This is a genomic window from Streptomyces sp. NPDC060002 (assembly GCF_042737245.1).
Taxonomy (GTDB): domain Bacteria; phylum Actinomycetota; class Actinomycetes; order Streptomycetales; family Streptomycetaceae; genus Streptomyces.
The window spans coordinates 55,496-103,431 of the sequence record NZ_JBHWUW010000028.1 but is presented as its reverse complement, the minus strand read 5'-3'; the positions used below and the strand labels follow the sequence as shown (position 1 = coordinate 103,431).

The 47,936-nt window shown below is 71.3% G+C and carries 37 protein-coding genes and 3 pseudogenes (1 of these 40 cut by a window edge); 22 read left to right on the top strand and 18 right to left on the bottom strand.

Annotated elements, in window-relative coordinates; translation table 11 throughout:
• From ACFWBD_RS24175 to ACFWBD_RS24165, 3 genes and pseudogenes are all read left to right on the top strand, one after another.
• Positions 1-129: pseudogene (locus ACFWBD_RS24175) on the top strand (MerR family transcriptional regulator); the annotation flags it as partial.
• 147 nt (positions 130-276) lie between these two features.
• Positions 277-1,092 carry a hemolysin III family protein gene (locus tag ACFWBD_RS24170; protein ID WP_385670303.1) on the top strand — a complete coding sequence of 272 codons (816 nt, stop codon included), beginning with the start codon at positions 277-279 and terminating at the stop codon, positions 1,090-1,092.
• Between the two features lie 900 nt (positions 1,093-1,992).
• The gene (locus ACFWBD_RS24165) at positions 1,993-3,594 is read left to right on the top strand and encodes a polysaccharide lyase family 1 protein (protein WP_385670300.1); all 1,602 of its coding nucleotides are present in this window, start codon (positions 1,993-1,995) and stop codon (positions 3,592-3,594) included.
• Between the two features lie 278 nt (positions 3,595-3,872).
• Here ACFWBD_RS24165 and ACFWBD_RS24160 read toward each other — a convergent pair whose 3' ends face one another.
• The gene (locus ACFWBD_RS24160; RefSeq protein WP_385670297.1) at positions 3,873-3,995 is read right to left on the bottom strand and encodes a hypothetical protein; all 123 of its coding nucleotides are present in this window, start codon (positions 3,993-3,995) and stop codon (positions 3,873-3,875) included.
• A 476-nt stretch (positions 3,996-4,471) separates the two neighbouring features.
• Here ACFWBD_RS24160 and ACFWBD_RS24155 point away from each other — a divergent pair, with 476 nt between their 5' ends.
• Both ACFWBD_RS24155 and ACFWBD_RS24150 read left to right on the top strand, forming a co-directional pair.
• Entirely contained in the window at positions 4,472-8,605 is a 4,134-nt protein-coding gene (locus ACFWBD_RS24155) for a molybdopterin-dependent oxidoreductase (protein ID WP_385670324.1), read from the top strand.
• Between the two features lie 203 nt (positions 8,606-8,808).
• Positions 8,809-12,717: a glycoside hydrolase family 2 TIM barrel-domain containing protein gene (locus ACFWBD_RS24150; RefSeq protein ID WP_385670321.1), complete on the top strand. Its 3,909-nt coding sequence runs from the start codon at positions 8,809-8,811 to the stop codon at positions 12,715-12,717.
• A gap of 113 nt (positions 12,718-12,830) precedes the next feature.
• Here ACFWBD_RS24150 and ACFWBD_RS24145 read toward each other — a convergent pair whose 3' ends face one another.
• Positions 12,831-13,181, bottom strand: a complete 351-nt coding sequence (locus ACFWBD_RS24145; protein ID WP_385670294.1) for a DUF6980 family protein — start codon at positions 13,179-13,181, stop codon at positions 12,831-12,833.
• A gap of 86 nt (positions 13,182-13,267) precedes the next feature.
• On the opposite strand from ACFWBD_RS24145, the gene lpdA reads away from it, so the two are divergent.
• The 5 genes from lpdA (at position 13,268) to ACFWBD_RS24120 (ending at position 18,684) form a co-directional block, all read left to right on the top strand.
• Complete coding sequence (gene lpdA / locus ACFWBD_RS24140; protein ID WP_385670291.1) at positions 13,268-14,680, top strand: dihydrolipoyl dehydrogenase; 1,413 nt, start codon at positions 13,268-13,270, stop codon at positions 14,678-14,680.
• A 132-nt stretch (positions 14,681-14,812) separates the two neighbouring features.
• The gene (locus tag ACFWBD_RS24135; protein WP_385670288.1) at positions 14,813-16,099 is read left to right on the top strand and encodes a hypothetical protein; all 1,287 of its coding nucleotides are present in this window, start codon (positions 14,813-14,815) and stop codon (positions 16,097-16,099) included.
• Positions 16,096-16,560 carry a hypothetical protein gene (locus tag ACFWBD_RS24130; protein ID WP_385670285.1) on the top strand — a complete coding sequence of 155 codons (465 nt, stop codon included), beginning with the start codon at positions 16,096-16,098 and terminating at the stop codon, positions 16,558-16,560. The genes ACFWBD_RS24135 and ACFWBD_RS24130 overlap by 4 nt, the downstream gene beginning before the upstream one ends.
• Before the next feature lie 114 nt (positions 16,561-16,674).
• Entirely contained in the window at positions 16,675-18,165 is a 1,491-nt protein-coding gene (locus ACFWBD_RS24125; protein WP_385670282.1) for an AlkA N-terminal domain-containing protein, read from the top strand.
• Positions 18,166-18,174: 9 nt separating this feature from the next.
• Positions 18,175-18,684, top strand: coding sequence for a methylated-DNA--[protein]-cysteine S-methyltransferase (locus tag ACFWBD_RS24120; protein ID WP_385670279.1), 510 nt, complete (start codon positions 18,175-18,177; stop codon positions 18,682-18,684).
• Between the two features lie 176 nt (positions 18,685-18,860).
• Here ACFWBD_RS24120 and ACFWBD_RS24115 read toward each other — a convergent pair whose 3' ends face one another.
• A complete protein-coding gene (locus ACFWBD_RS24115; protein WP_385670276.1) occupies positions 18,861-19,595 on the bottom strand; it encodes an NAD-dependent deacetylase in 735 nt (244 codons plus the stop codon).
• A 77-nt stretch (positions 19,596-19,672) separates the two neighbouring features.
• Between ACFWBD_RS24115 and ACFWBD_RS24110 the strand changes: the two genes are divergently transcribed.
• Positions 19,673-19,873, top strand: coding sequence for a DUF2191 domain-containing protein (locus ACFWBD_RS24110; protein ID WP_385670273.1), 201 nt, complete (start codon positions 19,673-19,675; stop codon positions 19,871-19,873).
• Between the two features lie 70 nt (positions 19,874-19,943).
• Here the strand turns inward: ACFWBD_RS24110 and ACFWBD_RS24105 are convergent, their stop codons facing one another.
• The gene (locus ACFWBD_RS24105; protein WP_385670270.1) at positions 19,944-20,444 is read right to left on the bottom strand and encodes an NUDIX domain-containing protein; all 501 of its coding nucleotides are present in this window, start codon (positions 20,442-20,444) and stop codon (positions 19,944-19,946) included.
• A gap of 53 nt (positions 20,445-20,497) precedes the next feature.
• Positions 20,498-21,586 (bottom strand): ADP-ribosylglycohydrolase family protein, encoded by a 1,089-nt coding sequence (locus ACFWBD_RS24100; RefSeq protein WP_385670267.1) that lies wholly within the window; start codon positions 21,584-21,586, stop codon positions 20,498-20,500.
• Positions 21,587-21,800: 214 nt separating this feature from the next.
• On the opposite strand from ACFWBD_RS24100, the gene ACFWBD_RS24095 reads away from it, so the two are divergent.
• Positions 21,801-22,919: a glycerate kinase gene (locus ACFWBD_RS24095; protein ID WP_385670318.1), complete on the top strand. Its 1,119-nt coding sequence runs from the start codon at positions 21,801-21,803 to the stop codon at positions 22,917-22,919.
• A 117-nt stretch (positions 22,920-23,036) separates the two neighbouring features.
• Here the strand turns inward: ACFWBD_RS24095 and pssA are convergent, their stop codons facing one another.
• The 9 genes from pssA to ACFWBD_RS24050 all read right to left on the bottom strand — a co-directional run bounded on the left by pssA (position 23,037) and on the right by ACFWBD_RS24050 (position 33,954).
• A complete protein-coding gene (gene pssA, locus ACFWBD_RS24090) occupies positions 23,037-23,855 on the bottom strand; it encodes a CDP-diacylglycerol--serine O-phosphatidyltransferase (RefSeq protein ID WP_385670315.1) in 819 nt (272 codons plus the stop codon).
• Positions 23,856-23,877: 22 nt separating this feature from the next.
• Complete coding sequence (locus ACFWBD_RS24085) at positions 23,878-24,534, bottom strand: phosphatidylserine decarboxylase (protein ID WP_385670264.1); 657 nt, start codon at positions 24,532-24,534, stop codon at positions 23,878-23,880.
• 170 nt (positions 24,535-24,704) lie between these two features.
• The gene (locus ACFWBD_RS24080; protein WP_355705801.1) at positions 24,705-25,910 is read right to left on the bottom strand and encodes an acyl-CoA dehydrogenase family protein; all 1,206 of its coding nucleotides are present in this window, start codon (positions 25,908-25,910) and stop codon (positions 24,705-24,707) included.
• A 2-nt stretch (positions 25,911-25,912) separates the two neighbouring features.
• Positions 25,913-26,425 (bottom strand): MaoC family dehydratase, encoded by a 513-nt coding sequence (locus ACFWBD_RS24075; RefSeq protein WP_385670261.1) that lies wholly within the window; start codon positions 26,423-26,425, stop codon positions 25,913-25,915.
• 2 nt (positions 26,426-26,427) lie between these two features.
• Positions 26,428-27,387 (bottom strand): HpcH/HpaI aldolase/citrate lyase family protein, encoded by a 960-nt coding sequence (locus ACFWBD_RS24070; RefSeq protein WP_385670258.1) that lies wholly within the window; start codon positions 27,385-27,387, stop codon positions 26,428-26,430.
• On the bottom strand, positions 27,384-29,411 hold the full coding sequence (locus ACFWBD_RS24065; protein WP_385670255.1) for a protein meaA: 2,028 nt from the start codon (positions 29,409-29,411) through the stop codon (positions 27,384-27,386). The genes ACFWBD_RS24070 and ACFWBD_RS24065 overlap by 4 nt, the downstream gene beginning before the upstream one ends.
• A 17-nt stretch (positions 29,412-29,428) precedes the next feature.
• On the bottom strand, positions 29,429-30,766 hold the full coding sequence (gene ccrA, locus ACFWBD_RS24060; protein ID WP_385670312.1) for a crotonyl-CoA carboxylase/reductase: 1,338 nt from the start codon (positions 30,764-30,766) through the stop codon (positions 29,429-29,431).
• A gap of 430 nt (positions 30,767-31,196) precedes the next feature.
• Positions 31,197-32,012: a TetR family transcriptional regulator gene (locus tag ACFWBD_RS24055; protein WP_385670252.1), complete on the bottom strand. Its 816-nt coding sequence runs from the start codon at positions 32,010-32,012 to the stop codon at positions 31,197-31,199.
• A gap of 136 nt (positions 32,013-32,148) precedes the next feature.
• Positions 32,149-33,954: a 3-hydroxyacyl-CoA dehydrogenase family protein gene (locus ACFWBD_RS24050; protein WP_385670249.1), complete on the bottom strand. Its 1,806-nt coding sequence runs from the start codon at positions 33,952-33,954 to the stop codon at positions 32,149-32,151.
• A 438-nt stretch (positions 33,955-34,392) separates the two neighbouring features.
• Here ACFWBD_RS24050 and ACFWBD_RS24045 point away from each other — a divergent pair, with 438 nt between their 5' ends.
• Complete coding sequence (locus ACFWBD_RS24045; protein ID WP_385670246.1) at positions 34,393-34,968, top strand: adenylosuccinate lyase; 576 nt, start codon at positions 34,393-34,395, stop codon at positions 34,966-34,968.
• A 176-nt stretch (positions 34,969-35,144) separates the two neighbouring features.
• On the opposite strand, the gene ACFWBD_RS24040 is transcribed toward ACFWBD_RS24045, so the two are convergent.
• From ACFWBD_RS24040 to ACFWBD_RS24030, 3 genes are all read right to left on the bottom strand, one after another.
• Positions 35,145-35,543 carry a RidA family protein gene (locus ACFWBD_RS24040; RefSeq protein WP_351766048.1) on the bottom strand — a complete coding sequence of 133 codons (399 nt, stop codon included), beginning with the start codon at positions 35,541-35,543 and terminating at the stop codon, positions 35,145-35,147.
• A gap of 56 nt (positions 35,544-35,599) precedes the next feature.
• The gene (locus tag ACFWBD_RS24035; protein WP_385670241.1) at positions 35,600-37,177 is read right to left on the bottom strand and encodes an alpha/beta hydrolase; all 1,578 of its coding nucleotides are present in this window, start codon (positions 37,175-37,177) and stop codon (positions 35,600-35,602) included.
• Between the two features lie 145 nt (positions 37,178-37,322).
• Complete coding sequence (locus ACFWBD_RS24030) at positions 37,323-38,366, bottom strand: Rv2578c family radical SAM protein (RefSeq protein ID WP_385670239.1); 1,044 nt, start codon at positions 38,364-38,366, stop codon at positions 37,323-37,325.
• Between the two features lie 201 nt (positions 38,367-38,567).
• On the opposite strand from ACFWBD_RS24030, the gene ACFWBD_RS24025 reads away from it, so the two are divergent.
• The 5 genes and pseudogenes from ACFWBD_RS24025 (at position 38,568) to ACFWBD_RS24005 (ending at position 43,308) form a co-directional block, all read left to right on the top strand.
• The gene (locus tag ACFWBD_RS24025) at positions 38,568-39,011 is read left to right on the top strand and encodes an SRPBCC family protein (protein WP_385670236.1); all 444 of its coding nucleotides are present in this window, start codon (positions 38,568-38,570) and stop codon (positions 39,009-39,011) included.
• A 136-nt stretch (positions 39,012-39,147) separates the two neighbouring features.
• Positions 39,148-39,342 (top strand): annotated as a pseudogene (locus tag ACFWBD_RS24020) (hypothetical protein); the annotation flags it as partial.
• A 100-nt stretch (positions 39,343-39,442) separates the two neighbouring features.
• Positions 39,443-41,974 (top strand): SpoIIE family protein phosphatase, encoded by a 2,532-nt coding sequence (locus tag ACFWBD_RS24015; RefSeq protein WP_385670233.1) that lies wholly within the window; start codon positions 39,443-39,445, stop codon positions 41,972-41,974.
• Between the two features lie 151 nt (positions 41,975-42,125).
• Positions 42,126-42,851: a class I SAM-dependent methyltransferase gene (locus ACFWBD_RS24010; RefSeq protein ID WP_385670230.1), complete on the top strand. Its 726-nt coding sequence runs from the start codon at positions 42,126-42,128 to the stop codon at positions 42,849-42,851.
• A 103-nt stretch (positions 42,852-42,954) separates the two neighbouring features.
• The gene (locus ACFWBD_RS24005) at positions 42,955-43,308 is read left to right on the top strand and encodes a DoxX family protein (protein ID WP_385670227.1); all 354 of its coding nucleotides are present in this window, start codon (positions 42,955-42,957) and stop codon (positions 43,306-43,308) included.
• Positions 43,309-43,367: 59 nt separating this feature from the next.
• Here the strand turns inward: ACFWBD_RS24005 and ACFWBD_RS24000 are convergent, their stop codons facing one another.
• A complete protein-coding gene (locus tag ACFWBD_RS24000; protein ID WP_385670224.1) occupies positions 43,368-44,414 on the bottom strand; it encodes a sigma-70 family RNA polymerase sigma factor in 1,047 nt (348 codons plus the stop codon).
• 436 nt (positions 44,415-44,850) lie between these two features.
• On the opposite strand from ACFWBD_RS24000, the gene ACFWBD_RS23995 reads away from it, so the two are divergent.
• The 4 genes and pseudogenes from ACFWBD_RS23995 to ACFWBD_RS23980 form a co-directional block, all read left to right on the top strand.
• Complete coding sequence (locus ACFWBD_RS23995) at positions 44,851-45,684, top strand: M55 family metallopeptidase (protein ID WP_385670221.1); 834 nt, start codon at positions 44,851-44,853, stop codon at positions 45,682-45,684.
• 32 nt (positions 45,685-45,716) lie between these two features.
• A complete protein-coding gene (locus tag ACFWBD_RS23990; RefSeq protein ID WP_385670219.1) occupies positions 45,717-47,021 on the top strand; it encodes a M20/M25/M40 family metallo-hydrolase in 1,305 nt (434 codons plus the stop codon).
• Positions 47,022-47,061: 40 nt separating this feature from the next.
• Positions 47,062-47,850: pseudogene (locus tag ACFWBD_RS23985) on the top strand (S9 family peptidase); the annotation flags it as partial.
• Positions 47,847-47,936 carry the start of an LD-carboxypeptidase gene (locus ACFWBD_RS23980; RefSeq protein WP_385670216.1) on the top strand. Its footprint extends 834 nt past the window's final position, so 90 of the gene's 924 nt are visible here — the first part of the coding sequence; the start codon lies at positions 47,847-47,849; its stop codon lies off the right edge, out of view. The pseudogene ACFWBD_RS23985 and the gene ACFWBD_RS23980, both read left to right, overlap by 4 nt.

Genomic DNA, 47,936 nt, shown 5'->3' with positions numbered 1-47,936 from the left:
CTCGTCGACCACGGCACCCCCATCGAGGCCGCCTGCCGCATCATCATCCTCGAGGACCAGCTCGAAGAAGCCCAGCGCATCAACGCCGAACACCGCCGCACCGCATCCCCGCAGACGGCCGGCATCTGAACCACAGTGCCCACCTGAACCACAGTGCCCACCTGAACCACGGTGTCCACCTGAACCACAGTGCCCACAACCACGGTGTCCACCTGAACCACGGTGTCCAACGACGCGCCGGGCCGCACCCCTCCGCCGATTCCAGAATATGAGCGCATGATCGCCGAAGACGCCCAGCCGCCGGTACACGGACGGGATCCGCAGCCCGGCCCCGACACCACGCTCGACGTCACGCTCGACGCCCTGCGTCCCCCGGCGGTCGGCGCGCCCGCCGGCCCGACGGTTCGGCCGGCCGCCGGGCGGCCGGCCGCCGGTCCGGAAGGCGGGGTGGGGCGGGCGGCGGCGGTGCTGAAGCCGAGGATGCGCGGCTGGCTGCATGCCGGCGTGTTCCCGCTGGCGCTGGTCGGCGGCATCGTCCTGGTCGCCGTCTCGCGTTCGGCGGCGGCGGTGGTGGCCTGCACGGTGTACGCGCTGTCGGCCTGCCTGCTGTTCGGCACCAGCGCGGTCTACCACCGTGGAACGTGGGGTGCGCGCGGGGAGGCGGTCCTGCGGCGACTGGACCACGCGAACATCTTCCTGATCATCGCGGGCACCTGCACCCCGTTGGCGGTGCTGCTGCTGCCCGAGGGCCGCCAGCGGGTGCTGCTGGCCGTGGTGTGGGCGGGCGCGCTGGCCGGCATCGCCTTCCGCGTCCTGTGGATCGGGGCTCCGAGGTGGCTATACACCCCGTGCTACATCGCCCTGGGCTGGGTGGCCGTCTTCAACCTGCCCGACTTCGCGCGGGCCGGCGGCACCGCGGTCGCCGTGCTCGTCATCGCCGGCGGTCTGCTCTACACCGCGGGCGCCGTCGTCTACGGACTCAAACGCCCCGACCCCTCACCGGCCTGGTTCGGCTTCCACGAGGTCTTCCACGCCCTGACCATCGCCGCCTTCACCGCGCACTACACCGCCATCCTCCTGGCAGCCACATGACGGCATCGACGACCGGCCCCACCGCAGCCCCCGGTGCCCCGTGCGGTCCGGGGCGGTCCGAGACAGCTCGGGACAGCCCGGGACAGCCCGTTCGGTCCGGGGCGGCCGACAGTCCTACTCGGGTCCTTGCTCGGGCGGGCCTGCCACGACATCCAGTGTGTTCATGTACGTGAACTTCGGCGGGGCGCAGTACAGGGCGAGGGGGCAGGCCCGTGCCGCTCTTCGCGTTGTGTGGCACTGCCTTGAGCGCTCTCGCCAGGCAGAAGCAGGAGTCCGACGGGTCGATCAGCGTTCACATACTTGTCAGCTGATAGTGACCGCCCTATCCTCACGTGGAGAAAGCGCTTTCCCGACACCTGCTGACCGTGCCCGGGAAAGCGGCCCGCGGTATCGGCCGTGGGGCAGCCTGCGTGCCGCAACCGATCCGGCGCAAGGCTGACCAGGGCTGACCGCACAGAGAATGTCGACGCGCCAGGACTCCGGCATGCGTTCCGGGGGCGCGGACGCATCGCGCTCGTCGCCGTGGCCGCGGTGGCGGGCACCCGTACCAGGGGCCGGCCGGGACCTGTACAGCTCCGTTCCCCCGGTCGTCCCGTCCTCGGCGGCGTCCCCGCTGCGTCGCCTCGGCATGCGTGCACCCCGGCCTGGCGCCCGGTCGCGTCGCCCGCATGGCGGTCGCACCGCTGACACCACGGCGGTGCCGCCCGCACCACAGCAACAGCACCGTCCCTACCGGCCCGTGGCGAGAACGGCATGCGCACCGGGCCGGCGGGGGCCTGCTGCGGTACTCGTATGGCATGGACATGGCATGGGTGCGCGCCCTCGACGGCCCTTGGCCCTTGAATCCCGCACGGACGTGCGCGGCACCCCCGGTACGCGATGACGAAAGACGAGGCGAGGATGAGAAAGCCAGTCGCTCTGCGACTCTCCGCGGCACTCGGCACGCTGGCCCTGGCGGCGGCGACAGGCGTGGTCCTGTCCATGCCCACGGCGTCGGCGGCCGCCGCCGGCGCGACGGGGTTCGCCACTCAGAACGGCGGCACCACCGGCGGCGCCGGCGGGACGACGGTCAAGGCCACCACGGGCACCCAGATCCACGAGGCCCTGTGCGGCCGGGCCAGTACCAGCACCCCGATCACCATCCAGGTCGAGGGGACCGTCACCGTCGGCAACACCGCGAAGGTGTCGGGCTCCGGCTGCAACACCGCCGCCGGCGTGATCGAGCTGAAGGGCATCAGCAACGTCACCCTCGTCGGCGTCGGCGGCGGAGCCGTGTTCGACCAGATCGGCATCCACATCCGCCAGTCCAGCAACATCATCGTCCAGAACGTGACCGTCCAGAACGTGAAGAAGTCGGGCTCGCCCACCTCCAACGGCGGTGACGCCGTCGGCATGGAGACCGACGTGCACAACGTCTGGGTCGACCACGCCACGCTGATCGCCTCGGGCGGTGAGTCGGAGGGCTTCGACGGCCTGTTCGACATGAAGGACAGCACCCGGTACGTGACCCTGTCCTACAGCATCCTGCGCAACTCCGGCCGCGGCGGTCTCGTCGGCTCCAGCGACAGCGACCTCGCCAACGGGCCGGTCACCTTCCATCACAACCGGTACGAGAACATCGACTCCCGTACGCCCCTGCTGCGCGGCGCCACCGCCCACGTCTACAACAACTACTACGTCAGCCTGAACGAATCGGGCATCAACCCCCGGGCCGGTGGCAAGGCCAAGGTCGACAACAACTACTTCAAGGACTCCAAAGACGTCCTCGGCACCTTCTACACCGACCTGCCGGGATACTGGCAGGTCGGCGGAAACATCTTCGACAACGTGACCTGGTCGGCGCCGGGCGAGGACAACAACCCCGCCGGACCGAACCCGACGTCGAACACGACCGTCAGCATCCCCTACTCCTACACTCTCGACGCCGCCTCCTGCGTGCCGTCGATCGTGACCGCGACGGCGGGCGCCGACAACGGTCTGAAGGTGTCGGACGGCAACTGCGTGGCGACGACACCCACCGCGACCGCCACGTCGACTTCCACGGCCACCGCGACCGCCACGTCGACTTCCACGGCCACCGCGACCGCCACGTCGACTTCCACGGCCACACCGACCGCCACCGCGACGTCGACGCCCTCCGGGACCAACCTGAGCATCGGCGCCGACTCCGACGGTTCCAGCAAGGCGTCCGGCACCAGCTACGGCAACGTCCGCGACGGCGACACGAGCACCTACTGGTCACCGAGCGGCTCGACCGGCTCCATCTCCATCAAGTGGGGCTCGGCGACCACCATCTCCAAGATCAACATCCGGGAGGCCTCCGGCGCCACCGGCAACATCGGTACCTGGCGGGTGCTCAACGCAGACACCGGGGCGGTGCTGACCTCGGGCAGCGGAGCGGGAACCATCTCCTTCACGTCCACCTCGCTGAAGAAGGTCACCTTCGAGATCACGGGCTCGACCGCCACCCCGAGGGTGGCCGAGTTCGAGACCTACGCCTAGGAGCTGCCCGGCCCGTCATGCACCTTCGCTCGACCAGCTCGTTGTCTCGGGCACGGGACAGGAGAACTCGGTGATCCGCCGGACGCGGAGCAGGAACGGTCGCGACCGTTCCTGCCCGCGGGCAAAGGCCAGTGCGGGCGGTGGCGCGAGCCCACCCCCACAGGCCTTTGAGGCAGATCCTGACCACGGCCGACGCGGCGGGGGAGAGCGACCCGGGACGTCTCGGTCGACTCCACCACCGCGGGTCCACCACCGCGGCCGGCACGCGCAGCGAGCCATCACCCCCGCCTGCCGAGCCGCAGGTCCAGCAGCCGCAGGGGCGTGACCTCGCGCAGCCCGGACCCCGACCGCTCGTACCAGCGGAACGTCCCCTCTCGCGCGGCCGGAACCTGTCCCCGCACGGGCGTGGAACCCTGTCCCCGTACCGACGCGGAACCCCGTCCCCGTACCGACGCGGAGTCCTGTCCCCGCACGGGCGCGGAGTCCTGTCCCCGTACCGACGCGGAGTCCTGTCCCCGCACGGGCGCGGAACCCCGTCCCCGTACCGACGCGGAACCCCGTCCCCGCACGGACGCGCCCCCCGCGGACGCGGAACGTGTCCGTTCGCGGCTCCGGGTAGCCTGCCCACCTGCGGTGGCAAGCGGCTCGCTCACATCCGCCCGCCCCTCGGTGTGCGCCGGGCTTAACTCCCGGCGGCCGGTCCGGGAGACACCTGTGTAATGCACGGTTCGTACCGTCACAGAGGCTTGCAGAGGCTCTCACCAGGCTGATCGTCAGAAGGAAAGGGGCGCCCGTGGCCGCGTTGGACCCGCGGACCGACAGCGCGACCGCGACCCAGGTGCGCACGGTCTGCTCGTACTGCGGTGTGGGCTGCGGCATGCTCCTCGACATCGGCCGCGGACCGGACGGGCGCCGTACGGTCCTGAAGGCGTCCGGCGACAAGCAGCACCCGGCGAACTTCGGCCGGCTGTGCACCAAGGGCGCGACCACCGCCGACCTGCTCGCCGCACCCGGCCGGCTGACCGGCGCGCTCGTCCGCTCGGACCGCGGCGCGGAACCGGAGCCCGCCCCCGTGGACGCGGCGATCGCCGAGACGGCACGGCGGCTGCGGACGATCGTCGACGAACACGGCCCCGACGCGGTCGCCCTCTACGTGTCCGGCCAGATGAGCCTCGAAGCGCAGTACCTGGCCAACAAGCTGGCCAAGGGCTATCTCCGGACCAACCAGATCGAGTCGAACTCCCGCCTGTGCATGGCAAGCGCGGGAACCGGTTACAAGCTCTCGCTCGGCGCCGACGGCCCGCCCGGCTCGTACGAGGACCTCGACAAGGCGGACGTCTTCCTCGTCATCGGTTCCAACATGGCCGACTGCCACCCGATCCTGTTCCTCCGGATGATGGACCGGGTGAAGGCGGGCGCCAGACTGATCGTCGTCGACCCGCGCCGCACCGCCACCGCCGCCAAGGCCGACCTGTTCCTCCAGGTCGCGCCGGGCACCGACCTCGCGCTCCTCAACGGTCTGCTCCGCCTCCTGCACGAGAACGGTCACACCGACCCCGAGTTCGTCGCCGCGTACACCGAGGGCTGGGAGGCCATGCCGGAGTTCCTCGCCGACTACGCGCCCGCGACGGTCGCGGAGATCACCGGCATACCGGAGGACGACCTCCGCGCGGCGGCCCGGCTGATCGGCGAGGCGGAGGAGTGGACCAGCTGCTGGACCATGGGCCTCAACCAGTCCACGCACGGCACCTGGAACACCAACGCGCTCATCAACCTCCACCTCGCCACCGGCAGGATCTGCCGCCCGGGCAGCGGCCCCTTCTCACTCACCGGCCAGCCCAACGCCATGGGCGGCCGGGAAATGGGTTACATGGGTCCGGGGCTGCCCGGTCAGCGCTCCGTCCTCGTCGAGGGCGACCGTGCCTTCGTCGAGGACCTGTGGGGGCTCGCGCCGGGCACACTCAGGGCCGACGGCGTCGGCAAGGGCACCATCGAGATGTTCCGGAAGATGGCCGAGGGCGACATCAAGGCCTGCTGGATCATCTGCACCAACCCGGTCGCCTCCGTCGCCAACCGCAGGACGGTCATCGAGGGGCTGGAGGCCGCCGAGTTCGTCGTCGCGCAGGACGTCTTCGCCGAAACGGAGACAAACGCTTACGCCGACATCGTCCTGCCCGGCGCGCTGTGGACCGAGACCGAGGGCGTCCTCATCAACAGCGAGCGCAACCTCACCCTCGCCCGCCCCGCCGCCGACCCGCCCGGGGAGGCCATGGCGGACTGGCAGCTCATCGCGGCCGTCGCCCGCGCCATGGGTTACGAAAGCGGTTTCACCTACGACACCGCCGAGCAGGTCTTCGAGGAGATCAAGCGCGCCCACAACCCGCAGACCGGCTATGACCTGCGCGGAGTGACCTACGACCGGCTGCGCGCCGCCCCGGTGCAGTGGCCGGCGGCCACCGCCGACGGGCCCGACCGCAACCCGATCCGCTATGTGAACGACGACGGCTCGCTCACCTTTCCCACGGCTTCCGGCCGCGCGGTCTTCCACCCGCGTCCGCATGTCCCGCCCGCCGAGATGCCGGACGACGACTACCCGTTCTTCCTGAACACCGGCCGCCTCCAGCACCAGTGGCACACCCTGACGAAGACCGCGAGGGTGGCCAAGCTCAACAAGCTGAATCCCGGCCCGTTCGTGGAGGTGCACCCCGAGGACGCCGCCGCGCTCGGCGTGACCGACGGCGACTCCGTCGAGGTCGCCTCGCGGCGCGGCCGGGCCGTGCTGCCGGCCGTCGTCACCGACCGCGTCCTGCCCGGTTCCTGTTTCGCGCCGTTCCACTGGAACGACCTGTTCGGCGAGTACCTCAGCGTCAACGCGGTCACCAGCGACGCCGTCGACCCGCTGTCCTTCCAGCCCGAGCTGAAGGTGTGCGCGGTCTCCCTGACAAAGGTGTCGACACCGGTTACCGTGCAGCCGCCGGCCACACAGGCCCCGGCGCCGCAGAACCCGCTCGGGAACGTGCAGGGCACCCGGGCCCCGGTGCCGGAAGGACCCGGTGCCGTCCTCGTACCGACCGCCGTCCTGCCGTCCGCGGCCGAGGTCTTCGGCCTGCGCCCCGCTCCGCCGCCGGTCCTGACCGAGCACGAACGGCAGTACCTGGTCGGCTTCCTCGCCGGCATCCCGGCAGGCGCCCCCGGCGTACCGGTGCTGCCGGCGGACGCGCCCTTCACCCCCGAGCACGCGCTGTGGGTCAACGGCACCCTCGCCGGCATGTACTCCCGTACCGCCGCCGCACCCCCACGCCCGACGATCCCGGCACGCCGGGTGGTGATCCTGTGGGCCTCGCAGACCGGCAACGCCGAGGACTTCGCGACCACCACCGCCGAGCGGCTCACCGCGGGCGGTCACCCGGCGTCCCTCGTCGCCATGGACGAGGCCGACCCGGCCGCGCTGCCCTCCGACGCCGACCTGCTGCTGATCACCAGCACCTTCGGCGACGGCGACGCCCCCGACAACGGCGCCGGCTTCTGGGACGGCCTCGCCGCCCTGGACACCGGCCGCCTGGAAGGCCACCGCTACGCCGTCCTCGCCTTCGGGGACTCCTCGTACGACGACTTCTGCGGGCACGGCCGGCGACTGGACCGGCGGCTGGACGAACTCGGCGCGGTCCGGCTGGCCCCCCGCACCGACTGCGAGCCGGACTTCGAGACGGAGGCGGAGGCCTGGCTCGACCAGGTGGCCACCGCCCTGAAGGAGGCCACGGAACTGGTGCCCGCGGCCCCGGCCCGGATCCCGGCGACCGCGGGTCCCGCCACCGCTCACGCGTCGGCGACCGTTACGGAAACCGATTCCGGCACCGTTACGAAGGCCCCCGCCGCTCCCCGCCCCAAGCGCCCCGCTCCCGTCATCGCCCGCCTGACCGGCAACCGTCCGCTGAGCCTGCCGGGCTCCGGCAAGGAGGTCCGCCGCTTCACCTTCGACACCCGCGACAGCGAGACCCCGCTCGTCTACGAGGCGGGCGACGCCCTGGGCGTACGCCCCCTCAACTCACCTGACACGGTGGCGGAGTGGCTGGGCGTCACCGGACTCGACGCGCACGCGCGCGTGCAGGTGAACGGCGTCGGGGAGGTCGCGCTCGGCGAGGCCTTCCTGCGCCACCTCGACATCACCCGGATCACCCCGGCCCTGCTGCGCTTCACCGCCGACCGCACCCGCGACCCGCGTGAACTGCGCAAGCTGCTGCGCCCCGACAACAAGGACGAGCTGGCGAAGTGGTCCTGGGGCCGCCAGGCCGTCGACGTGGCCGCCGAGTTCGGTGTCCGCGCCGACGCACAGGAGTGGGCCGAGCTGCTGGGACGGCTGCAGCCGCGGCTGTACTCCATCTCGTCCAGCCCGCTGACCGACCGTCACCTCGTCTCGCTCACCGTCTCCGTCGTGCGGTACGAGAACCTGGCCGGCCGCCCCCGGCAGGGCGTCTGCTCGCCCTTCCTGGCCGACGCCGAACCCGGCACCGAGGTGGCCGTCCATGTGCAGCGCTCCCCGCACTTCCGCCCCCCGGCCGACCCGGCGACCCCGATGGTGATGGTCGGCCCCGGCACCGGGGTGGCGCCTTTCGTCGGCTTCCTCGAGGAGCGCCGGGCCCGGGGGCACCGGGCTCCCAACTGGCTGTTCTTCGGCGAGCAGCACCGCGCGACGGACTTCTACTACGAGGAGGAGCTGGCCGCCCTCCGCGACGACGGCACCCTCGCCCGGCTGGACACCGCCTTCTCCCGCGACCAGCGCGCCAAGGTCTACGTCCAGGACAGGATCCGCGAGCACGGTTCCCATCTGTGGTCCTGGCTCCAGGACGGCGCCCACTTCTACGTCTGCGGCGACGCCTCCCGGATGGCCAAGGACGTCGACCTGGCCCTGCGTGACGTCGCGGTCCTGCACGGCGGCCTGAGCGAGGCCGAGGCGGCGTCCTACGTGAAGCAGCTCGCCTCCGACAAGCGGTACGTGCGGGACGTCTACTGACGGGAGTCACCAGAAATGCCCGTGGGAGGCACGGGTACCAAGTGACGTTGCGCCGAAGAGAGTTGATATTCGGACATCGCGGCGCGTCTATGTTCGTTTTTTCAACAGGAGTGGACAAGATCTGACGCACCCTCCGTCCGTGCGAAGTCGCACGGGTCGCCCCGAGGAAGGTCGTGGTCATGTCGCACCCGCATGTGTCGTCCATGGACCGGCCGGACCGCCCCCAGGGGGTGGAACCGGACCACCCCCGGCGGACGGTCGTCAGCCGTCGTCGTCTGCTCGAAGGGTCGGCCGCCGTCCTCGGCGCGCTCGTCCTGTCCGCGCCCTCCACCGCCCACCCGGCCGTCGCGGCGGACGGCACCCCGGAGTGGAACGGCGCCATCGACGTCTTCCGCCTCGGCACCGAAGCCCCGCACACCACCCTCATGCCGTACGCGGACCTCGCCCAGGCGCTCGCCGCCGACCGCACCCGCTCGCCCTACCGGCTGAGCCTCGACGGCACCTGGAAGTTCGCCCACGCCGACCGTCCCGACGACCGGGACCCCGACTTCCACCGCACCGACGTCGACGACAGCGGCTGGGACACGATCCCGGTTCCCGCCGCCTGGCAGTTGCACGGTCACGACCGCCCGATCTACATCAACATCACCTATCCGTGGTGGGGCGCCAACGGACTGGGGGAGGAGGCGCAGCCGCCGGCCGCACCCACCCGCTACAACCCCGTGGGCCAGTACCGTCGCACCTTCACGGTCCCGCGCGGCTGGGCGGGACGCCGGACGTTCCTTCACTTCGAGGGGGTCAAGTCCGCCCACTACGTGTGGATCAACGGCGAGTTGGTCGGTTACCACGAGGATTCCTACGACCCCGCCGAGTACGACATCACCCCGCACCTCAAGCCGGGCACCAACCAGATCGCGGTGGAGGTCTACCGCTACTCGGACGGCGACTGGCTGGAGGACCAGGACATGATCCGGCTGAGCGGTATCTTCCGCTCGGTCTACCTGTACTCCACACCAGCGGTGCATGTGCGGGACTTCAGGCTGGACACCCCACTGGGCGACGACCACAGGGCGGCCGAACTGTCGGTCACCGCGAGCGTGCGGGACTACGGCGGACAGGGCGCCGGCCGCTACTGGGTCGAGACACAGCTGTACGACGCGAGCGGGCACCCGGTGTGGCCCCGGCCCCTGCGGCAGGACGTCGCGCTCGGCGCCGGGGAGGAGACGGCCGTACAGGCCGCGAAGGCGGTGCCCGCGCCCCGCCTGTGGTCGGCCGAACATCCGTACCTCTACACCGCCGTGCTCCGCCTGCGCGACCCGTCGGGAAAGGTGATCGAAACCCTTTCCCACCGCGTGGGCCTGCGTGAGTTCGCGCTCACGGACGGTCTGATGCGCATCAACGGCAAGCCGGTCTCCTTCCGGGGCACCAACCGGCACGAGATGCACCCGACCCGCGGCTCGGCCCTCACCCGCGCCGACCTCGTCGAGGACATCGGGATCATCAAGCGGCTGAACATCAACACCGTCCGCACCTCGCACTACCCCAACAACCCGCTGTGGCTGGAACTCGCGGACGAGTACGGCCTGTACCTCGTGGACGAGACCAACCTCGAGACCCACGGCATCCGGGGCGAGTACCCGGGCGACCACGCCGAGTGGACGAGGGCCTGCGTGGCCCGTGCCCAGAACATGGTCCACCGCGACAAGAACCACGCCTCGGTCGTCATCTGGTCGCTCGGCAACGAGGCCGGCGGCGGCACCACGTTCAACGCCATGCACGACTGGATCCGCTCCTACGACACCACCCGCGTCATCCAGTACGAGGGCGACGACCGCCCGGGAATCAGCGACATCCGCTCCGAGATGTACGACACTCCCGCCCGTGTCGAGGCGCGGGCCGAGGACACCAGCGACACCCGGCCGTACGTGATGATCGAGTACTCCCACGCGATGGGGAACTCCAGCGGGAACCTCAAGAAGTACTGGGACCTGATCCGCCGTCACGAGGTGCTCCAGGGCGGCTGGATCTGGGACTTCGCCGACCAGGCCCTCGACTGGCCCACCCCCGTCCGCAAGCTGTTCACCGAGGCCGGACCCGCCGCTCTCAGGGGCGAGGTCATCGCCTCCGGTGGCGCCTTCACCCGCGACGAGGGCATCTCCGGTGCAACCGTTTTCGCTCGTGACGCAGCGCTGGACCTGACCGGCTCCCTCACGCTGGAAGCCTGGATCACTCCGCACGTAACCGGTTACCACCAGCCGATCCTCGCCAAGGGCGACACCCAGTACGCCCTGAAGCAGACGAACCGGACCCTCGAGTTCTTCATCTACGGCAGCGGCCAGTGGATCACCGCGAGCTGGGCACTGCCGGACGACTGGACCGGCTCCGAGCACCATGTCGCCGGCGTCTTCGACGTAGCGACCGGCACGCTGACCCTGTATGTCGACGGCGCGGTCCGGGCCACCCGCACCACCACGGTGCGCCCCGGCAACAACACCGCGCCCCTGTCCCTTGCCACCGACGTCGACAACCCGACCCGGGAGTTCAGCGGCACCGTCCGGCGGGCCGGCGTGTACGCCCGGGCGCTGAGCGCGGCCGAACTGGCCTTTGCAGGCCGTGGTCCCGGCGACGACGGCGTGCGGTTCTGGTTCGACGCCGCCACCGTCGGCCTCACCGAGAAGCGCCCCCGCGAGAAGTCGTTCCGTGCCTACGGCGGCGACTGGGGCGACAACCCCAACGACGGGGCCTTCTCCGGCGACGGCATCGTCACCGCCGACCGCGGGGCCACCGGCAAGTCCGCCGAGGTCAAGCGGATCTACCAGGCAGTCCACGCCGCACCGGCCTTTGGCGACCTGCTCGCCCCGGGAGCGGCCGTCACCCTCACCAACGAGTACCTGTTCACCAACCTCCGGGAATTCGACGGACGTTGGGAACTCGTGCGGGACGGCGAAGTGGTCCAGCGTGGACAGCTGAGCCGTGACCGGCTCGACGTGGCCGCGCTGTCGAGCAAGGACGTCATTGTGCCCTTCGAGCTGCCGGACCGCCCGGCGCCGGGCGCCGAGTACTTCCTCCAGCTGTCGTTCACCACCAGGGAGACGACGAAGTGGGCGAAGTCCGGCTTCGAGGTGGCGAGACAGCAACTCGCCGTCGACGCCGGGAGCCCCGCCGTCACGCCCGTACCGCTGGCCGGCGTCCCGGCTCTCAGTCATCGGGACGACGCCGGAGCAGTCACCGTCAAGGGCAGGAACTTCTCGGTCACCGTCGACAAGAAGACCGGCGTCATCACCTCCTACGAGGCCGCCGGCACCCGGCTGATCTCCTCGGGGCCGGCCCCCAACTTCTGGCGTGCCCCGACCGACAACGACCGGGGAAACGGACAGCACACCCGCAACCAGACCTGGCGCGACGCCGGCGCGCGCCGCGAGGTGACCGAGGTGAGCGTGCGGGCGCTGCGCGACCGGGCCGTCGAGATCAAGGTCGCCGGGACGCTGCCCACCACGACGGAGTCGACGTACACCACCACCTACACCGTTTTCGGAAACGGTGAGATCAAGGTCGACAACACCCTGCACCCGGGCGCCGCCTCCCTGCCGTACATCCCGGAGATCGGCACGCTACTGTTCCTGCCCGCCCGCCTGGAGAAGCTGCACTACTACGGCCGCGGTCCCGAGGAGAACCACTGGGACCGCAACGACGCCACCGACGTGGGCCGCTACTCCGGTACCGTCACCGGGCAGTGGACCTCCTATCTGCGGCCCCAGGAGAACGGCAACAAGACCGACGTCCGCTGGGTCGCCCTCACCGACGGCGACGGCACCGGCCTGCTGGTCAGCGGCGAGCCGCTGCTGGAGTTCAACGCCTCGCACCTCACTCCGGAGGATCTGTCCGCCGGAGCCCGACACGACTACCAGCTCACCCCTCGCAAGGAGGTCGTACTGCGCCTGAACCACCGGCAGATGGGCGTCGGCGGTGACAACAGCTGGGGCGCGCACACCCACGACGAGTACAAGCTGTTCGCCGACCGCGACTACGCGTACACCTACCGGCTGCGGCCGTTGACCGACGTCGACATGGCGACGGCCGCGTCGCGGCGGCCGACGGCAACCTCCGAGTAACCGGTTCCACCGCCTTCACAGGTTCCACCGCTTTCACCGCTGCCGGCGGTACGGACACGGGTACGGCCACGGATGCCGGACCGTGCCCGTACCGCCGGCGCTCTCCGAACGCCTCAGCGACGACGCGGTGGGTCCTCACCGGCCGACGCCGCGTCGGTGAGGCCTTCCCGCAGCCACCGGTCGTCCTCGAAGTCCGACGGCACATCGTCCACCCAGGGGTCGATCCCGCGTGCCTCGAGCGCCTCGAACCACCGGTCGCGCTGCGACTCCGGCAGACGCGCACCGCACCACGGACAGAAGCCGATCTCCCGGGAGGCCGACCCCCCGTCGTGGACGATCAGCCCGTACTCCCGGAACCTCGGTTCGAACCGCACCAGCGCGTCCGGGCAGGCGAAGACGTCGGCGTGCGTCTGGCAACGCCAGTCGGCCTGGCGGGTCATCTCGGCACAGCAGTGATCGATCACTCACACATTCTCCCCGGCGGCGCGCGAGAATCGGAACGGCAGCACGTATCACCCGTATCGCACTCCACGGAAAAGGAAACGAATCCATGACCGAGCAGGACGAACGCTTCGACGTCGTGGTCCTAGGCGCCGGTCCGGGCGGCTACGTCGCCGCGGTCCGCGCCGCCCAACTGGGCAAGCGCGTCGCCGTCGTCGAGGAGAAGTACTGGGGCGGCGTGTGCCTCAACGTGGGCTGTATCCCCACCAAGGCCCTCCTGCGCAACGCCGAACTCGCCCACATCTTCACCCGTGAGGCGAAGACCTTCGGCATCAAGGTCGAGGGCCAGGTCTCCTTCGACTACGGAGAGGCGTACCGCCGCAGCCGCAAGGTCGCCGACGGCCGGGTCAAGGGCGTCCACTACCTGATGAAGAAGAACAAGATCACCGAGTTCGACGGCCGCGGCGCCTTCGTCGACGACCGGACCCTCCGGGTGACCGGTTACGACGGGGAGACCCGCACCATCGGTTTCGACCACTGCATCATCGCCACCGGCGCCACCCCCAAGCTGCTCCCCGGCACCAAGCGCAGCGCGCGAGTGGTGACGTACGAGGAGCAGATCCTCGCCGACGACCTTCCGCGGTCGATCGTCGTCGCGGGCGCCGGCGCCATCGGCATCGAGTTCGCGTACGTCCTGCACAACTACGGGGTGAAGGTCACGATCGTCGAGTTCCTGGACCGGGTCGCGCCCCTGGAGGACGCCGAGGTCTCCGCCGAACTGGCCAAGCAGTACCGGAAGCTGGGCATCGACGTACTCACCTCCACCCGGGTGGAGTCCATCGACGAGTCCGGTCCGCAGGTCCGCGTCACCGTCACCGGCAAGGACGGCGCCCAGCAGGTCCTGGAGTCCGACAAGGTGCTCCAGGCGATCGGCTTCGCCCCGAACGTCACCGGCTACGGCCTGGAGAACACGGGCGTGCGGGTCACCGAGCGCGGCGCGATCGACGTCGACGGCCGCTGTCGCACCTCCGTCCCGCACATCTTCGCCATCGGCGACGTCACCGCGAAACTGATGCTCGCGCACGCCGCCGAGGCCATGGGCGTCATCGCCGCCGAGACCCTCGCCGACGCGGAGACCATGGAGCTGGACTACGCCATGATCCCGCGCGCCACCTACTGCCAGCCCCAGGTCGCCAGCTTCGGCTACACCGAGGCCCAGGCGCGGGAAAAGGGTTACGACGTCAAGGTGGCGAAGTTCCCGTTCACCGCGAACGGCAAGTCGCACGGCCTCGGCGACACCACCGGTTTCGTGAAACTGATCAGCGACGCCAGGTACGGCGAGCTGATCGGCGGTCATCTGATCGGCCCCGACGTCACCGAACTGCTCCCCGAGCTGACGCTCGCCCAGCAGTGGGACCTCACCGTCCACGAGGTCGCCCGCAACGTCCACGCCCACCCGACCCTGGGCGAGGCCGTCAAGGAGGCCGTCCACGGACTGGCCGGGCACATGATCAACATGTAGCGGCCCTCCGTACGGGCGGGGCCGTTCACGCGAACGGCCCCGCCCGGCTCGCCGCCGTCGCACGGCCGGGATGTGCTGGCATCCACCGGACCGACCCCGGACCGGACCCGACCGACGGTGAGGGAGTCCGCCATGCCGGAAAGCGGTGTCCCCGCCGACGCGGAGCTGGACGCACTCAGAGCCCGTATCGCGGCCCTCGAGGAGGAGCGCACCCGTCGTCCCACCCACCACCGGGTCCGCTCGATCGTCGCGGTCGTCCTCATCGTCCTCGGCTGCGTCCTGGCCCCGCTGGGCGTGGTGGCGGCCTGGACCTCGAGCATCGTGGGCGACACAGACCGCTATGTCGACACCGTCCGCCCGCTGGCCTCCGACAAGGACATCCAGAACGCGGCCGCCACCCGCGTCACGAACGCGCTGATGGAACGCCTGGACCTCACCGCCCTCCTCCAGGACGCGGCCCCGGCCCAGCGTCCCCTGCTGGAGAAGGCCCTCGGCAAGCTGGGTCCCTCGCTCGAGAGCGCCGTCGGCAGCTTCGTGCACGACAAGGCGCAGGCGGTCGTGGCCTCCGACGCCTTCGAGAAGATCTGGGTCGACGCCAACCGCAGGATCCACAGTGCCGTCGACAAGGCCCTCACGGGCAGCGGCGGCGGCGCGGTGAAGATCGAGAACGACACGGTGACGGTCGACCTCGCCCCGGTCGTCGAGCAGGTCAAGCAACGGCTGGTCGACTCCGGGCTGACGGTCGCGGGGAAGATCCCCGAGATCCACACGAACATCACGGTCGTCGAGTCCGAGGACATCGGCAAGGTCAAGACCTACTTCCGGCTGCTCCAGCTGGCCGGTTTCTGGCTGCCCGTGATCGCGGTCCTGCTGGTGGCGGCAGGCGTCCTGCTCTCGACGCACCGCCGCCGCGTCCTGATCGTCGCCGCGCTCTGCTTCGCCTTCGCCACTCTCCTGCTGGGCGTCGCGCTGACCGTCTTCCGGGTGGTCTACCTGGACGCGCTCCCGGCCGGCGTGTCCCAGCCGGCCGCCGGGTCGGTGTACGACACGCTCACCCGCTTCCTGCGCACCTCCGTGCGGTCGGTGGTCGCCCTCGGCGTGGTGATCGCCCTCGCCGCCTGGCTGACCGGGCCCGGCCGTCATGCCGCTCTGGTGCGGCGGCTCTGGCACTCGGGCATCGGCGCCGTGCGCGCGACCGCCGATCACGCCGGACTGCGCACCGGTCCCGTCGGCCCGTTCGTCGACCGCTACCGCACCTGGATCACCTGGATCCTGGCCGCGGGAGCCGTCCTGGCCTTTCTCCTGTGGCCGTACCCGACCGGCTGGGTCGTGGTCGGCCTCGCCCTCGCCCTGCTCTTCGCGCTGGGGATCGTCGACTTCCTCGCGACCCGGCCCCGCCGAAAGGACAGCCCCGCATGAGTTCGCACTCCCCGACCGGAGAGCCGCACGGTGACATAGGCACCGCCTGGTCCACGCCGCGCGGCGGCCCGTCCGGGCCCGCCGCGCACGACAGCCGGGCCGGCGGCGTCGTCTTCGCCGGCGTCCTGCTGCTGTGCAGCGGCGTGCTCGCCGTCCTCCAGGGCATCGCGGCCATCGCCGAGGACGACATCTACGCCCGTGTCGGCTCGTACGCCTACGAGCTCGATCTCACCGGCTGGGGCTGGATCCACCTCGTCCTCGGCGTGGTCGCTGCGGCGACCGGCGCGGCCCTCCTCAAGGGCATGGCCTGGGCGCGCTTCGCGGGCATCTTCCTCGCCGCGCTGAGCCTGGTCACCCAGTTCCTGTTCCTGCCCTACGAGCCGCTCTGGTCCATCGTGGTCATGGCGATCGACGTGTTCGTGATCTGGTCGCTGGCGTCCTGGCAGGAGAGGGCGGGCTGAGGGCCGGCAGGGGCGCCGGTACCCTCCGCGGGAGGCGGCGGGCGGTGCAGGCCACGCGAGGCCGATGTCGGATTCTCGCCAGCGCCTGATCGGCGACCGGTGGATGCTTGACGTATGCAGAACGGGATGTACACCGATCGCGAGCACTGTGTGCGCGCCTTGCGGTCCAAGGACGCGCGCTTCGACGGATGGTTCTTCACAGCGGTCCTGACCACCGGCATCTACTGCCGGCCCAGCTGCCCCGTCGTGCCGCCCAAGCCGCAGAACATGGTCTTCCACCCGAGCGCCGCCGCCTGTCAGCAGGCCGGCTTCCGCGCCTGCAAGCGCTGTCGGCCCGACACCACGCCGGGCTCCCCTGAGTGGAACCAGCGCGCCGATCTGGTCGCCCGCGCCATGCGGCTGATCGCCGACGGTGTCGTCGACCGCGAAGGCGTGCCCGGACTCGCGGCCCGCCTCGGTTACAGCACCCGCCAGGTCGAACGCCAACTCCTCGCCGAACTCGGCGCCGGGCCGTTGGCGTTGGCCCGCGCGCAGCGCGCCCAGACCGCTCGCCTGCTCATCGAGACGACCGAACTCCCGATGGCGGAGGCCGCGTTCGCGTCCGGCTTCGCCTCCATCCGCACCTTCAACGACACCGTGCGCGAGGTGTTCGCACTCTCCCCGAGCGAACTGCGCGCCCGCGTCCCGCGCAAGAACCCCTCGGCCCGCCCGGCCACGCCCGGCACGCTCGCCCTGCGCCTGCCCTTCCGTGCCCCGCTCAACCCCGACAACCTCTTCGGCCACCTCGCCGCGACCGGTGTCCCGGGTGTCGAGGAGTGGCGGGACGGCGCGTTCCGGCGCACGCTCCGACTGCCTTACGGACACGGCATCGTGGCGCTCACCCCGAACCCCGACCACATCGGCTGCCGCCTCACCCTCAGCGACCTGCGCGACCTCACGGTCGCGATCAGCCGCTGCCGGCGCATGCTCGACCTGGACGCCGACCCGGTCGCCATCGACGACCAGCTGCGCACGGATCCGCTGCTCGCACCCCTGGTGGACAAGGCCCCCGGCCGCCGGGTGCCCCGTACGGTCGACGAGGCGGAGTTCGCCGTCCGCGCCGTGCTGGGGCAGCAGGTCTCCACGGCGGCGGCCCGGACCCACGCGGCCCGCCTGGTCACCGCGCACGGCGAACCGGTCGACGACCCGGAGGGCGGCCTCACCCACCTCTTCCCGACCGCCGAGGCGCTCGCCGCCGTCGACCCCGAGACGCTGGCGATGCCCCGTACGCGCCGCACCACCTTCAGCACCCTCGTCGGACAACTCGCCGACGGCACACTGCACCTGGGTGTGGAGAGCGACTGGCCGAAGGCGCGCGCCCTGCTGCTCGCACTGCCCGGCTTCGGACCCTGGACGGTCGACGTCATCGCGATGCGCGCCCTCGGAGACCCCGACGCCTTTCTCCCCACCGACCTCGGAATCCGGCGCGCCGCACAGCAGTTGGGCCTGCCCTCCACCCCGACGGCGCTCACCGCCCGCGCGGCGGGCTGGCGCCCCTGGCGGGCGTACGCCGTCCAGTACCTCTGGGCGACCGATACTCACCCGATCAACCTCCTTCCGGTGTAAGGAACTTCAGTGAAACAGCACACGATCGTCGACAGCCCGTACGGCCCTCTCACGCTCGTCGCCGATGACGGCGTCCTGTGCGGCCTCTACATGAGCGAACAGCGCCACCGCCCACCCGAGGAGGATTTCGGCCCCCGTGACGACACCCTCTTCCGCGAGGCGGAGGAACAGCTGGAGGCCTATTTCGCGGGCGAGTCGAAGGACTTCGGTCTCGAACTCCGCCTGCACGGGACCCCGTTCCAGCGCTCCGTCTGGGCAGAACTGCGGAAGATCCCGTACGGCGAGACCCGCACCTACGGTGAACTCGCCGAAGCCCTCGGCAATCCGGCCGCCTCCCGCGCGGTGGGCCTCGCCAACGGCAAGAACCCCATCGGCATCATCGTGCCCTGCCACCGCGTGATCGGCGCCGGCGGCGGCCTCACCGGCTACGGCGGCGGTCTGGAGCGCAAGCGGCGCCTGCTGGACTTCGAGGGCGGCGCCGCACCCGGCGCCACGACCCTCTTCCAGCTCGAGGCGTAAGGACCGTCCATCGCCGACACCCGGACCTGGGCCGACGGCTCCACCCTCGTCCAGGCCCTTCCCGGCGACCACGGCTCGGGCCTGTGGACCGTCCCCGCCGACGGCGGCGGCACGGCCCGCACCCTCATGACGTCCGCTGTCGCCCCCGCCTGCCTGGGGTGACAGCGGACGTCCCGTCAGAACTCCGTCTCCGTCAGCTCCCGCAACAGCTTCGGCAGCGCCGTCCCGATCGGCTCCCGCACGACTTCGTCGGCGATCTCGTCGTACGGCGTCGGCTCGGCGTTGACGACGACGAGCCGGGCCCCGTGGTCCGCGGCGACGCCGGCCAGCCCGGCGGCGGGCTGGACCTGGAGGCTCGTGCCGACGGCGACGAAGACCTGGCAGGCCTTGGTGACGGCGACGGCCTCGCCCAGCACCACCGGGTCGAGCCGCTCGCCGAACATCACCGTGGCCGGCTTCAGGATCCCGCCGCACGTCAGGCACGCCGGGTCCTCGTCACCGGCCTCGACCCGCGCCAGCGCGTCGTCCATCGGCCCCCTGGCGTGGCACCGCGTACACACCGCACTCCTGACGGTGCCGTGCAGTTCGAGCACCTTGCGCACAGGCATCCCGGCGAGCTGGTGCAGCCCGTCCACGTTCTGCGTGATCACCCGAACCGGCACCCCGGACCGCTCCAGCTCGACCACGGCCCGGTGCGCCGCGTTCGGCTCGGCCGCCAGGGCCCGCATCCTCCGCCGCATCTGCCACGACCGCCGCCGGATCTCCGGATCCCCCATGTAGTACTCGTACGTCACGAGCTTCTCGGCCCCGGGGTCCTTCCGCCACACACCGTTCGGACCGCGATAGTCGGGGATGCCGGAGTCCGTGGAGACACCGGCCCCGCTGAGGATGGCGACGAGAGGCTTGCTCATGTGTTCGAGCGTAGGCCGGGGCGCCCGGGGGCCGCGAGCGTATATCGCGGCGCCCCGGCCGGTGTTACCGTCCCGGCATGGCCAAGGTCGCTGTCTCGCTCGACGCCGAACTCGTCGTCGAAGTCATGGTGCTCACCGGCGTGGGCAGCCCCCAGGACGCCGTCGAACTGGTCGTGCGCGACTACATCGGGCGCGGCCATCGCACCGAGGCCCGGACCGCCGTCCGGGACGAGGCCCTGCGCGAGGTCGACGCCGAGCCGCGCGACGTCCAGGGCTGAGCGCGTCGAGGGCTGAGCGCGCCGGGGGTCAGCGGGCCGGGGTCAGCAGGCGGGGGCCAGCGGGCGGGGGTCAGCGGGCGGGGCGGCCGTTCTCCAGTTCCGCCGTCGTCGAGCCGTCCGCGAGCGCGTCCAGGGCGGCCAGGACCCGGTGCCCCAGCGAGCCCGGCAGATGGCCGGTGAGCTCCGCGCGCGGGACCAGCCGCCAGGACAGCAGCTCCGTCTCCTGGAGCCGGATCGCCTTGAAGTCGTCCTCGTCGAGGACCCCGCCGTCGTACACGTAGGCCGTCAGCGGCGGCCGGTCCGGGCCGAGCACCCAGTCCACCGCGAGCAGCCGGCCGAGCTCGCGGTCGAGACCGATCTCCTCGAGCGTCTCGCGGCGCGCGGCCTGCCGGGGGCTCTCGCCGGCGTCGGACTCGATCGTGCCGCCCGGCAGCGCCCAGCCCGCACGGTAGTTGGGCTCGACGAGCAGGACCCGCCCCTCGGCGTCACGGAAGATCGCGGCCGCGCCGGCCAGGACACGGGGCAGGGAGGCGATGTACGCCGCGAAGTCGGGCGTGCCGGGGATGCTCATCCGGAAAGCCTACGGGTGGCCGACGGCGGCACGCCGGCCGGCCGCGTACCGGCTCAGATCTCCGCCGGGCGGTCCTGCGCCCCGACCAGCCGCAGCGTCCGCCGCGCCAGCTCGCTGATGCGCGCGCCGTCGAAGCCGAACACCGCGCTGCGCACGGTGTCCTCCAGCGGCTCCGTCCACTGGGGCGGGATCGCCGAGGCGCCGGTCAGGACACCGGCCACCGAACCCGCCGTCGCGCCGTTGGAATCGGTGTCCAGACCGCCGCGCACGGTGAGCGTGACGGTCCGGGTGAAGTCGCCGTCGCCGTACAGCAGTCCGGCGGTGAGGACGGCGGCGTTCGGGACGGTGTGGATCCAGCCCAGGCCCGCCGTCTCCTCGGTCACCGTGGCGAGCGTGTCCTCCCAGGTCATGCGGGTGTCGTGGAGGGAGGCGACCCGGCGCACGGTCCGGGCGAGCCGGCTGCTCGCCGGGACGACGGCCAGCGCCTCGTCCAGCGCGTGGCGCACCGTCGGCGCGGTGAACGCCGCCGAGATCAGTGCCGCGGCGAACATCGCGCCGTACACGCCGTTGCCGGAGTGCGAGAGCACCGCGTCCCGGCGGGCCAGGGAGGCGGCGCGGCGGGGGAGGCCCGGACAGGTCCAGCCGTAGATGTCGGCCCGGATCAGGGCGCCGATCCACTCCTGGTACGGGTTGTCGTACGTCGCCGTCAGCGGCGGCTTCAGCCCGGCCGTGAGGTTGCGGTAGGCGGCCCGCTCGGCGGTGAACGTCTGCAGGTACGGCAGCCGCAGCAGCCACAGGTCGCCCACCTGCTCGGTACTGAAGCCGAAGCCGTGGGTCTCCAGGAGGTCGAGACCGAGGATCGCGTAGTCGACGTCGTCGTCGCGGCAGCTGCCGTGGATGCGGCCGCGCACGCACGCCCGCCACTCCGGGCGCAGCCGCAGGCCGTCCTCCTCGGTGGCCGGCTCGGGCAGATAGTCGGTGAGCGGCAGGGCGGCGGCCCGCCGCAGATAGCGGTCGATGCGCTCGCGCGTCCACAGGTCGCCCTGCTCGACCGGTTTGCCGAGCATGTTGCCCGCGATCCGGCCCAGCCAGCCCCCGAGGACGCGGTCGGCGAGCTCCGGCTCGCCGCCCACAGGGGTCATGGGTCCGGTCTACCCGATTCCGGGGACACCCGCGAGGGTTACGACGGCTCCACAGGCGCCGCTCAGGGTTGTTCCAGGGTCCGGGCCTCGCATGACGGCGGGTGCGCCTTCCGGTTAAGGTCACAGCGGCGCGACTGGCCCCGACGTGCGTGGGGCCCGGAGAGCAAGGGGATGTGGCAAGGTGACGGACGCTCCAGCGCGGGGCACCCGACGGGTGCTCGTGGCCGCGGACAAGTTCAAGGGCTCGCTGACGGCCGTGGAGGTCGCGGAGCGGGTGACGGCGGGGCTGCGCCGGGTCGTGGCGGACATCGAGGTGGAGGCCCTGCCCGTCGCCGACGGCGGTGACGGGACCGTCGCCGCGGCGGTCGCGGCGGGCTTCGAACGCCGGGAGGTACGGGTCGCCGGGCCCCTCGGGCAGGAGGTGACCGCCGCGTTCGCGGTACGCGGCGACACCGCGGTCGTGGAGATGGCGGAGGCGAGCGGCCTTCAGCGGCTCCCGGCCGGTGTCCTCGCACCCCTCACGGCGTCGACGTACGGCTCGGGCGAGCTGCTGCGGGCCGCGCTGGACGCGGGTGTGCGGACGATCGTGTTCGGGGTCGGCGGCAGCGCCACGACGGACGGCGGCGCGGGCATGCTGTCCGCGCTCGGCGCGCGGTTCCTCGACGAGGACGGCGAGCCGGTGGCCCCGGGCGGCGGCGGCCTCGCGGAGCTGGCCCGCGCCGACCTTTCGGAGCTGGATCCCCGGCTGGCCTCGGTGGAACTGGTCCTGGCGAGCGACGTCGACAACCCGCTGACCGGCCCCAAGGGCGCACCGGCCGTGTACGGCCCGCAGAAGGGCGCCTCGCCGGACGACGTCGAGGCGCTGGACGCGGCGCTCACGCGCTACGCGGAGGTGCTGGAGGCGGAGCTCGGTTCGAGGGCGGCGCAGTACGCCGCCGCGCCGGGTGCGGGCGCCGCGGGCGGTATCGGCTACGGGGCGCTGCTCATCGGCGCCCGGTTCCGCGCCGGCATCGACGTCATGCTCGATGTGCTGGGCTTCGCGGCGGCGCTCGAGCGGGCCGAGCTGGTGATCACCGGTGAGGGCTCGCTGGACGAGCAGACCCTGCACGGCAAGGCCCCGGCGGGCGTCGCCGCGGCCGCCCGGGCGGCCGGCAAGGAGGTCGTCGCCGTCTGCGGCCGCCTCGCCCTGCCGCCGGCGGCACTGGGCCGGGCCGGGATCCGCCGCGCGTATCCGCTGACGGATGTCGAGCCGGACCTGGCGACCTGCATCTCGGACGCGGGGCCGATCCTGGAACGGGTCGCCGAGCAGATCGGTCGGGACTTCCTGACCTGACCTGACCTGACCTGATTGATGTGACCTGACGGCCGGCACGGCGCGCGCGCGGGAAACGTGAAGGGGCCCGAACCTTTTGGTTCGGGCCCCTTCACCGTCGTACGACCGCTGTCACCGCTACGGCAGCTGTGCCGCCCGTGCCTCGCGGCGGTTGCCGCGGAAGTTGTTCACCCGGCGGGCCGTGGCGAACAGCGGGATGACCGCGCCCATGACCAGCTGCAGCGCACAGCCGGTCTGGAGCAGGAGCTGACCGCTCGGGGCGTCGAACGCCCAGGCCGCCAGCAGGCCCATCGACAGCACGATCCAGCAGAGCATCGCGCCGGCGAGGCGGCCCCGCGGCTTCGGGTACTCGACCCGGCTCACCATCAGCCAGGCGGTGCCGATGATCGCCATGAGCGTGGCGACGAACGGCAGCTCGAGGAGCACGATCGAGACGACCGTCAGCGCGCCGAACGGCGACGGCATGCCCTGGAAGGTGCCGTCCTTGACGGTGACGCACGAGAATCTCGCGAGCCTCAGCACCACCGCGAGCAGCACCACGATCGCGCCGACCGCCGCCACCCGCTGGTGGGCGTCGTCGGCGACCATGCCGTACACCAGGACGAAGTACGCCGGGGCCAGACCGAAGCTGATCAGGTCCGAGAGGTTGTCCAGTTCCGCGCCCATCGGGGAGGAACGGAGCTTGCGTGCGACCAGGCCGTCGAACAGGTCGAAGACCGCCGCGCACAGCATCAGGATGACCGCCGTGGCCGCGCTGTGGCGGGCCATGCCGGATTCCTGGCTGCCGGTGAGGTGCGGGATCAGGATGCCGGTGGTGGTGAAGTACACCGCCATGAATCCGCACGTTGCGTTGCCGAGGGTGAGGGTGTCCGCTATCGACAGGCGGAGAGAGAGGGGCATCTCCTCCTCGTCGTCCACCTCGTCGGCCTCGGGCACCCAGCCTGCCTGGGTCTCCGGGTCAATCACGGTCAATGCGAGTCACCCCTGCCACGGTCTTCTGCCCCACCTCGACCGCGACGTCCACGCCCTCGGGGAGGTAGATGTCGACACGCGAACCGAAGCGGATCAGGCCGATCCGCTCGCCCTGCTCGACCTTCGTGCCCTCGGGGAGGTAGGGGACGATGCGGCGGGCGACGGCTCCGGCGATCTGGATCATCTCGATGTCACCGAGCTCGGTGTCGAAGTGCCAGACGACGCGCTCGTTGTCCTCGCTCTCCTTGTTGAACGCCGGCACGAACCCGCCCGGGATGTGCTCGACCGACGTCACGGTGCCGGCCAGCGGCGCGCGGTTGACGTGGACGTTGAGCGGGCTCATGAAGATCGCGACCCGGGTGCGCCCGTCCTTCCACGGCATGATGCTCTGCACCACACCGTCGGCGGGGGAGATGACCCGGCCCGAGGCGATCTCGCGCTCGGGGTCGCGGAAGAACCACAGCATGCCCGCCGCGAGAGCGGTGGCGGGCACGGCGACGGCCTTGGCGGCGCCCGAGCGGCGGGCGCGCAGCAGGCTGACGGCTGCGGTGGCGACGGTCGGCAGGAGCCACGGCGATGCTCCGCGCGCGAGGCGTGTGCCTACCAGGCTGTCGCGGTGTGCAGAGGTTTGGCTGTGGGGCATGGATGACCTTCGTAGCGGATGATGCCGCGCTTCGACGGGGGGACGGCGGCTTTCCGCGATCGTAGCGGTTCGGGGCCACAACTGGGTAAGCAAGGAAGCCGAGTCGACGGCAGGGCGAAGTTTACGGGGTGTGATCTTCTTCTCGAAGAAAACACCCCCAACCCGGACAATCAGCCCTGGAACCGATACTCCTCGAGCAACCTGCGCCCGATGATCATTTTCTGGATTTCTGCGGTGCCTTCGCCGATCAGCAGCATCGGGGCCTCGCGGTAGAGGCGCTCGATCTCGTACTCCTTGGAGAAGCCGTATCCTCCGTGGATCCGGAAGGCATCCTCCACGACCTCCTTGCAGTACTCGGAGGCGAGGTACTTCGCCATCCCTGCCTCAAGGTCGTTTCGTTCCCCGGAGTCCTTTTTGCGTGCGGCGTTCACCATCATGGCATGGGCGGCCTCGACCTTGGTAGCCATCTCGGCGAGCTTGAACTGGATCGCCTGGTGCTGGGCGATCGGCTTGCCGAAGGTGTGCCGCTGCTGGGCGTACGAGACGCCCAGCTCGAAGGCACGCTGGGCGACGCCGCAGCCACGCGCCGCGACATTGACGCGACCCACCTCGACCCCGTCCATCATTTGGTAAAAACCTCGGCCGGTGACCCCGCCGAGCACGCGATCGGCGGGAAGGCGCAGGCCATCCATGATCAGCTCGGTGGTGTCGACCCCCTTGTAGCCCATTTTGTCGATCTTGCCCGGGATGGTCAGGCCGGGACGGACCTCGCCGAAGCCGGGCTCCTTCTCGATCAGGAAGGTCGTCATCGACTTGTGGGGGGCGGTGCCCTCAGGGTGTCCTTCGTCACTTCGCACCAGAACGGCCACCAGCGACGACGTGCCGCCGTTCGTCAGCCACATCTTCTGGCCGTTGAGGACGTACTCGTCGCCGTCCTTCACCGCCTTCGACGTGATCGCCGACACGTCCGAGCCGAGAGCCGGCTCCGACATGGAGAAGGCGCCGCGGATGTCACCGGCCGCCATCCTCGGCAGGTAGTGGTCCTTCTGCTCCTGCGTGCCGTGCTGCTTGAGCATGTACGCCACGATGAAGTGCGTGTTGATGATGCCGGAGACCGACATCCAGCCGCGGGCGATCTCCTCGACGCACAGGGCGTACGTCAGGAGCGACTCGCCCAGGCCGCCGTACTCCTCGGGGATCATCAGGCCGAACAGGCCCAGCTCCTTGAGGCCGTCGACGATCGCTTGCGGGTACTCGTCACGGTGCTCCAGCTCGGTCGCCACCGGGATGATCTCCTTGTCCACGAAGTCGCGGACGGTGGAGAGGATCTCCTGCTGGATGTCGGTCAGACCGGCGGTCTGGGCGAGTCGCGCCATGGCTACTTCTCCTGCTCCTTGAGCTGGGGCCGGCCGGGCTGCTCGCCGCCGCGCTCCTTGATGTACGTCTCGGTCGGCACCATCACCTTGCGGCGGAACACGCAGACCACAGTGCCGTCCTGCTTGTAGCCCTTGGTCTCGACGTAGACGATCCCGCGGTCGTTCTTCGACTTCGACGGCCACTTGTCGAGCACGGTCGTCTGCCCGTAGATCGTGTCGCCGTGGAAGGTCGGCGCCACGTGCTTGAGCGACTCGATCTCCAGGTTGGCGATCGCCTTGCCGGAGACGTCCGGCACGGACATGCCGAGCAGCAGGGAGTAGATGTAGTTGCCCACGACGACGTTCCTGCCGAAGTCGGTCGTCTTCTCCGCGTAGTTGGTGTCCATGTGGAGCGGGTGGTGGTTCATGGTGAGGAGACAGAACAGGTGGTCGTCGTACTCCGTGACCGTCTTGCCCGGCCAGTGCTTGTACGTCGCCCCGACCTCGAACTCCTCGTAGGTGCGTCCGAACTGCATGGTCAGGCCTCCGGGATCTCGAACTTGCCGGTGCGCTGCATGCCGGCGGCGCGTCCCTTGCCGGAGATGACCAGCGCCATCTTGCGGCTGGCCTCGTCGATCATCTCGTCGCCGAGCATCGCCGAGCCCTTCTTGCCGCCGGCCTCGGACGTGTAGTAGTCGTACGCGTCCAGGATCAGCTCGGCGTGGTCGTAGTCCTCCTGCGACGGCGAGAAGATCTCGTTGGACGCCTCGACCTGGCCCGGGTGCAGCACCCACTTGCCGTCGAAGCCGAGGGCGGCCGCGCGTCCGGCGACCTCGCGGTAGCCGTCGACGTTGCGGATCTGCAGGTAGGGGCCGTCGATCGCCTGGAGGTCGTTGGCGCGGGCGGCCATCAGGATCTTCATCAGGATGTAGTGGTAGGCGTCCGCCGGGTAGCCGGGCGGCTGCTCGCCCACGACCAGCGACTTCATGTTGATCGACGCCATGAAGTCGGCCGGGCCGAAGATGATCGTCTCGATGCGCGGGGAGGCCTGCGCGATCTCGTTGACGTTGTTGAGGCCCTGCGCGTTCTCGATCTGCGCCTCGATGCCGATGCGGCCGACCTCGAAGCCCATGGTCTTCTCGATCTGCGTCAGGAGCAGGTCCAGCGCGACGACCTGCTGGGCGTTCTGCACCTTCGGCAGCATGATGCAGTCGAGATTCGGGCCGGCGCCCTCGACCACCGTGACGACGTCGCGGTACGTCCACTCGGTCGTCCAGTCGTTGACCCGGACCACCCTCGTCTTGCCCGTCCAGTCGCCCTCGTTGAGGAACTTGACGATGGTGTGGCGCGCCTCGGGCTTGGCGAGCGGCGCGCACGCGTCCTCCAGGTCGAGGAACACCTGGTCCGCCGGGAGGCCCTGCGCCTTCTCCAGGAAGCGGGGGTTGCTGCCCGGGACCGCGAGACACGAGCGGCGGGGACGCAGACGGTTGACGGTCATGCGGGGACCTCCAGGGGGTCGAGCTTGTTCGCTTTCCGGATCTCGTCGACGATGCGGCCGATGATTCCGGTGATGTCGAAGTCCTTCGGGGTGAAGACCGCGGCCACGCCGGCAGCCCTGAGCTGTTCGGCGTCTCCATTCGGGATGATGCCACCGGCGATCACCGGGATGTCTGTGGCACCGGCCACACGCAGCCGTTCGAGGACGTCGGGCACCAGCTGGGCGTGCGAGCCGGAGAGGATGGACAGGCCCACGGCGTGCACGTCCTCCTCCAGCGAGGCGTCCACGATCTGTTCGGGCGTCAGCCGGATGCCCTGGTAGACCACCTCGAAGCCGGCGTCCCGGGCCCGCACCGCTATCTGCTCGGCGCCGTTGGAGTGCCCGTCCAGGCCCGGCTTGCCGACCAGGAAGCGGAGCTTGCCGACGCCCATGTCCTTGGCCGTCCGGTCGACCTTGCGGCGGACGTCGGCCATGGCCGAGCCCTCCTCCGCCGGAACCGCCACCGGCGCCGACGACACACCCGTCGGGGCGCGGAACTCGCCGAACACCTCGCGCAGCGCCCCGGCCCACTCGCCGGTCGTGACCCCGGCGCGGGCGCACTCCAGGGTGGCCTCCATGAGGTTGGCGGTGCCCTTCGCCGCCTCCTTCAGCTTCTCCAGCGCCTTGCACGGGCGCGGGTGGTTGAAGGGCGGCTGGTAGCGCGTGTCGCGCCAGTGCTGGAGGGAGGCGATGACACGGGCCTCGACGGCCGGATCGACGGTCTGGATGGCCGTGTCGAGATCCGCGGTGAGCGGGTTGGGCTCGGTCGTCTCGAAGATGTTGACGCCGATGATCTTCTCCTGCCCGGACTCGATCCGGGCCCTGCGCTCGGCGTGCGAGGAGACGAGCTGCGACTTGAGGTAGCCGGACTCGACGGCGGCCATCGCGCCGCCCATCTCCTGGATCCGCTCGATCTCGGTGAGGGACTCCTCGACGAGCTCGACGACCTTGGCCTCGATGACGTGCGAGCCCTCGAAGATGTCCTCGTACTCCAGCAGGTCGCTCTCCAGGGCGAGGACCTGCTGGATACGCAGCGACCACTGCTGGTCCCAGGGGCGGGGCAGGCCCAGGGCCTCGTTCCAGGCGGGGAGCTGCACGGCGCGCGCGCGTGCGTCCTTCGACAGCGTCACGGCGAGCATCTCGAGGACGATCCGCTGGACGTTGTTCTCCGGCTGCGCCTCCGTCAGGCCCAGGGAGTTGACCTGGACGCCGTAGCGGAAGCGGCGCTGCTTGGCGTCCTCGATGCCGTAGCGCTCCCGGGTGATCCGGTCCCAGATGCGGCCGAAGGCGCGCATCTTGCACATCTCCTCGACGAAGCGGACGCCCGCGTTGACGAAGAAGGAGATACGGGCGACGACGTCGCCGAACTTCTCGGCCGGCACCTGTCCGGAGTCGCGGACGGCGTCCAGCACGGCGATCGCCGTGGACATCGCGTACGCGATCTCCTGGACCGGCGTGGCCCCCGCCTCCTGCAGGTGGTAGCTGCAGATGTTGATCGGGTTCCACTTCGGGAGGTGGGAGACCGTGTACGCGATCATGTCCGTCGTGAGACGCAGGCTCGGCCCCGGCGGGAACACGTGCGTGCCCCGGGACAGGTACTCCTTGACGATGTCGTTCTGGGTCGTGCCCTGGAGCAGGGTGATGTCCACGCCCTGCTCCTCGGCGACGACCTGATAGAGCGCCAGCAGCCACATGGCGGTGGCGTTGATCGTCATCGAGGTGTTCATCTGGTCCAGGGGGATGTCCTGGAACAGCCTGCGCATGTCGCCGAGATGGGCCACCGGCACGCCGACCCGGCCGACCTCGCCGCGGGCGAGGACGTGGTCGGAGTCGTAGCCGGTCTGGGTGGGCAGGTCGAACGCGACCGACAGACCTGTCTGGCCCTTGGCGAGGTTGCGCCGGTACAGCTCGTTGGACGCCTCGGCCGTGGAGTGACCGGCGTACGTGCGCATGAGCCACGGCCGGTCCTTCTGACGCTCAGTCATCTATGACCTCGGGTGTCTCAGATGTTGCGGAAGCGGTTGATGGCGTCGATGTGCTGGGCGCGCTTCTCCTCGTCGCGCACACCCAGACCCTCCTCGGGGGCCAGCGCGAGGACGCCGACCTTGCCCTGGTGGAGGTTGCGGTGCACGTCGTAGGCGGCCTGGCCGGTCTCCTCCAGGGAGTAGACCTTCGACAGCGTCGGGTGGATCTTGCCCTTCGCGACCAGCCGGTTGGCCTCCCAGGCCTCGCGGTAGTTGGCGAAGTGCGAGCCGATGATCCGCTTCAGGGACATCCACAGGTAGCGGTTGTCGTACTCGTGCATGTAGCCGGAGGTCGAGGCGCAGGTGGTGATGGTGCCGCCCTTGCGGGTGACGTAGACCGAGGCGCCGAAGGTCTCGCGGCCCGGGTGCTCGAAGACGATGTCGATGTCCTCGCCGCCGGTGAACTCGCGGATGCGCTTGCCGAAGCGCTTCCACTCCTTCGGGTCCTGGGTCCGCTCGTCCTTCCAGAACCTGTAGCCCTCGGCGTTGCGGTCGATGACCGCCTCGGCGCCCATGGCCCGGCAGATCTCCGCCTTCTGGGGCGAGGACACCACACAGATGGGGTTGGCGCCGCCCGCCAGCGCGAACTGCGTGGCGTAGCTGCCGAGTCCGCCGCTGGCGCCCCAGATCAGGACGTTGTCGCCCTGCTTCATGCCGGCGCCGTTGCGGGAGACCAGCTGCCGGTAGGCGGTGGAGTTGACGAGGCCGGGGGCCGCCGCCTCCTCCCACGACAGGTGGTCCGGCTTAGGCATCAGCTGGTTGGACTTGACCAGGGCGATCTCCGCGAGGCCGCCGAAGTTGGTCTCGAAGCCCCAGATGCGCTGCTCGGGGTCGAGCATCGTGTCGTTGTGGCCGTCGGACGACTCCAGCTCGACGGACAGACAGTGCGCGACGACCTCGTCGCCGGGCTTCCAGGCGTTGACGCCCGGGCCGGTGCGCAGGACGACGCCCGCCAGGTCGGAGCCGATGACGTGGTACGGCAGGTCGTGCCGCTTGGTGAGCTCGCTGAGCCTGCCGTAGCGCTCCAGGAAGGAGAACGTCGACACCGGCTCGAAGATCGAGGTCCACACGGAGTTGTAGTTGACCGAGGAGGCCATGACGGCCACCAGGGCCTCGCCCGGGCCGAGCTCGGGCACGGCCACCTCGTCCAGGTGGAGGGACTTGCGGGGGTCCTTGTCGCGGGTCTCGAGCCCGGCGAACAGCTCCGTCTCGTCCTTGTGCACGGTGATCGCGCGGTACGACTCGGGGAGCGGCAGAGCGGCGAAGTCGCCCGGTGTCGAGTCCGGCGATTGGATCGCGTCCAGGATCTTCTTCATGGTCACGGTGTTGCCTCCGGCGGTGAGCGCCCTGAGGGCGGGGCGCTGAGGGTTACGTCGGTGCTGCTGAGGGTGTGGTGGAAAGTGCCGTCGGTTCGGCGGATGTGCTGTTCGGCAGCGCTTTGTGGCGCGGGAGGTTGCCTGTGACGCAGGCGTCCGGGCGCGCAAACCATGAGCTTGCGGGGACAGCCGACGTACGAAAGGTCTCTGCACGCCGGCCGCCCGGACACCTTCAACGTATGACACCGCGTGTCACCCCGCAAGGCACTGAGTGCCAGAACTTGGTCTCAGCTGAAATCTTTACGTAACACATGAGCGATGATCGATCGAACGGCCTCTGAAATCTGCGTGAAAAGGGCCTCTGACATGCCAAAACGGCCACCCGGTGGGGTGGCCGTCGTCACAGCGTGAAAGGGGTTCCGAGGGCTGTTCAGCGCTCCTTGAGAGCCTGCTCGATGGTGCGCATGACCTCGTCCAGCGAGGCGTCGGTGCGGGCGACCGTCACCAGGACCTCGCCCTGCGCGGAGACCGCCGCCGGGGCGGGCTGAGGGGCGCCGGCGCTGCTGCGGCCGGCTCCGATGCCCGTCCCGAACGTCTTCCGCACGATCGCGAAGGCATGGTCGAGCTGGGACTCGACGTCGCCCTGGCCGCCGGCCCTGAGCCAGCGCCGCAGCACGTGGTTGTGGGCGGTGACCACGGCGGACGCGGCGACCTCGGCGAGCAGCGGATCGTCGTTGGCGTCGTCGTCGTGGGCGTGCTCGTCGAAGTGGCCGAGCAGGTAACGGGTGAAGAGTCGCTCGTAGCGGGCCACCGACGCGATCTCCGCCTCGCGCAGGGTGGGCACCTCGCGCGTCAGCTTGTAGCGGGCGACCGAGATCTCCGGCCGGGCCGCGTACATCTTCATGACCTCCTTGATGCCGCGGCACACCGTGTCCAGCGGATGCTCGTGCGCCGGGGCCGCGTTGAGCACGGCCTCCGCCCGGATCAAGGTGTCGTCGTGGTCGGGGAAGATCGCCTCTTCCTTGGAGCGGAAGTGCCGGAAGAAGGTGCGGCGGGCGACGCCCGCCGCGGCCGCGATCTCGTCGACGGTGGTCGCCTCGTACCCCTTGGTCGCGAACAGCTCCATCGCCGCGGCCGCCAGTTCTCGGCGCATCTTGAGTCGCTGGGCTGCCGCGCGGCTGCCAGCCGCACTCTCCGGCGCGTCGGGCGTGGCTGGTGTACGTGAGGACCTGGCGGGCTGGGGCATGACCCGAACGTACTGCATGTGCGCAGCTCGGTGCGCCTGTCCGGGGTTTCCCCCGCCCTCGGCGGGCGGGGGCCCGAGGGCGGGGTCGAGCAGCCCGCCCCAGTCCTCTTCTGCGCGGAACCGGTCGCCGACGCTGTCAGCGGCGGGCATATTCGCGGAAGCCGCGGCCGGTCTTGCGGCCGAGGCAGCCCGCGGCCACCAGGTGCTCCAGAAGCGGGGCCGGAGCCAGACCCGGGTCCCGGAACTCGCGGTGCAGCACCTTCTCGATCGCCAGGGAGACGTCGAGCCCGACGACGTCCAGCAGCTCGAAGGGGCCCATCGGGTAGCCGCCGCCCAGCTTCATCGCCGCGTCGATGTCGTCCAGGGACGCGTAGTGCTCCTGCACCATCTTGATCGCGTTGTTGAGGTACGGGAAGAGCAGCGCGTTCACGATGAAGCCGGCGCGGTCTCCGCAGTCCACCGCGTGCTTCTTGATCCGCCCGCACACCTCGCGGACCGTCGCGTGGACGTCGTCGGCCGTCAGCACCGTGCGCACGACCTCGACCAGCTTCATCGCGGGCGCCGGGTTGAAGAAGTGCATCCCGATCACGTCCTGCGGGCGCGAGGTGGCGCGGGCGCAGGCGACGACCGGCAGCGAGGAGGTCGTCGTGGCGAGGACCGCGCCGGGCTTGCACACCTTGTCCAGGGTCGCGAACAGCTGCTGCTTGATCTCGAGGTCCTCGGCGACCGCCTCGAGCGCCAGGTCGACGTCGGCGAAGGCGTCGTAGGAGCCGGCCGGGGTGATCCGGTCCAGGATCCGGGCGGCGGCCTCGGCGGTCATCCGGCCCTTGTCGACGGAGCGCGCGAGCGACTTGCCGATCCTCGCCTTGGCGGTCTGCGCCTTCTCCTCGCTGCGGGCGGCGAGGACGACGTCGTAGCCGGCCTTGGCGAAGACCTCGGCGATGCCGGAGGCCATGGTGCCGGAGCCGGCGACACCGACCGAACCGACCGGACGGCCGGGGGCGCCGCCGGCGCCGGACAGGGGCGTCAGCGCGTCCGGGACGACCGTCGCGCTGCCCGGGGCGTCGTAGGTGTAGAAGCCGCGGCCCGACTTACGGCCGGTCAGGCCCGCCTCGCTGAGCTGCTTGAGGATCGGCGCGGGGGCGTGCAGCCGGTCGTGGGACTCGGCGTACATGGCCTCCAGGACCGTACGGGCCGTGTCCACGCCGATCAGGTCGAGCAGGGCGAGCGGGCCCATCGGCAGTCCGCAGCCCAGCCGCATCGCGGCGTCGATGTCCTCGCGGGAGGCGTACCGGGCCTCGTACATCGCGGCGGCCTGGTTGAGGTAGCCGAACAGCAGGCCGTCGGCGACGAAGCCGGGGCGGTCGCCGACCGCGACGGGCTCCTTGCCGAGGTCGAGGGCGAGGTTGGTGACGGCGGTGACCGCGGTGGGCGCGGTCAGCACCGAGGAGACGACCTCGACCAGCTTCATGGCCGGCGCCGGGTTGAAGAAGTGCAGGCCCAACACCCGCTCCGGACGCGCCGAGTCGGCGGCGAGCCGGGTCACGGAGAGCGCGTTGGTGCCGGTGGCGAGGATGGTCTCGGGCCGCACCAGCCCGTCCAGCTCGCGGAAGATCTGCTGCTTGATCTCGTACGACTCCGGCGCCACCTCGATGACGAGGTCGGCGTCGGCCGCCGTGCGCAGGTCGGTGGAGACGCGGACGCGGGCCAGGACCGCCGTGCGCTCCTGCTCGGTGAGCCGGCCGCGCTGCACGGAACGGGCGGTGGAGGCCTCCACCGCGGCGAGGGACCGCGCGGCCTGGGCCTCGCTGATGTCGACGCCGATCACCTGGCGCCCGGCCTGCGCCAGGACCTCGGTGATGCCGGTGCCCATGGTGCCGAGGCCGATGACGGCGATCGTCTGGAGCGGGGACAGAGGGGTGTCGGACAGGGGAGCGGCCATCGCGGGACTCCAGGAATGAGGTGACGACTGGGAACGCGCCCGGGTGCGCCGGGTGGCCTCTGCGAGGCCTGGGCGCACCGGGTGCGGTGAAGGATTTGCGGGTGTTGCCGGGCTGACGAGCGCACACGCCCGGTGCCGTCGCCGAGGGCGTGCACACGCCCGGAGTGAACGGCGGATCCGACCGGCCCTGTCCCGTGGCCGGGTCGTACAGCGGTACCTGGGGTACCGAACCGACTTCTCGCGGCGACTGCGTCACCAGGCCACCGCGATGAGGTGAAGCGAGTGGGTAACTCGCTCGTATGAGCCTAACCGGTGGGTAACGAGCGCGCCAGCCCCTGGGAATGTGACCTGTTCCGCTCGAACAGCCTCACTCCGACGAGGCGGACCGGGTGCCCGGTTTGCGCCTGCGTGCCCGGCCCAGCCCCCTACGCTCGGCACATGGACGAAGAGTTGCGATCACTCACGGAGCGCATACGGCGCGAGTCCGGCGCGACGGCGGCGTACGAGCGGCTCACGCGCACCGCGGACCCCGACGAACTGGCCGGCGTGCTCACCGAGTCGGGGCAGCCGCTCTGGGCCCGCGAGCTGGCCGCGTTCCGGCTGGGATGCGCCGGCGACCGGCGCGCCTTCGAGGCGCTCGTCCTGCTGCTCAACCACCGCGACCCGCCGCGCTGCGCCTCCGCCGCCCATGCGCTGACCCGGCTGGACGATCCCCGCACCGCCCGTGCCGCGGCGGCCCTGGCCACCAACGAACTGCGCGTCGCCTACGCCCTGCACCCCGTCCGGCTGCTGGTGGACCTGCGCGCACCCGAGTCCGTGCCCGCGCTGATCACGACCCTGCGCCGGCGGCTGAGCCCGCACGACCCCTACCGCCGGGTGGCCCTCGCCTGTGTGGAGGGACTGGGCACGCTGGGCGACGGCCGAGCCCGGCCGGTGCTGAACGACGCCCTCGCCCACCCGGTGCTCGCGGAGGCCGCGGTGCAAGCGCTGGCGCGGATTCCCAGGCAGCGCTGAGCCGCCGTCGGACCGCGGACGCCGAGGCGGCACCCGCTTCGGCGTCCGCGGTCCGTGTGCGTTCATGAGCCGTGCGCGTTCATGAGCCGTGCGCTGGCCGCCCATCAGTTCGAGATGGAGACGAAGAGTGTGCTCCAGGATCTGCGGGAGGCACTCCACCCGTGGGGGGAGCGGGGTCAGTCGCCCACCACCGCGAACGCCTCGATCTCCATCAGGAAGTCCGGATGTACCAGGGCGGCGACCTGTACGGCCGAGGCGGCGGGGAGGCGGTCGTCGGGTATGTGGGCGGTACGGGCCGCGCGGATCGCGGGCATATGGGCCATGTCCGTGACGAAATAGGTGAGTTTGACGACGTCGTCGAAGGTCGCGCCGGCCGCGGCGAGGCAGCGGCGCAGGTTCTCGAAGACCTGGCGGGCCTGGGCCTGAGGATCGCCCTCGCCGACCAGCCTTCGGTGTTCGTCGAGCGGCAGCTGACCGGCGACGGCCACGAAACGGCCGGTACCCATGACGACATGGGAGTACTGGGCCGCGGCGGCGACTCCGTCGGGGGCGGTGATCCTGGTCGGTTCGCTCATGCGTCCATGGTGGACCACGGGTCCGACAACGCCCCCGACGGGCCGGCGGTCACCGCTCAGCCGCGGAACCCCAGCAGCCCGTGCAGCGTCGAGCCGCGGGCGGTGCGTGCGGCGCCCTTCGAGGCCGGCGGCTTCGGGTCGGGCTGCGCTGTGCACACCGCGTCGACCCCGCCCCTCCCGCGCGGCACCGTGCCGTCGGTCAGGTACGCCGCCAGGTGCTTGTCCAGGCAGGTGTTCCCGCTCAGCGTGATGCCGTGGTTCTGGCCGCCCTCCTCGACGACGAGGCTCGAGTCGCGCAGCAGCGCGTGGACCGTCGCACCGCCCTCGTACGGGGTGGCCGCGTCGTCCGTCGCCTGGAACAGCAGGGCCGGCGGCAGCTTGCTGTTGATGAGGCTGACCGGCCCCACGGACCCGGTCGGCCAGAACGCGCACGGCGCGTTGTACCAGGCGTTGTTCCAGGTCATGAAGGGCGCCTTCGCGTACACCGACCAGTTGTCCGTGCGCCACTCGTCCCAGTCGCGCGGCCAGGAGGCGTCCCGGCACTGCACCGAGGTGTAGATGCTGTAGCCGTTGTCGCCCGCGCTGTCGACGGCGGCGAAGTTCTCGTACGCCTTCACCAGCGGGCCGGCGTCCTTGCGGTTCACGTACGCCGCGAACGCCTCGGCGAGGTGGGGCCAGTAGCCGTTGTAGTAGCCGCCGGGCAGGAAGGTGTCCTCCAGCTCCGCGGCGCCCACCCGGCCACCGGCCGGCTTCTTGCCGAGGGCCGCCCGCATCGCGTACCACCTGGTCTCGACCTGCTCCGGGTCGGTGCCGAGCCCGTACGTCTCGTCGTACCTGGCGATCCAGGCCATCAGGGCGCGGTGCCGGTCGTTGAAGGCCAGGTCCTGGGTGAGGTTGTCCTCGTACCAGACGCCCGTGGGGTCGACGATCGAGTCCAGGACCAGGCGCCGTACCCGCTGCGGGTAGAGCTTGGCGTACACCGCGCCGAGGTAGGTGCCGTACGAGTAGCCGAAGTAGTTCAGCCGCCGCGCGCCGACCGCGGCACGGATCGCGTCCATGTCCCGGACGGCGCTGACCGTGTCGATGTACGGCAGCACGCGCGCGTACTTCCTGGCGCAGGCCGTGGCGAAGGACCGCGCGCGGGCGACGTTCGCCTTCTCGATCGCCTCGGTGCTCGGCACGGAGTCCGGGCGCACGGAGGCGAAGTGGCCGGGCGCGCAGTCCAGCGCGGGCGTGCTCCTGCCCACCCCGCGCGGGTCGAAGCCGATGACGTCGTACTGGGCCGACACCGCCTTCGGCAGCGCCGAGGCGACGAAGCCGGCGAGGCTCAGCCCCCGGCCGCCGGGGCCACCGGGGTTGACCAGCAGCGGACCCTGGTACCTCTTCGTGGTGTGCGGGACGCGGGACAGCGCCAGCGTGATCTGCTCACCGCCCGGCTGCGCATGGTCGAGCGGCACCTTCAGGGACGCGCACTGGAGCGTCGGCTGCCCGGTGGCGCCGCAGCTCTTCCAGGCGAGCGCCGCCGCGTGGGCGGGCTCCGGGGAGTGTGAAGGGCGCGCGGCGGCGGGCGCGGCGGTGACCGTCCCGGCCACGACGACGGCGGCAGCGCACAGCACGGCTGCGCGTGGGTTCATGGAGTGCTCCCGGGGCGACGAAGGGGCCGGAGGTGGTCGGACCGCAGGTCACGGCCCTTGCCGCATCGTCCCGAAAAGAGCGTCCGTCAGAACCTGTTCCGGCGTTGATTGACCCGTTCGGGTCGCCGGATGCGCTCGAACGCGCTCAGATCAGCGAGAGCTGGGTCGGCCCGGACCCGGTCGGCTCCTCCTCCGGCTCGGGCCGCGGGATCCGGCGGGGCGTCCTCGCGCGCGTGGGGCCGATCCCGTACTCCTCGGCCAGCTCGTGGACCTGACGGGTGATCCGCCGCTGGTACCACTTCGGGGCGTAGGCGCCGTCCGCGTACAGCCGCTCGTACCGGCGCACCAGGTAGGGGTGGTGCTGCCCGAGCCAGGCCATGAACCACTCGCGGGCGCCGGGGCGCAGATGCAGCGCGAGCGGGGTGACGGAGGTGGCCCCGGCGGCCGCGATCGCCCGCACGGTGGCGCGCAGCTGGTCCGGCTCGTCGCCGAGGAACGGGATCACCGGCGCCATCAGCACCCCGCAGCCGATCCCGTGGTCGGTGAGCGTCCTGACGACGTCCAGGCGCCGCTGGGGGGCCGGCGTGCCCGGCTCCACGGTGCGCCACAGCTCGGTGTCGACGAAGCCGACGGAGACCGAGACGCCGACGTCGGTCACCTCGGCGGACTGCCGCAGCAGGTCGAGGTCGCGCAGGATCAGGGTGCCCTTGGTCAGGATCGAGAAGGGGTTCGCCCGGTCGCGCAGGGCGGACAGGATGCCCGGCATCAGCCGGTAGCGGCCCTCGGCGCGCTGGTAGCAGTCGACGTTCGTGCCCATCGCGACGTGCTCCCCGTGCCAGCGGGGCGAGGCCAGCTGGCGCCGCAGCAGGTCCGGCGCGTTCACCTTGACGACGATCTGGGTGTCGAAGCCGGTCCCGGTGTCGAGGTCGAGATAGCTGTGCGTCTTGCGGGCGAAGCAGTAGACGCACGCGTGCGTGCAACCCCGGTAGGGGTTCACCGTCCACTCGAAGGGCATCCGCGAGGCCCCCGGCACCCGGTTGAGGATCGAGCGGGCCCGGATCTCGTGGAAGGTGATGCCGGCGAACTCGGGCGTGTCGAACGTCCTGGTCGTGACCGCGTCCGCACCGAACAGCGCGGCATCGGCCGGCCGGTCGTGGCGGGTCTCCACGGTGAGGTTGTCCCAGCGCATGACGCCTCCTCGGTAGCACTGCCCCCACAATAGAACATGTGTTCCCATGATCGTGCGGGAGGCCTCTCGGCAGCCCTTTTCGATCGCCCCGTGACCGCTTCCGGGACCCCGATTTGGGCGGCCGAGGACCGGAGTGGTTGGCTTGCCCCGAACCTGAGGAACCCCGAACAACCCTGAACAACACAGACCTGGAGGAACCCCATGGCGCAGGTCGAGGCCACCACCGAGCGGGTCGTCGCCGCGGACCCGGAGAAGGTGTTCGACACCATCGCCGACTACAGCGGCGCGCGCGGGAAGCTGCTGCCGGAGCACTTCAGCGAGTACGAGGTGCGCGAGGGCGGCGACGGCGAGGGCACCCTCGTCCACTGGAAGCTCCAGGCCACCAGCAAGCGCGTCCGTGACTGTCTCCTGGAGGTCGCCGAGCCGACCGACGGCGAGCTCGTCGAGAAGGACCGCAACTCCTCGATGGTCACCGTCTGGCGGGTCACCCCGGCGGGCGAGGGCAGGTCCCGCGTCGTCGTCACCACCACCTGGAACGGCGCCGGCGGTGTCGGCGGCTTCTTCGAGAAGGCGTTCGCGCCCAAGGGCCTCAACCGGATCTACGACCTGATCCTCGCCAACCTCGCCACCGAGGTGGAGAAGTAGGTCAACGCCCGTGCGGCCCGCGCGCGTTGGCTCCCTTCGCCGGTTCGCCTGGATCTCACTTGTGACCGGGATGGCGCCGTAGCTCGTCGCGCTTGCTCGTAGTTGTCGCTTTACGCGGGAATTGTGCGGCAGGCGCGACGGCACCTTCCGCTTCGTCGACCGGTCCTCCGGCGAGTACACCGCCGTCGCCGCCGGTTACCCACCGGTCGCCACCGTCCTCCGAGCGCCGGACGGCGGAGGCGCGGAACGCGACCGCCGTCTCGGCCACGAGGGCCGATGCCGCCGGGAGCGGACGCCGGGACGTGCGGCGTACCCCGGCGCGCCCCGCTGAAACCAATTCCAGGATTGCCGCACATGCCGAGCGACGTGCGCCGTACGGTGGTGACGGCGGGACAGATCTTGCACAGCTCTGGGGAGAGAGGGCCTGGGCCATGGACCGTGGCACCGAGAGGGGCGCACCTCCCAGCCGCGGAGCCGGGAGCGAAGCGGGAGGGGAGTCTTCCCGCCCGGAGGGTGGGGGAGGGGCCGCCGACGCCGGGCGCGTCCCACTGGCCGTGGTCGTGGTGGACCGTGAGGGGCTCGTCTCCCACTGGAGCACCGGCGCACGCCGGCTCTTCGGCGTCGTCAAGGAGGAGGCGATCGGCCAGCCCGCGATCGACCTGCTGCCCGTCTCCGGCGCGCTCCCCGAACCGGACGACGATCTTCCGGACGGTGGGTACTACGGCTACGGGGACTATGCGGCCTACGACGGCCTCGGGCCCGGCCTCGACTCCTCCCTGGACCGGGGCCTCGGCTACCCGGCCGCCGGACGGGCCCGGCTGACCGTGCCCGGGCAGGACCGCGACCGTGGCCGGGTCGACGTGCTGTGGTGGGCGTACCCGTTGGTCGGGCCCGGCACGGAACGGCTGCTGGTGCTGGCCGCGGACGCGGCGGGACTGCACCAGGACGAACCGGCCGATCCCCTGGCCGTCGAACGCATCGCGCCCGCCTTCGCACTGCACACCGACTTCCCCGGCGCCGCGGAACTCGCCCGGCGGCTGCCCGAGATCCTGCCCAGCATGAGCGTCGGCGAGAGCGCCCGCATCGTCGCGCAGATCCTCGAACTCGGCTATCCCGTACTGGAGTTCAGCCAGAACGACCGGGTGCCCGTGACCCCCGACTGGGGCGTGGCCCGGCGCGTCGAGCGCAGAGAGCGCCGCGAGCGGGCCGCCCGCGCCGTCGCCGAAGGGACGCCCGTAGCGCAGGAGTTCGTCGACGAGGCCGAGGACCTCGAGTACGTCGCCGTCCGTGAGCGGCTGGAGTTCCTCAACGAGGTCAGCGGGAAGATCGGCACCTCCCTCGACCTCTCCCGCACCATCCACGAGGTCAGCAGAGCCGTCGTCCCGCGCTTCACCGACGTCGCCGGCACCTATCTGCGCGAACAGGTCGTCGCCGGCGAGGGGTTCCCCGACGGCGTGCCGGACACGACCACCATGTGGCACCGGGTCGCCCTCGAGCACACCGACGAACCCGGCCGCTGGGACGACGTCGTACCCGTCGGCGAGGCCATGCCGTTCCCCGCGCACACCCCGTTCTTCCAGTGCATGACGACCGGACAGCCCGTCCTCGTGCCGCGCATCAGCGAGCAGATGGGCCACGCCATCGCCTCGCAGTTCGAGAAGCGCGACATCCGGCCCCTGATCACCGGCCGTTCCATGCTGGTCGTCCCGCTGAAGGCCCGTAACGTCGTCCTCGGCTTCATGATCCTGCTGCGCCACCCCGAGCGCGCCCTCTTCAACGACATGGACCGTGTCACCGGCGCCGAACTCGCCGCCCGCGCGGGCCTCGTGCTCGACAACGCGCGCATGTACACCTACCAGGAGAGCGTCGCCGAGACCCTCCAGGACAGCATGCTGCCGCACATCCCGCCGCGCATGGCGGGCTGCGACATCGCCACCCGCTATCTGCCGGGCACGCTGCTCGGGCGGGTCGGCGGCGACTGGTTCGACTCGGTGAAGCTGCCCGGCGCGCGCACCGCCCTCGTCGTCGGCGACGTCATGGGACACGGGCTCAACTCCGCGGCCATGATGGGGCAGTTGCGGACGGCCGTGCAGACCATGGCCGCCCTCGACCTGCCGCCCGCCCAACTCCTGCGCAACCTCGACGACTTGGCGCAGCGGCTGGGCGACACCTACCTCGCGACCTGTCTGTACGCCGTCTACGACCCGATCGAGGGCGAGCTGCACCTCGCCAACGCGGGCCACATCCCGCCCGTGCTGGTGCGTGCCGTCGACGGCCGCAGCGAACTCCTCGACCTGCCCACCGGCGCGCCCATCGGCGTCGGCGGGGTGCCCTTCGAGGCGGTACGCGTACGCGTGGAGCCGGGCGACCGGCTGGTGATGTGCACCGACGGGCTGGTGGAGGTGCGCGGCGAGGACATCGGCGTAGGGCTCGCGACCCTCTGCGAATCCGCCGCCCACCCGGCCGCCTCCATGGACGACGCCTGCGACACCATCATCCGCGCCCTCAACACCCGTGGCGGCCGTAAGGACGACGTGGCCCTGCTCATGGCACGTCTCAACGGCATCGAGCCGGACGACGTCGCCGAATGGCGTTTCCCCCTCGACCCGGCGGAGGCCGGCCGGGCCCGCGCGGTGGTGCGCGAACAGCTCCACGACTGGGGCCTGACGACGCTCGTCGACGCCGCCGAGCTCATGGTGAGCGAGCTCGTCACGAACGCCGTACGGCACTCCCGCCGGAGCCCCGTGGCCCTGTGTCTCGTCCGCGGCGACACGCTCCTGTGCGAGATCGAGGACGACGACCACGAACTGCCGACCCTGCTGAGCGCCGGGCCCGGTGACGAAGCCGGTCGGGGGCTGCGGGTGGTGAGCGCGCTGGCCCGTGAGTGGGGCGCGAGCCGTACGGCCGCGGGGAAGTCCGTGTGGTTCGAGCTGACGCTGCCGCGCCGCCCCGCAGGGCGCTGAACACGACCGGCCGGGGCGCGCGGGACGGCGGCCGGATCTCGAACGCGGCGTGAAGGAACGCGCACCGCGCTTGTCCCGCCGACCGGGGAGCGATAGACCGTACTCGCCCGTCACTCACGACGGATCGGCCTTGCAGCCTGGGGAGTTGTGCATGAGCGTGACGAGTCGGTACCGGGAGGCGTGGGAGGGCTTCTGGCGCGAGGCTCCGGAGGAACCGGGCGGGGTGTTCTGGGACGCGGATCCGAAGCTGACCGCCGCCCTCCACCTGGCTCTCTTCGAGCCCCATCTCGTCGACCCCGGACTGGCGTTGGTGGACCTCGGCTGCGGCAACGGCACCCAGACCCGGTACTTCGCCGACCGCTTCCCGCACGTCGTCGGCGCCGACCTGTCCGCCGCGGCCCTCGACCACGCCCGCCGCGCCGACCCCGCCGGACAGGCGACGTACCGGCTGCTGGACGCGGCCGAGAAGGGCGCGGCCGAGACACTGCACGCCGAACTCGGGGACACCAACGTCTACATGAGGGGCGTCCTGCACCAGTGCGAGCCCGACGACCGGCAGCCGCTGGTGGACGGGATCGCCGCGCTGCTGGGGGAACGCGGCCGGGTCTTCCTCGTCGAACCGTCGGAGGCCGCCCGCCCCGTCCTCGGCGGTCTGGCACAGAGCCCGGCCGGGCCGCCGCCGAAGCTCGCGCCGGTCTTCCGGCACGGCATCGCTCCCGGCGAAGTGGCCGATGCCGCGGTGCCCGTGTATCTGCGCACCGCGGGTCTCACGATCCTGGCCTCCGGCGAACTGCCCCTCGTCACGACCGAGTTGGCGCCCGACGGCACCCGGATCGAGCTGCCGTCCAAGTGGCAGGTGGCCGCCCGCGCCGAGTGACCGCCCTCACATCGAAAGCGGCTCTGGCAGCGTCACACTCTCGCGGCGCACCGTGTCAGGGGGGTGAAGGAACGCCCGGAAACCCCCCTGAGGAGCTGCTGAGATGTTCACCGACCACTCCACCGCCTACGTCGTCGTCACCCTTGTAGGAGCCGTCATGGCCGGCTTCTCGGCCGCCTCGATCTTCCTCGGCGCCGAGTGGACGGTGAAGCCGCTGGCCGACTACGGAGTGCCGCGCTCGTGGTGGCCGTGGCTCGGCGCGGCCAAGGCCGCGGGCGCGGCCGGCCTGCTGGCCGGGCTGTTCGTCCCCGTGGTCGGTGTACTCGCCGCGATCGGTCTGGTCCTGTACTTCCTCGGCGCCGCCGTCACCGTGCTGCGGGCCCGCTGGTTCGCGCACCTGCCGTTCCCGCTGGTCTACGGGGCGCCGGCGCTGGCCTCGCTGGTGCTGGCGTTCTGAGAACGGGCGAGGGACGAGGTGGGGGCGACCGGAGTTCCTGGTCGCCCCCACCTCGTCCGTCAGCCGTCGGCGCCCACGGGTGCGGTGGCGCCGGGCCCGGCGCCCACGGGCTCGGCCCCGATCGTGTCGAGCACCGCGACCTCGATGCCGTCCAGTCGCTCCCGGTCCGCCACCACGTCGATCCCGGTGATCCCGCCCTCCGCGATCGTGAACAGCAGAACCAGCCGCAGCCTGCCGTGCGGCGCCATCGCGAGACCGATCCGGCCGTCGAGCAGGGCGAGGCCGGTGAACCGGGCCCGGCCGGTCGCCGCCATCGCGCCCTCGGCCACGGCCCGGGCGCCGCTGACCGTGATGGGCTCCGGCGTCGGGACGACGAAACGGTCGGCGGTGAGGACCACGTCCGGGTGCAGCAGGGCGAGCAGCGCCTCGAAGTCGCCGCCTCGCGTGGCGGCCAGGAACGCGTCGGCGACCCGGCGTCGACGAGCCCGGTCGGCGGCGCCGGCGGGTGCGCCGGGACCGGGAGTGCCGACGGCGCCGGGGCCGAGGGTGCCGACGGCGCCGGGGCCGAGGGTGCCGGGAGTCCCGGTAGCGCCCGGTGCATCGGGCCCGCCGCCCCTGACGCGGCGGCGGGCGCGGCTGGCCAGTTGCCGTGTCGTGGCCGGAGTCCGGTCGATCATCGGGGCGATGGCGTCGAACGGCACGGCGAACAGGTCGTGCAGCACGAACGCCAGCCGCTCGGCCGGGGCGAGCGTGTCCAGCACGACCAGGAGCGCCACCCCGACCGAGTCGGCGAGCAGCGCCTCCTCCTCGGGGTCGCCGCCGTCCGCCGTTCCGACCGAGGGCTCGGCCACCCCGGCGTCGAGCGGCACCTCGGGCCGCGTTCTTCGCGAGCGGAGCATGTTCAGGCACACCCGGCCCACGACCGTGGTGAGCCACCCGCCGAGGTTCTCCACGTCACCGACGTCCGCCCGGGCCGCCCTGAGCCAGGTCTCCTGCACGGCGTCCTCCGCCTCGCTGAGCGAGCCGAGCATGCGGTAGGCGACGGCCCGCAGATGAGGCCGGGCGGCCTCGAAGCGCTCCGGTGGCAGGGCGGTGTGCGTGGTCATGGCGGGTCCCCGTTCGTGTCACTGCGGTGCAGGCGTATGTGCCCAGATCACCACACGCCGCGGGTCCGCCGCACCCACGTCTCCTCGAACGAAGGAGCCGGTCCGGTCGGCCGGTTGTGCGGCAGCCTGGTCAACAGGGCGGCCGTCCCAGGGCCGCGAGCTGTGCGCGGCCCTTCGCGGACGGGGCGCCGCAGGTGCGCACGACCAGCAGCGGCCCGCGCTCGGCGGCCGCCCCCAGGACGCTCGCGCCGCGCCGGCCCCGGGGGACGTCGTGGGCGCCGGGCAGATGGCCACCGGCGTACTCACCGGGTGGTGCGCACGTCGACGACGGTGAACGCTCGCGGGCGGGCCGCCGCCCGGGCGGGGGAGTCGCTCCCCGGAAAACCGAGGCGCGGCCGGATAGGCTCGGGTCTCCTTGAGAGGACGGGGGCCGGACGTGAAGATCCTCATCAGTGCCGACATGGAGGGCGCCACCGGCGTCACCTGGCCGGCCGACGTACTGCCCGGGGCGCCGGAGTGGCAGCGGTGCCGGTCGATGTTCACCTCGGACGTCAACGCCGCCGTGCTCGGCTTCTTCGACGGCGGGGCGGACGAGGTCCTGGTCAACGAGGCCCACTCGACCATGCGCAACCTGCTCCTCGAGCAGCTCGACGACCGGGTGGAGATGCTCACCGGCCGGCACAAGTCCCTCTCCATGGTGGAGGGCGTCCAGCACGGGGACGTCGACGGCATCGCCTTCGTCGGCTACCACGCGGGCGCTGGCATGGAGGGCGTCCTCGCCCACACCTACCTGGCCAACTCCCTCACCGGCGTCTGGCTGAACGACGTACGGGCCAGCGAGGGGCTGCTCAACGCGCAGGTCGTCGCCGAGTACGGGGTGCCGGTCGTCCTCGTCACCGGCGACGACGTGGCCTGCGAGGACGCGCTCGGGTACGCGCCCGAGGCGTTGAAGGTCGCGGTCAAGGACCATGTCTCCCGGTACGCGGCCGTGTGCCGTACCCCGGCCCGCACCGCCGCCGACATCCGGGCGGCGGCGAAGGAGGCGACACAGCTGGCGGTCCGTCAGGAACCGTTGAAAGGTGGGCCGTTCACGGTCGCCGTGGAGTTCGACGCCGAGCACCTCGCGATGGCGGCCACCGTCGTGCCCGGCGTCGCCCGGGTCGGCGAGCGGAAGATCGCGTACACCAGCGGCACCATGTACGAGGGCATCCGCACCTTCAAGGCGGTCACCACGATCGTCTCGGCCGCGATCGAGGAGCAGTATGGCTGAGGAGCGGGACCGGGGGCAGAGGCGGGAGGGACATGGCTGACGCGCAGGCGCGGGACGAGGTCGTCCGGTTCACCTCCGACCTCATCCGCATCGACACCACCAACCGGGGCGGCGGCGACTGCCGGGAACGGCCCGCCGCCGAGTACGCCGCCGCGTTGCTCGCCGAGGCGGGCATCGAGCCGGTGCTCCTCGAACGCACCCCGGGGCGCACCAACGTCGTCGGGCGGATCGAGGGCACCGACCCGGCCGCGGACGCGCTGCTCGTCCACGGGCACCTGGACGTGGTCCCCGCGCAAGCCGCCGACTGGAGCGTCCACCCCTTCTCGGGGGAGGTACGGGACGGGGTCGTGTGGGGGCGGGGCGCCGTCGACATGAAGAACATGGACGCGATGGTCCTGGCCGTGCTGCGGGCCTGGGCCCGGCAGGGCGTCCGGCCCCGGCGCGACCTCGTCATCGCCTTCACCGCGGACGAGGAGGCCAGCGCCGAGGACGGCGCCGGGTTCCTCGCCGACCGGCATCCGGGACTGTTCGAGGGCTGCACCGAGGCCATCGGCGAATCAGGGGCGTTCACCTTCCACGACGGCGCCGGGCGCGAGCTCTACCCGATCGCCGCGGGCGAGCGCGGCACCGGCTGGCTGAAGCTCACCGCACGCGGCCGCGCCGGACACGGTTCCAAGGTCAACCGGGAGAACGCGGTGACCCGCCTGGCAGCCGCCGTCACGCGCATCGGCGAGCACGAATGGCCCCTGCGGCTCACCCCGACCGTGAGTGCCGCCCTGACCGAACTCGCCGCGCTGTACGGCGTCGACGCCGACCTCCGCGACGTGGACGGTCTGCTGGCGAAGCTCGGACCGGCGGCCGCCCTGGTGGAGGCGACCGTACGCAACAGCGCCAACCCGACCATGCTGGGCGCCGGTTACAAGGTCAACGTGATCCCCGGGGAGGCCGTCGCCCATGTCGACGGCCGCTATCTGCCGGGCGGCGAGGACGAGTTCCGCTCGACGCTCGACCAACTCACGGGCCCCGACGTCGACTGGGAGTACCACCATCGCGAAGTCGCCCTCCAGTCACCGGTGGACGCCCCCCTGTTCGCCCGTATGCGCGCCGCCGTCGAGGAGTTCGCGCCCGAGGGGCACGTGGTGCCGTACTGCATGTCCGGCGGTACGGACGCCAAGCAGTTCTCGCGGCTCGGCATCACCGGCTACGGCTTCGCGCCGCTGAAGCTTCCGGAGGGCTTCGACTACCAGGCCCTCTTCCACGGCGTCGACGAAAGGGTCCCGGTGGAGGCGCTGCGCTTCGGCGTCCGTGTGCTCGACCGGTTCCTGCGGACGGCCTAGGCGAACGGGAGAGAACGTGCAGGTCCTGCCGTACGGTTCCCTCCACGCGCACGTCTACCCGCCCCATCACCCCTGGCAGGTCGCGCCCGGCCACGAACTGCCGCCCTACGTCGTGTGGGCGCACGGCGGGCCCACCGATCGCGCCCCGCTCGTACTGGATCTGGAGATCGCCTACTTCACCTCCCGGGGCATCGGGGTCGTCGAGGTCGACTACGGCGGCTCGACCGGGTACGGGCGGGAGTACCGGGAGCGGCTGCGCGAGCAGTGGGGCGTGGTCGACGTCGAGGACTGCGCGGCCGTGGCCCTGACGCTTGCCGACGAGGGCACCGCCGACCGCCGGCGGCTGGCCGTCCGGGGCGGCAGCGCGGGCGGCTGGACCGCCGCGGTCTCGCTGGCCGGCACCGACGTCTACGCCTGCGGCACGATCCGCTGCCCCGTGCTGGACCTGGTGGGCTGGGCGACGGGGGAGACCCACGACTTCGAGTCGCGCTACCCGGACAGCCTCGTCGGACCGCTCGCGCAGGTGCCCGCCCGGTACGCGGAGCGCTCGCCGATCGAGCACGCCGAACGGATCACCGTGCCGTTCCTGCTCCTCCAGGGGCTGGACGACGTGATCTGCCCGCCCGTCCAGTGCGAGCGGTTCCTGGCCCGACTGACCCGATCGGCCGGGCGGCCGGCGCCGCACGCGTACCTCGCGTTCGAGGGGGAGGGGCACGGGTTCCGGCAGGCGGCCACGACGGTGCGCGCCCTGGAGGCCGAGCTGTCGCTGTACGCTCAGGTGTTCGGGCTGCGCCCGCCCGGAATCCCCAGGTTGGAGCTTGTGCGGTGAAGGAACTCGTGCGGCCGTCCCGGCTCGCCCCCGGCGCCCGGGTCGCGGTCGTCGCGCCCAGCGGGCCGGTCGCGGAGGAGCGGCTG

Bases quoted from the DNA above. Each gene is read 5' to 3' on its own strand.
- ACFWBD_RS24170 (WP_385670303.1), top strand. From the start codon at position 277: ATGATCGCCGAAGACGCCCAGCCGCCGGTACACGGACGGGATCCGCAG.
- ACFWBD_RS24165 (WP_385670300.1), top strand. From the start codon at position 1,993: ATGAGAAAGCCAGTCGCTCTGCGACTCTCCGCGGCACTCGGCACGCTG.
- ACFWBD_RS24155 (WP_385670324.1), top strand. From the start codon at position 4,472: ATGCTCCTCGACATCGGCCGCGGACCGGACGGGCGCCGTACGGTCCTG.
- ACFWBD_RS24150 (WP_385670321.1), top strand. From the start codon at position 8,809: ATGGACCGGCCGGACCGCCCCCAGGGGGTGGAACCGGACCACCCCCGG.
- lpdA (WP_385670291.1), top strand. From the start codon at position 13,268: ATGACCGAGCAGGACGAACGCTTCGACGTCGTGGTCCTAGGCGCCGGT.
- ACFWBD_RS24135 (WP_385670288.1), top strand. From the start codon at position 14,813: ATGCCGGAAAGCGGTGTCCCCGCCGACGCGGAGCTGGACGCACTCAGA.
- ACFWBD_RS24130 (WP_385670285.1), top strand. From the start codon at position 16,096: ATGAGTTCGCACTCCCCGACCGGAGAGCCGCACGGTGACATAGGCACC.
- ACFWBD_RS24125 (WP_385670282.1), top strand. From the start codon at position 16,675: ATGCAGAACGGGATGTACACCGATCGCGAGCACTGTGTGCGCGCCTTG.
- ACFWBD_RS24115 (WP_385670276.1), bottom strand. From the start codon at position 19,595: ATGAGCAAGCCTCTCGTCGCCATCCTCAGCGGGGCCGGTGTCTCCACG.
- ACFWBD_RS24110 (WP_385670273.1), top strand. From the start codon at position 19,673: ATGGCCAAGGTCGCTGTCTCGCTCGACGCCGAACTCGTCGTCGAAGTC.
- ACFWBD_RS24105 (WP_385670270.1), bottom strand. From the start codon at position 20,444: ATGAGCATCCCCGGCACGCCCGACTTCGCGGCGTACATCGCCTCCCTG.
- ACFWBD_RS24100 (WP_385670267.1), bottom strand. From the start codon at position 21,586: ATGACCCCTGTGGGCGGCGAGCCGGAGCTCGCCGACCGCGTCCTCGGG.
- ACFWBD_RS24085 (WP_385670264.1), bottom strand. From the start codon at position 24,534: ATGCCCCACAGCCAAACCTCTGCACACCGCGACAGCCTGGTAGGCACA.
- ACFWBD_RS24080 (WP_355705801.1), bottom strand. From the start codon at position 25,910: ATGGCGCGACTCGCCCAGACCGCCGGTCTGACCGACATCCAGCAGGAG.
- ACFWBD_RS24075 (WP_385670261.1), bottom strand. From the start codon at position 26,425: ATGCAGTTCGGACGCACCTACGAGGAGTTCGAGGTCGGGGCGACGTAC.
- ACFWBD_RS24070 (WP_385670258.1), bottom strand. From the start codon at position 27,387: ATGACCGTCAACCGTCTGCGTCCCCGCCGCTCGTGTCTCGCGGTCCCG.
- ACFWBD_RS24065 (WP_385670255.1), bottom strand. From the start codon at position 29,411: ATGACTGAGCGTCAGAAGGACCGGCCGTGGCTCATGCGCACGTACGCC.
- ccrA (WP_385670312.1), bottom strand. From the start codon at position 30,766: ATGAAGAAGATCCTGGACGCGATCCAATCGCCGGACTCGACACCGGGC.
- ACFWBD_RS24055 (WP_385670252.1), bottom strand. From the start codon at position 32,012: ATGCCCCAGCCCGCCAGGTCCTCACGTACACCAGCCACGCCCGACGCG.
- ACFWBD_RS24050 (WP_385670249.1), bottom strand. From the start codon at position 33,954: ATGGCCGCTCCCCTGTCCGACACCCCTCTGTCCCCGCTCCAGACGATC.
- ACFWBD_RS24045 (WP_385670246.1), top strand. From the start codon at position 34,393: ATGGACGAAGAGTTGCGATCACTCACGGAGCGCATACGGCGCGAGTCC.
- ACFWBD_RS24040 (WP_351766048.1), bottom strand. From the start codon at position 35,543: ATGAGCGAACCGACCAGGATCACCGCCCCCGACGGAGTCGCCGCCGCG.
- ACFWBD_RS24035 (WP_385670241.1), bottom strand. From the start codon at position 37,177: ATGAACCCACGCGCAGCCGTGCTGTGCGCTGCCGCCGTCGTCGTGGCC.
- ACFWBD_RS24030 (WP_385670239.1), bottom strand. From the start codon at position 38,366: ATGCGCTGGGACAACCTCACCGTGGAGACCCGCCACGACCGGCCGGCC.
- ACFWBD_RS24025 (WP_385670236.1), top strand. From the start codon at position 38,568: ATGGCGCAGGTCGAGGCCACCACCGAGCGGGTCGTCGCCGCGGACCCG.
- ACFWBD_RS24015 (WP_385670233.1), top strand. From the start codon at position 39,443: ATGGACCGTGGCACCGAGAGGGGCGCACCTCCCAGCCGCGGAGCCGGG.
- ACFWBD_RS24010 (WP_385670230.1), top strand. From the start codon at position 42,126: ATGAGCGTGACGAGTCGGTACCGGGAGGCGTGGGAGGGCTTCTGGCGC.
- ACFWBD_RS24005 (WP_385670227.1), top strand. From the start codon at position 42,955: ATGTTCACCGACCACTCCACCGCCTACGTCGTCGTCACCCTTGTAGGA.
- ACFWBD_RS24000 (WP_385670224.1), bottom strand. From the start codon at position 44,414: ATGACCACGCACACCGCCCTGCCACCGGAGCGCTTCGAGGCCGCCCGG.
- ACFWBD_RS23990 (WP_385670219.1), top strand. From the start codon at position 45,717: ATGGCTGACGCGCAGGCGCGGGACGAGGTCGTCCGGTTCACCTCCGAC.